Here is a 56,241-nt window from a genome sequence, read left to right as displayed (position 1 = left end):
GGTATTGGCCAGACGCTCGTCGTCACCGGCTGATCCGCCGAACTGGGGAATGGTGCCGAGAGCGGAATTGAGGGTGGCGAGCACCAGTTCTTCCCGGCTGGAAAGGCCATCCAGCAGGGTAATGGCAAAGGTATTGCCCTTCACCGGGGCCAGCCTGGCGTCCCGACAGGTCGCCAGCAGGCCATCGATAACGCCCTGGGCATCCTGAAGCGTGAAACGGTCCAGCGCCGATATCAGGGCACAATCGATGGCGAAATAACGTCGGTCAAAGCCGATGGCCGTGATGCAGCCCCGGCCATAGCCGTCGGGCGTGATTTCCCCGGCCGAAGTACAGCCGCAGACACGAACATCCGGGAAGGCTCGTTCGAGTGCCGGCCCGAGCCGCTGCAGGTCGTATTCAGCCGAGCAGAAGAACAGGACACAGCCAAGATGCTCGTGGCTCAACTGGCTGGCGAGCTGGGTGGCCGCCAGCACTGGATCTCGAACGCTCGCGCTTGCCACCCGGACTGCCGGCAGGGTCGTCGCTGATCTCATGGTCACCGGCTCCAAACGTTTCAGGGTTTCTTCAGATTCTACAGGATCCCCTTAACCAGCCAATGCGACTTCCGTGCTTTTTATCGGCGCGGCTCAATCACCCTAAGCCATTGATCACAATCTGCCGTCCGGTCAGTTCACTGCGACACCGCTACTCAATCACCAACGAACCAGCACTTAAGTCGTAGAGGAGGGACAACAGGGGAAATGCCACAAGGGAGCAGGTTTGCTGCTCATTTGGGAAGGTTCAGAATCGCAACTTTGGAATTACGACCCACCCGGGAAACGGTCCAGCTCCTGCACGCAGTCATCCAGGAACGACGAGGGATCCGATATCACCGACTCGTCCGCCACCACACCGAACTGGACCTGGCCGGCGTAGCTGACGATGCTGATACCGACACCGATATCGCCGGCCTGCGGCACCCAGAACATCTGTTCGGTAATCCGGCAGCCGGCAAGATAGCGCGATTCCCGTTTGCCGGGCACGTTCGACACCACCACGGATGCCTTGCGGTAGAACACATCGGCGATGGGCTGGCGCAAAGGATCCGGAATCGCCGAGGCGGTGGAGGCCAGCCCCCAGGCAATTCCCGGCTGCCAGCTTTTCTTGAGCCGGCGGGTTTCCTGCTTGATCCGGTACAGCCGCTCCAGGGGGCTTTCACCATCCACCGGCAGGGGTACGAATACGGTACCGAAATAGTTCCCCAGCGTTCCGGGCCGGGGTTTCAGCTCCTCCGGCAGACGGTCACGGATATCCACCGGCACCGCAGCATGCATGACCGCCTGTTCCAGCTCGTCATCACTCAGCCCCAACCTGGGCCGGGCTGCGGCTGCCACGCAACTGAGCAACACATCATTGATGGTGACGTTGGTAGTCCGGGCAATGGCACCGAAGCGCTCCAGTGGAACCGGTGCCGACCAGCGGCAATGGCGCCTGCCCAGCAGCGGCCGCCGGAGTTCGGAGGAGGAGTCTTCGGGCTCTACCAGAAAGTCGGTGACTTCGTTCAGCAAGCGCAGGCCTTTCTGGGCGTATTGCTCAAGGGCCTGCCCCGCGTGCTCCAGGGAAGCTGTCGCCGATCGGGACTCATCGGCCCCGGGCTCCCGGTCTTGTTGGCCCGGCACCAACTGTTCCAGCCAGGCCTGGGCGGCGGAGGTCCAGCGGGAAAACTCACCCTGTTCCGGCGCGCCGTAGAGCGCCGGATGCTGCCTCGGCGAGGCCGGGCAGAGCTGGTCAAAAATCCCCAGCAGGGACAGGCCATCGGCGTAGCAATGGTGCATCCGCAGCACCAGCGCGGCCCCACCCGGGGCGTTGGGTGCCAGCCAGAACTTCCACATGGGACGGAACAGCGGCAGGGGTTCATTTAACCGTGCGGAGACCCATTCCTGCAGCCCTGCCTCGGAGAAGCGCTCGATGACCACATCCAGGTGCCGCCCGACATCGAACTCGGCATCCCGCTGCCACCACCAGCCGGGGCCTCGCTGCACCGGGCGATGCACAAAGCGCTCCCAGGCAATCCAGTACACTTCCAGGAATTCGCGAAACCGGGGCGCGGTGAGCCCATCGACCCTCAGCATCACGGTAATGGTCATCGGATTATCCGGGCGCTCCAGTGCCAGCCAGGCCGAATCTGCGGGCAGCAGGAGATGCGATTGCGCTTGACTCAAACCTGAGGGTCCCCGGGGTCAGTAACATCCAATGGTACGTAAAAACCGAACACCGCATTGTGCCAGACAACCCGAAACGGCTCCACACGGCGAGCGCCGCACACGGTTACAAAAAATTACACGTGAGTAACTGTTCAGTCCTATACTGGTTATAAGCCTTGATGCAATGGTTATTAGCGGGTCCGGGCCCCTGTCTATTGGCCGGGGAATGCCGAAAAAAGTGTATCCGGCGCCAATAAATGCCCGCCACCATCGCGGTACAACAAGGTTACCAGCACAAACCAATACCAATAACCGACATTTGCAGTGCTGGGGGGAGAGCAGGTATGAAAGCGAGCCATGTTCGCAAGCTGATCAAGCCCATTGAGAGCGCCTACTCCGAGATGTTCTCGGGTCGCGTCTACCGCGTGGGCAAGGGTGCTGTTTCGGTCCGCAACCACAGCGGCAAGGCGGAGCAGACGGTTATTGGTGTGCACGGCTTTCTGGAGAACCACTGCTACTTCACCCAGGCTTACGAAGGCGCCACCACCGAACTGATCCTGCTGACCTGCAGCAACTACCACATTCCGGTGAACGGGGTCACACCCGAGACGCCTGACTGGGAAGTGCCCATCAAGCATCTCGAAGGCACCATCGAATACGATGCCTGCATCCTCAACCAGGCCCTGGCCAACCTGCCCACCACCCGCAACCTTCGTGTTCACGGCCACTCCCGAGGCGGCGCGGTGATCCTCGAAGCCATGAAGCAATGGCCCGAACTCTACGAGGAGGTGGAAGTGGTGCTCGAGGCCCCGGTACTGCCCCAGGGGCGGCTGCACGGCCTGGTGACCATGCTGCTGGAGCCGGTCAGTCATGGCATGTGGCCCTGGCTGATCCGACTGATCAACAGTGCGCCCCAGTCCGCGTACGGCCAGACGTTCTTCGGCAAGATGAATCCACGCAAGAAGCAGTTGCTGAGCAAGCTGTTCTCTGCCACCAAGGATCATCTGACCATTGTCCGCAACATCGAGAACATCATGGACTGGATGACCCGGACCGACCCCTCGGTGTACCAGCACATCCGCCACGGCACCTTCCTGATCCCTGCGGTGGACCGGATCCTGGACCGCTCCGCCATGTTGGCCAGCGCCCGCCAGAGCCCGACCACCATGCGGATCGTGGAAACCGAGGCACCGAGCCACTTCATTACCCTGGACAGCAAGGAATGGGTTCCGGGCTTCGAGACCCTGCCGGCCACCGCCCAGGGCTGATCCTGCTGCATCTCCGGTTCCGCTCCGCTAAACTGGCGCCCCCATCCACGGTTTAGCGGAGCTGCCCCATGTACCGTGACCGCCTGGTCGCCACCCCTGTTCATTCCGAAGCGGCAAGCCGGCTTCAGCGGTTGCTGTTGGCGTACCACGACTTCCGGCAGCACAAGGCGGCACACCCGCTGGTGGAGGACACCTTCAGGGTGGCGGACTGGCAGGCCCGGCGACTCAAAGCCACCCACCAGGACCTGTATGACCATCCGGGCTACCGCCCCGGCCTGGAATTCCTGCTCACCGATCTCTATGCACCCGCTGGCATGACCCGCCGGGACGACAACATCGACCGGGTTTTCCCGAAAATGGTCAAGTGGTTGCCGGACAACCTGCTGGATACCTTTGCCGGGCTGGTGGAGCTGAACCTGATGACCCAGGAGCTGGACCTGGAACTGGCCGAACTGCTCGACCGGAACCGACAGCCGGTGGCGGAGCTGGATACCCCGGTCTACTGCCAGGCCTACCGGGCAAGCCAGCGGCTGGACGACCGGTCAAGGCAGATTCAACTGGTGGCGGAGGTCGGGCAGCAGCTGGACCGCTACGTGCGCAACCGCACCCTGGGCTGGCTGCTGTCCATGGCGAAAACACCGGCGGAGATGGCGGACCTGAGCGACCTGCACAGTTTCCTGCACCGCGGTTACAGTGCCTTCCGCAAAATGGACGATGTCGATAGTCTGATTGAACGGCTGGTGTGGCGGGAACGGAGAGTAATGGAGCAGATCCTGGCGGGCCACCCGGCGCCTTTCGAGCTACCGGGCGACCTCTGAGCCGTCAGGCCTGGATGATCTGGTCGAGCTGGCTGTGAATCTCCTGCTCGATGCGGTGCTTGAACGGCCGCAGCATCAGGCCCAGCTCCAGACGGATATGCAGGTCATCCGGGGTGATGTTCAGGTGGCCCTTCACACCACTGCGCTTGAACTTCATGACATCACCTTCCCACTGGTAATGCACATCGAACTGCTTCGACAGATCCTGGGCCAGGGTTTCCGCCGCCTGGCGGGCGTGTTCCTTGTCCAGGGAATGGGGGCGATGAACATCAATGACAGACATGGATCAGTTTTCTCTTCCAAATTGAAACGGTTTTACAGTGTAAGGCGGTATTAAACTTGTAGCCACCCCGCCAACCGTTAGAATACGGGGTTCAGATTCTGACAGGACATCCCCCATGAGCGAGCAGCAAACGCCAGCCAATCCGTCCGGTTCCGGCAATGGCCAGGACGACGTTACCCATTTCGGTTTCCGCAACGTGCCGAAAAGCCAGAAGGCCGGCCAGGTGGCCGAGGTCTTCCACAGCGTGGCGGGCAAGTACGACCTCATGAATGACCTCATGTCCATGGGCATTCACCGGCTCTGGAAGCGTTTCACCATCGAGCTTTCCGGAGTGCGCCCGGGGCACCAGGTCCTGGACATCGCCGGGGGCACCGGCGACCTGACCATGAAATTCTCGGATCTGGTGGGTCCGTCGGGCAAGGTCGTCCTCGCCGACATCAACGCCTCCATGCTCCAGGTCGGCCGCAGCCGGCTGGTGGACCGGGGTTACGCCGGCAACATCGAATACGTGCAGGCGGATGCCGAGCACCTGCCCTTCCCGGACAACAACTTCAACGCCGTGTCCATTGCCTTCGGCCTGCGCAACGTGACCGACAAGGATCAGGCCCTGCGCGACATGACCCGCGTGCTCAAGCCCGGCGGCAAGCTGATGGTGCTGGAGTTCTCCAAGCCCACCAATCCGCTGCTGAACAAGGCCTACGACATGTACTCCTTCAACGCGCTGCCGTTGATGGGCCAGCTGATCGCCGGTGACAGCGAGAGCTACAAGTATCTCGCCGAGTCCATCCGCATGCACCCGGATCAGGAGACCCTCAAGGGCATGATGGAGAACGCTGGCCTGGTGAACTGCCGCTACTACAACATGACCGGCGGCATCGTCGCCCTGCACGTGGGAATCAAGCCCTGATGTTCCCGGGCCCGACCCTGCAGGCTGCCGCCAGCGCCATCATCGAGAATGCCCTGAACCGGGCACTCGAGCTGGACCCGGCCGGCCGCCAGTTCCTGGTGAAAGCACTGACGGGCCCGGTGCAGCTGGATATTACCGCCCCGGTACCACTGACCTATACCCTCGACCAGACCGGGGATCGGGTCCAGGTCAGCAGCCAGCCCCCAATGGAACCGGCGCTGCGGATCAGTGGCCGGCCGCTGGCCTTTGCCGCCCTGGCCGTGGGTGATGACCGGGTATTTGCGGACGGACGACTGGCTGTGGATGGCGATACCGGCCTCGCCCACCAGCTCCAGCGGGCCCTGAACCAGCTCGAACCCGACTGGGAAGCCGCGATGGCCCGGCACATCGGTGACGTTCCGGCACACTTCCTTGGCAAACGCCTGCGCCATGCGGTGAAATGGAGCCGGGACGCGGTCCGTTCCATGAACGCGAACATCGAGGAATACCTCCACGAGGAGAGTCGCACGCTACCCGGGCGCCGGGAACTGGGAGCCACCTTCGGGGATATCGATGAGCTGAGTCTGCGCACCGAGCGCCTGGAAGCCCGGCTCCGGCTGCTGGAAGACCGCGAAATCACTGACGAACCGGAGAACCCGTGACCCGCCTGAGACGCCTGTTCCGAATTGCCTGGGTATTCTGCCGTTACCGCCTGGACACGTTTCTGCCGATCGCCGAACTGCCGACGCCCCTGAAGGTGTTTTTCCTGCTGGCACCCTGGCACCTGTTCCCGCAACCCAAACTGGGCCGGGGCGACCGGTTGCGTCTTGCCCTGGAAGAGCTGGGGCCGGTGTTCGTGAAATTCGGCCAGATCCTGTCCACCCGACGTGATCTGCTGCCTGACGACATGGCCGAGTCCCTCAAGCAGCTACAGGACCGGGTGCCGCCGTTCCCCAGCGATACCGCCCGAAACATCATCGAAACCTCCCTGGGCAAGCCGGTCTCCGAACTGTTTGCGGAGTTCTCCCCCGATCCCATGGCGTCCGCCTCGGTGGCCCAGGTCCATGCCGCCACCCTTCCTAACGGCCAGCGTGTGGTGGTCAAGGTGCTGAGGCCGGGTATCGAAAAGGTGATCCACCAGGACCTGGCCCTCATGTACCTAATGGCCGGCCTGCTGGAGAAGTATTGGTCCGAGGGCAAGCGCCTGCATCCGGTGGACGTGGTCGCCGATTACGATTCCACCATCCATGACGAACTGGACCTGCAGCGCGAGGCCGCCAACGCCAGCCAGCTGCGCCGCAACTTCGAGAACTCGTCGTTGATCTACATCCCCTTTATCGACTGGGACTACACCCGCAAGTCGGTACTGGTGATGGAACGCATCCACGGCATTCCCATTGCCGACGTGCCCGCACTGGAGGCAGCCGGCGTCAACATGAAGGTACTGGCCGAAAAGGGCGTGGAAATCTTCTTCACCCAGGTGTTCCGGGACAGTTTCTTCCATGCCGACATGCACCCGGGCAATATCTTCGTCGACGTATCCAACCCGTCCGACCCGCGCTATATCGCCATCGATTTCGGCATTGTCGGCACCCTGGCACCGGATGACCAGAGCTACCTGGCCCGCAACCTGCTGGCGTTTTTCCGCCGGGATTACCGCCAGGTCGCGCAACTGCACATCCAGTCCGGCTGGGTACCACCGGACACCCGGGTCAATGAGTTCGAGGCCGCCATCCGTACCGTGTGCGAGCCGATATTCGAACGCCCCCTGAAGGACATCTCCTTCGGTCACTTCCTGCTGAGGCTGTTCCAGACCGCCCGGCGCTTCAATATGGAGGTCCAGCCCCAACTGGTACTGCTGCAGAAAACCCTGCTCAATGTCGAGGGTCTGGGGCGGCAGCTGTATCCGGAACTGGATCTCTGGAGCACCGCCCAGCCGTTCCTCGAGGACTGGATGCGCAAGCGCATCGGCCCCTCCGGGTTGCTTAAGTCGCTGCAGTCTCACCTGCCCTCCTGGCTGGAACAGTCACCGGAGATGCCGCAACTGATCCACGACGCCTTGCTGCAGATGCGGCATGCCGGGCCCACCGAACAGCAAAACCGCGATACACTGGAGCTGTTGCGACAGCAGCAGGCCCGCACCGAACGTCGCTGGCGCCGGGCCGGTATGGCCGTGGTACTGGTGGCTGCGGCGGTGATCGGAACCCAGCCCGAGGCCCGGGCCTGGGTCGAAAACACGCCGGCATGGAGCTGGGCCCTGCTGGCCATCGCCGGCGGGCTGGTGCTGCGCGGCGGCCGTTAAACCACAAGACAAACCGGGATTCACATAAATGCAAGAAAGCTCCGCTACTGTCGACAGCCCTGACTGGTTGAATGCCATTCGCTGGACCGAGGACGGCCTGGTCCCGGCCATTGCCCAGGATGCCGAAACCGGCGAGATCCTGATGATGGCCTGGATGAACCGGGAATCCCTACGGCTGACTGCGGAAGAAGGCCATGCGGTGTACTGGTCCCGTTCACGGGGCAAGCTCTGGCGCAAGGGCGAGACATCCGGCCACCAACAGGTGGTGAAGGACATCCGACTGGACTGCGACGAGGATGTGATTCTGCTGAAAGTCGAGCAGAAAGGCGGCATTGCGTGCCATACTGGCCGACGCAGCTGTTTTTACCGTACCCTGAAGGACGGAGCGTGGGTTGCGGTGGATCCGGTCATCAAGGATCCGGACGCAATCTATGGCAACAACTAAGGAGCAGCCCGTGAGTGATGTACTGGAACGCCTGGCCCAGGTACTGGAAGCCCGCAAGAATGCAGACCCGGAGTCATCCTATGTCGCCAGCCTGCATGCCAAGGGGCTGAACAAGATCCTGGAAAAGGTCGGTGAGGAATGTACCGAAACACTGCTGGCTGCCAAGGATGCCGAGCACAGCGGCGAAACCTCGGATGTGGTCTACGAGACCGCTGATCTGTGGTTTCACAGCATGGTCATGCTGTCCCGGCTGGGACTCGGACCGGACGACGTCCTGAACGAGCTGGCACGGCGTTTTGACCTGTCAGGACTGGAAGAAAAGGCATCCCGGAGCAAGTAGGCAGATATTACCCCTTTCGGGGGTTTCTGCATGACGGCTCCGTTAACGTACAATGTCCCTGAACTGAAACAATGAGAATGAGGAACCCCGCATGGGTATCAGTATCTGGCAACTCCTGATCGTACTTGGCATTGTTATCCTGTTGTTCGGAACCAAGAAACTGCGGAACATCGGCAGCGACCTCGGTGGCGCTATTCGCGGCTTCAAGAAGTCCATGAATGACGATGATACCGCGAAGGACGAAAAGGATTCCCTGGAAGAAAAATCCAAGGACGAGCCCCAGCAGGCTGAAGCGGAAGACAAGCCCCGGGAAAAAACCCACAGCTGAGACCTGGCTGAATGTTCGATATCGGCTTCCTTGAGCTGCTGATCTGCGGCGTTATTGCGCTTTTGGTGCTTGGCCCCGAACGGCTCCCTACAGCCGCGCGGGCTGCCGGGCGCTGGGTGGGCACTGCGCGCCGCATGGTCGGCCAGTTCAGCTCCGAGCTTGACCGGCAACTGAAAGCCGAGGAACTGCGCGAGGAGCTTCGTAAAGCGGGCGATGTCGGCCTGGATGATGTGCAGAAAACCGTGCGGGGGGCCCTTGATGAGGCCAAGAAGTACGAGCACATGATCCTGTCCGACGAAGAGGCCCGAAACCCCAGGCCGGCGCCGGCAACCCGCCGCATGGCCGGCGAAAGTGAGGGAACGGACTCCTCCGGCGCAAACAGCCAGAACAACAAGGCACCGGAACCGACCAGCGAATCCTCCGGTGAACGCGAGACCCAATCAGGCCCGTCGGATAACCGTTCATGACCCAACAGCCAGACGGCAACCAGATCCACCCCGAACAACAGGAAATGCCGCTGATCGAGCACTTACTCGAGCTGCGTAACCGACTGTTGAAAATGGTACTGGCCGTGGTGATCTGTTTCGCCGCGATCTATCCCTTCGCCAACGAACTGTATCTCTGGCTGAGCCAGCCGATCAGGGAGTTGCTGCCCGTTGGGCAGAGCATGATCGCCACCGACGTCACCTCGCCCTTCTTCGCACCCCTGAAGCTGGCACTGGTGCTCTCGGTCTTTGCCGCAATTCCGGTGATCCTCTACCAGCTGTGGAGCTTCATCGCTCCGGGGCTATATGCCCACGAGAAGCGCCTGGCGTTTCCGTTGCTGTTCACCTCGGTGATCCTGTTCTATGCCGGCGCGGCCTTTGCCTATTACGTGGTGTTTCCACTGGTGTTCGGGTTCTTTACCGCCATCGGCCCGGAAGGGATCGTGGAACTGCCGGACATCAACAGCTACCTGAATTTCGTGCTCAAGATGTTCTTTGCCTTCGGGGTGGCCTTCGAGATCCCGATCGCCACTGTGCTGCTGATCCTGACCGGCGCCACCACCCCGGACGATCTGGCCGCCAAGCGTCCCTATGTGGTGGTTGGCTGTTTCATCATCGGCATGCTGTTGACCCCCCCGGACATCATCTCCCAGACTCTGCTGGCAGTACCCATGTGGATCCTGTTCGAGTTCGGCATCCTGTTCGGGCGCCTGGCCCGCCGTGAGGTGGCCAGCGAGGATTCGGAAGATTTCCCCGGCGAATGAACCTGGCACTGCTGTTTGACGAGGATTTTGTCACGCCGGACCGGGCGGTGCTGACCGGCCGCCGGCTGGCCCACCTGCATTCCGTACTGAAGGTCGCAGCCGGTGACCGCATTCCGGTCGGTCGCGTTGATGGCCTGATGGGAAGTGGAGAGGTGATCCGGCTGACGGATACCGAAGCGGAGCTGCAGGTGACGCTGGATCAGCAGCCCCCGACTGCGCTGCCCCTGACCCTGATCCTGGCCATGCCCCGCCCCAAAATGTTCCGCCGGGTACTGCAGACCTGCGCCTCCCTCGGCATCAAGGACATCTGGCTGATCAACAGTTACAAGGTGGAGAAGAGTTTCTGGCAGACCCCCTGGCTGTCGGAGGACAACCTGCGGGAAAACCTGGCCCTGGGTCTCGAGCAGGCCAAAGATACGGTGATGCCGACCATTCACATCCGCAAACTGTTCAAACCCTTCGTGGAAGACGAGCTGCCCGGCATCCTCGCCGGCAAGCGGGCACTGGTGGCCCATCCCGGCACACCCACGCCGTGCCCGGTGCACCTCGATGAACCGGCCGTGCTGTGTATCGGCCCCGAGGGAGGCTTAACCCCATATGAGGTGGGCAAGCTCGAGGAGGCCGGTTGCCAGGGCGTTCATCTCGGCCCCCGGATCCTGCGGGTGGAAACCGCCGTACCGGTGCTGGTCAGCCGGCTTTTTGACGCCTGCCGTTAAACCAGCCTTACGCAGCTTCCCCGTGGCGTTTCTGCCACCAGTTGATCAGGGGCGTCAGCACCACGACCAGGATACCACCGGCCAGAACCCCGAACAGGCCATCGGCCAGGGTGGACACCAGGGTGGCGCCGATGCCGCCAAAGCCTTCGGCGAAGTGGTGGATGGCATCGTAGACCGGTGGCAGGCCATGGGTGAGAATGCCACCGCCGACCAGGAACATGGCAATGGTGCCCAGGATCGACAGGGTCTTCATCATGTAGGGGGCGAGCCAGAGGATGCCTTCGCCCATGCGCTGAGCCAGGGCACTGTCCTTCTGGCTCAGGTACAGGCCGCCATCGTCCAGCTTCACGATACCGGCCACCAGCCCATAGACCCCGACCGTGACCATTATCGCCACCACTGTCAGCACCATGAACTGCATACCGATGCCCTGGCCGGTGACGGTACCCAGGGTGATGGCGATGATTTCCGCCGACAGGATGAAATCGGTGCGTATCGCGCCCTTGATCTTATCCTTTTCCACCACCTTCAGGTCGACATCCGGATTCTTCAGGGCCTCGTGCAGCTCCTGCTTGTGGGCCTCGTCCTCCTTGCCGTGCAGAAACTTGTGGGCCAGCTTCTCGAAGCCCTCAAAACACAGGAACCCACCGCCGAGCATCAGCAACGGTGTCACCATCCAGGGCACAAAGAAACTGATAGCCACTGCTGCCGGCACCAGAATAGCCTTGTTGATAAAGGAGCCTTTGGCCACCGCCCAGACCACGGGCAATTCCCGGGCCGGTTTCACACCGGTAACCTGCTGGGCATTGAGCGCCAGGTCATCCCCGAGAACACCCGCGGTTTTCTTGGTGGCGGTCTTGGTCATGAGGGAGACGTCATCAAGGATGGTGGCGATGTCGTCGATCAGTGCGAGCAGACTGCTTCCTGCCATTGGAAAATCCCTTGTTCTGGTGGCTCTAGCGGTTAATCAACGAGGCCCATGGCCTCCGCGGCTATACGGTTCTTGACCGGCCCAAGCCGGTCCAGCCAGCGCATACCGGCGTTACGAAGCCAGCGCAGTGGCAACTCGTCCCGGGCGAACAACTGCTTGAAGCCCTCCATGGCTGCCATCATGGTGAGGTTCTCACCTTTGCGGCGGCGCTGGTAGCGGGCCAGAACCAGTTCGTCATCCGGAGCAAGGTCAAGCGACTTCGCCCGTTTCATTTCATCAAGCAGGGCCCGCACATCCCCGTAGCCCAGGTTGGCACCCTGGCCAGCCAGGGGGTGGATGGTATGGGCCGCATCCCCCACCAGGGCCAGGCCATCGGCCACATAATCCTTGGCATGGCGCTGCCGCAGGGGGAAGGCAAAACGGCGGGAAATCACACTCACACTGCCCAGCTCGCCTTCGATGGCACGCTCCAGTTCACCCTGGAAGTCATCATCACCGAGCGCCATCAGCCGGCGGGCCTCGGGGGTGTCCTGGGACCAAACAATGGAGCAGAACCGGTCGTCCAGACTCTCATTCAGCAACGGCAGGAAAGCCAGCGGGCCACGGGGAGAGAAGCGCTGCCAGGCGGTGTAGCGGTGGCTCTGGGCCGTCCGTACCGTGCAGACGATGGCCTGCTGGTCGTAATCCCACTCCCGCGTCGGCATTCCTGCCCACTGGCGCAGGCGCGAGTTGGCGCCATCGGCCCCGATCATCAGCCGGGCCGCCAGCCGGCTCCCGTCTTCCAGTTCAACGCCTTCCGTCCGGGACCAGCTTCGCACGCGGACCCCGTCAAACAGCGTTACCTCACTGGCCAGCAGCTCCCGGAACAAGGCCCGGACGATGTTGCGGTTCTCGACAATGGTGCCCAGCGCCCGGGCATGCAGTTCGGCGGCATCGAAATGAATCCGGCCAGTGCCATCGCCATCCCACACGATCATTTCCCGATAGCCACAGTGGCGGCTTTCGGTCACCCCGGACCAGGCACCCAGCTCTTCCAGTAGACGCTGGCTGGCCATGGAGATGGCGCTGACCCGGGGCTCGAAATCCTCGACCATTGAGGCCGGCTCCCGGGCCTCGAGCAATGCGTCCCGCGAGGCCCCTTCGACCAGTCCGACCTGCCAGCCCTGGCGGGACAATCCCAGCGCCAGGGCCGATCCAATCATGCCGCCACCAACGACGACAATATCGAAGGAGCGGGTGTCGGCATTACTGATCATGGCGGGAATCCTCTCCGGCAGTTGTGGACACTGATGGAACAACCGGTTTGCGGCTGCCGATGCCCATGGCCTTGCGGGCAAACCAGCGTTTGGCTCCGGGCACCAGGTCGAGCCCGACCAGCCCGGCGTCCCGCGCTGTGGCCACGGGCAGAAGCGACTGCCCGAAGATCCGGATCAGAGAGTCCGAGAACTGTACCGTCTGCTGCCAGTCCCGGCGATGGCGCCGCTGGTATTCACCGAGCACCGACAGCTCACCAATCGAACGGCCCTCGTCCACCGCCCGCCGGAACTGTTCCACCAGGGTCATCAACCCCCGCAGGGCCAGGTTGAAGCCCTGGCCGGCCACCGGGTGCAGGGCATGGGCGGCATTGCCCACCAACGCCACACCCGGGCGCACGGCCTCATCCACGGTGGTCAGTTTCAACGGGTAGTGGCTGCACTGGCCGATCCGGGTGAACCGGCCCAGCCGCCAGCCGAACCGCTCCTGCAAACGCCGGCACTTCTGCTCGTCCGACAGCTCCAGCACCTCCGCCAGGGCCTCATCGGTCAGGGTCCACACCAGAGCCGACTGGTTCTCCGGCCGGCGGGGTGAGCCATGGGGCAACAGCGCCATCGGACCATCGCCGGTAAAGCGTTCGTAGGCGGTAAACTGATGGGAGTCACTGGTGGAGACATTGGCAATCAACGCATTCTGGCCGTAATTTTCGGTACGGGTGACAAAACCCAGCTGCTCCCGCAACCCGGAACGGCCGCCATCGGCAACCACCAGGCATTGCCCGGACACTCGCTGCTCCTGGCCGTCCTTACGGATCAGCACCTCTACGCCGTCCGGTGTCGGAGTCATGTCCATAACCTCCGCGGGCGCCTGCCACTGCACACCGGTATCGAGCAACGCCCGCATCAGGCACAGTCCCATCCAGCGATTGTCGGCCACATAGCCGAGAGCTTGCTGGTGATGATCTTCCGCATGCAGGCGAGTCGCCCCGAAATGGCCGCGATCGGAAACATGGATATGGCGAATGGGCGTGGCGTGTTCCGACAACGCGGGCCAGAGCCCCAGCTCCTCGAAGATGAGCCTGGAACCCCAGGACAACGCCGTGGAACGGGCGTCATAACTGGGCTGGTAGTCCTCCGGCAGGGCATCCGGAGACAGCGGGAAGGTCTCCACCACCGTCACCCGAAGCTCGGGCACGGTCCGGGCCAGCGCCAGGGCCAGGGTGGCGCCGGCCAGGCCGCCACCGGCAATAATCAGGTCAGTCTCGGGTGCGGTCACCGTGTCAGTCCGCCATCAACGCTTCAATCTCGGCAATGGTCTTGGGCACCTCATCGGTCAGGACGCGGCAGCCGTCTTTGGTTACCACCACGTCGTCCTCGATGCGGATGCCGATACCACGCCACTTCTCGTCCACACTGGTGTTGTCCGGGGCAATGTAGAGGCCGGGCTCCACGGTCAGGACCATGCCGGGCTCCAGCTCCCGCCAGGCTTCACCGATCCGGTAGTCACCCACGTCATGCACATCCATACCCAGCCAGTGGCCGGTGCGGTGCATGAAAAACGGCTTGTAGGCTTCCTTCTTGATGGCCTCATCCACATTCCCGGACAACAGGCCGAGATCGATCAGCCCCTGGGTGAGCACCCTGAGCGCTGCCTCATGGGCATGGTTCCAGTGATTACCCGGCCGCACGGCGTCAATGGCCTCGTACTGGGCCGCCAGCACCACTTCGTACAGGGCTCGCTGCTCCGGGCTGAACCTGCCGCTGACCGGGAAGGTCCGGGTAATGTCCGAGGCGTAGCATTCCAGCTCACAACCGGCATCGATCAGCACCAGGTCGCCCTCCTTCAGGGGCGCACTGTTCTCGATGTAATGCAGAATGCAGCCATTGGCGCCACTGCCCACGATGGAGGGATAAGCAGTAGACCGGGCACCGTGCTCCATGAACGTGTGGATCAGCGTGGCCTCCAGGTTGTATTCATAACCACCCTGGCGCGCCCGTTTCATGGCGTTGCGGTGGGCCTCGGCGCTGATTTTGCCAGCCTTGGCCATCACCTTGATCTCGTTGGCGCTCTTGTACAGGCGCAGGTCGTGGAGCAGGTGCTCCAGGGCGACAAACTCTCCGGGGGGATGGGCGCCGGTGCGCACCTTGCTGCGGAGGGTCTTGACCCACTCCATGACCCGGTGATCGAAGCTCTGGTCCTTGCCCAGGGGGTAATAGACCCGGCTGCGACCTTCGATCATGCCCGGCAGGATGTCGTCTATATCGGAAATCGGGAAAGCATCGTCCAGACCATACCGCTCGATAGCACCTTCGGGACCGCACAGAAAACCGTCCCAAAGCTCTTTCTCCGGGTGGCGTTCCTTGCAGAACAGCACCGCCTCGCCATGTTCGCGACCGGGAATCAGGGCCAGCACCGCCTCGGGCTCGCCAAAGCCGGTCAGATACTGGAAGTCACTGTCCTGCCGGAAGGGGTGGAGTACATCCCGGTTACGCACCCGCTCCGGGGCCGCTGGCAGGATGGCGATACTGTCCGGCGCCATGCGCTCCATCAGCTTGCGGCGGCGCTCGGCGAACTCCTTCACGGGTATCATGGACGACATAGATTCTCCCATAGGTCTGGACCCGGCTCAGTGCAGGGTCGGCGAATTGGAGGCCGGCTTCTCCGGGGCATTGAATTCAGTAAACACGGCCAGGGCCCCGAGCCGGACATACTCGGTAATTTCCAGCAGCTGCTGCTCACTTTCCTCGTCGGCTTCCTCATCCTCGGACAGCTGGCTGATTGCCACCATGTCCTCGATCAGCTCACGGATCTCGTCCGGGGCCTGGCCCAGGGATTCTCCGGCGGCCAGGGCCATGCCCTCAAGGAAACCGCGCACCCAGGAAACCAGTGCTTCCAGCCGCTGCTCGATGGCGTAGTCGTCATCCGGTAACAAAGGATGGAAACTCATATCGGCCGATTGCAAGAGCGCCAGGGTCTGTTCGTAGGCCTTGTTCATGAAGGGCGCCAGGTCATCGGATTCTTCAGCCGCGTCTTCCGGAAGACCCATATGCTCGCACACCATATTCAGCCATTCCGGTTCCTGGATACGCGATCCGGCCGCGAGCCGACCACACAGTGCGCCGTGGAGCTCCGAGGGATGACTGAAAGCCTGATGGGCGGTAAAGACGTTGGCCCAGCGTTCGAATTCTGCAGCGCGGGCGGCACCGGAAGAGGTGTCGGATTCGGACATGAATCAAGACAATCCTGTGTTGTTGAATGAAGTCTCTATCCTAGCATTCAGGCGACACCAAGGCACTTGTCGCTTGCTTTTGCCACCGGGAAATCACAATATGTTATAACATAACACCCACTACTGGAGAGCACGATGAAACGATCCGGATACCGATTGCTGTTACTTCCGCTGTCCCTCCTCGCCGGCGCTGCCGCTGCCAGCGAGAACCCCGGCGCCCATCAGCACGGTCACGCCGAACTGTCGTTTGCGGTTGACGGCAACAAGGTAGAGGTGATGTTTGTCTCACCCGCCTACAACGTGGTGGGCTTCGAGCATGAAGCCAGAACCGAAGCCCATACCCGGGCGCTGAAGGAAGCCAACGACTGGTTTACCGGAACACCGTTGATCGATACCCCGGACAGCACCTGCACCGTGATCAGCTCGGAGGTGCATCACAGCGGCGCGGAACAGGAACAGCACCACGAGGGTAACGAACACGACCATGGGGATCACGGCGGCGGCCATTCGGCCTATGAAGTCATCCAGACACTGGAGTGCCCCGGCGTGCAGGATGCCAGCACCCTGACCACCCCGCTTACCACCCGGCTAGAACGCCTCGAGCATCTGGATGTGCAGTGGGCGGGCGCCATGGCACAGGGCGCTACACGCCTGGAGCATGGCGAACAAGCCATCGAACTGGGGCAATAACCTACTCGGTGTAGGGCGTCACGCTCCTGGCCTCCATGGAGTACGAGGAGGTGCCGATTTCGTTCTCGGTACGCTCGATCACCAGGGTACCTTCGATCCACACCGGGTCATACAGGGCTTCGAGGTAGAAGCCCTCCTTGTATTTCACATGGATGATCTGGTTGGGCGGGGGCGGCGGCACATGAATGCAGGCGCCGTAGTAAGGGACCAGGAAGAACTCGAGGATCTTCATGTCGTTAGTGGTTTTCAGCGGCACAACAAAACCGGGAATCCGTCCCTCCACGTCACCCATCTCCGGCACCACGCGCCCGGTCATGATTTCATCGGGCAGGATGGCGGGGCCGTCGCCCTCGTGCTCCACTTCTGGCATATTTTCCAGCAGCGCCAGATCCTCGGCAGGCATGAGTTCGAGCCAGTCGATCTCCCTGGGCTCCGCGGCTACGGACACGGAGGCAAATCCTAGCAAGGCCGCCAGGACCAGGCTGGCGAAACGGTACGAAGGAAAAACATGAAACATCAACGAGGTTACTCCTGGGGTTCAGGGTCCGGACCAGCAGGTATCATACACCGGGGACAACGATCACCAACATGACCAGCACGACAGAAACCCGACACAACCCGGCTAAAGACGGAGAGCTTGCCCTTGAGGCCCGGGACCTTGGCTTCCAATGGGCCTCGTCTCAACCCATGCTCCGCTTTCCGGACGTGGTCATTCCCCGTGGGGAACACCTGTTCCTGCAAGGCGCCAGTGGCAGCGGCAAAAGCACCCTTCTGAGCCTGTTGTCGGGCATGCAGGTACCCCACTCCGGGTCCGTCCGCATTCTCGGTTCTGAACTGCAGCGCCTGGGCTCCGGCGCCCGGGATCGGTTCCGGGCCGATCATATCGGCGTGATCTTCCAGCAGTTCAACCTCGTGCCCTACCTGAGCGCCCTGGCGAATGTTACCCTGCCCTGCCGCCTGTCCCGCGTTCGCCTTGAACAAACCCGGCCCGACCCGGATTCCGCCGCCAAAGAGCTGCTCGGGCTGCTCGCCATCCCCGAAGATCATTGGCATCGCAAGGTCACCCGCCTCTCCATCGGCCAGCAGCAACGGATTGCCGCAGCCCGGGCACTGATGGGCAGCCCCGGTATTATCCTCGCGGACGAGCCAACCTCCGCCCTGGATTCCGACAACCGGGATCGATTCCTGGACCTGTTGCTCGGGCTCGCCGACGATCGGGGCGCCTCGGTGGTTTTTGTCAGCCATGACCGCAGCCTGAGCCGGCATTTCCATCATCTGGTCCATCTGGGAGGTGAATCATGAAAACCCGGCTGGCCTTCTCCCTGGCCCTGGCGAGCCTCTGGCACCGGCGCCGCGTACTGGCCCTGGTGTGCCTGACCCTCACCCTGAGTGTCAGCCTGCTCCTGGGCATCCAGTACCTGCGCGCCGAAATCCGGCAATCCTTCACCAGCACCATCAGCGGTACCGACCTGATCGTCGGGGCCCGCAGCGGCCAGCTGAACCTGCTGCTGTATACCGTGTTTCACATCGGTGATGCCACCAACAACATCCGCTGGTCCACCTTCCGGAAACTCCAGGAAGACCCACGAATTGACTGGCTGATCCCCATCTCCCTGGGCGACAGTTACCGGGGCTACCGGGTGGTGGCCACGGATAGCAACTTCCCCGAACACTTCCGTTATGGCCAGGAACAGCCGGTCAGTCTGGCCGAAGGCCAATGGTTCAGTGACGTGTTCCACGTCGTGCTCGGTGCCGGCGTGGCGCGGGAGCTCGGACATAAGCCCGGCGAGGAGATCATCCTGTCCCATGGTGGCGGCAGAACCAGCTTCTCCAACCACGAAGACACCCCGTTCCGGATTACCGGGATTCTGGAGGCCACCGGCACCCCGGTCGACCAGGCGGTGTACATCAGTCTGGCAGGAATGGAGGCCATGCATGTGGGTTGGGAATCCGGCGTGGCGATTCCGGGGCGAACCCTGACCCCGGAGAAAGCCCGGGGGATGACCTTTACCCCGGACGCCATCACGGCCGCCTACGTGGGGCTGAAGTCCCCGGTACTCACCTTCCAGCTCCAACGCGCCCTGAACCAGTCCGCAGAGGAACCCTTGTCCGCCATTCTCCCCGGCGTTGCGCTGAGCGAGCTGTGGCGCCTGATGGGGCAGTTCGAGAAAGCCCTGCTGGGTATTACCGGCTTCGTGGTCATTACCAGCCTGGTGGGGCTCGTTGCGGTACTGCTGACCCTGCAGACCCAGCGGGCCCACGAGATTGCAGTGCTCCGGGCCACCGGGGCCTCAACGGGGCTGGTGGCCTCCCTGCATGTGATCGAATGTGTTGCCCTGGCGCTGGTCTCCTGCCTGCTCGCACTGGCCGTGGGCGCCGGCCTGCTGACCGGCATTGCGCCCTGGTTACTGGACAACTACGGCATCAACCTGACGCTCAGGCCCCTGAACCCGACCGAATGGGCACTGCTCGCGACCGTACCGGCCGCCGCGGCACTGGTCGGCCTGCTGCCGGCGTCCGCCACCTGGCGCAGGACCCGTACCCAGGGTCTCGGGGAGATTAGCGGGCAGTGATCGGCGTCACGCCCGTGCCGCTATGACAACCCTGTAAATTGACCGACTTAGCGTCCACACTTATAGTTATTTGCATTCATAACAACCGATGTTGGGCACGCCATGGAACAGTCCGAAGTACAGGCATTAGCGGACAAGCTGGACAAGCTGATCGAACGCTGTCAGAAACTGGAGCGGGATAACGCCATGCTGCGGGAGCTCCAGGACGACTGGAACCGTGAGCGGGCCCAGCTGGTACACAAGAACGATCTTGCCAAAAACAAGATCGAAGCCATGATTGGCCGCCTGCGGGCACTGGAGCACCACTGATGTCTAAGCAATCCACCACCGTTGAGGTGAAGATTCTCGACAAGGAATACCTGGTTGCCTGCCCGGAAGAAGAGCAAGAAGCCCTGATTCGCGCCGCCAGGCATCTGGACCACAAAATGCGGGAAATCCGTTCCAGCGGCAAGGTGTTCGGCGTTGAACGCATTGCCGTGATGGCCGCGCTCAACATCACCCACGAGCTGCTGGAGCAGGATTCCATGTCCGACGCTACCAGCTCGATCCTCAAGGCCATGGACAGCAAGCTCGACGATGCCCTCGGGGAAAATACGGGGCACTGAATACGGATCAGGTGTTGCAATTGGCCCCGGACCTACCCGTATAATGAGACCAACTTCCTGGGCTGTTCGCGATGGTCGGATACGTCCTCGAGCCGATGCGCACTACCCAGGTGGCTACTTCAGGGCATTGTGAGCACGTCCCCGACAGGGGAAAGCCTAATATGTCACAGCGGCCACCGACCTTGAACTCTGGGTTCAAGGGCCACATCCGATAACGGCAGCCCGGGAAGCTTTATTTTGAGCAAGTTTGTTCCTCCCCAACCGTTCGAATCCCACCCTGATAACCTGAACCGAAGCCAGCTGCGCAAACACCTGCGTCAGAGGCGGCGTTCCCTGTCCTTCGAAGAACAGATGCAGGCCTCGGAATACCTGGCGCTGAATCTGCTGAAGAATCCGGACCTGCACCGTGCCCGGCACGTGGCCGTTTACCTGCCCAACGACGGTGAGATCGATCCCCATCTCTACATGGACATTGCTCGCCGCAAGGGCGTGAATTTCTACCTGCCGGTGCTGCATCCGATTCATACCGGCAAACTGGTATTCAGCCCCTACTACGACGGCGTGGAACTGACCGCAAACCGCTTCGGCATTCCCGAGCCAGCGTTCAGCAAAGGGCTGCGCCGCCCGGCCTGGGCGCTGGATGCGGTGCTGTTTCCACTGGTGGGCTTTGATGAGAATGGCGGACGCCTGGGCATGGGTGGAGGGTTCTATGACCGGACCTTTGCCTTCAGCCGGCTACGGCCACGACTTGCCCCCAAGCTGATCGGCCTGGCCCATGATTTCCAGAAAGTGAAAGCGCTGCCGATAGAGCCCTGGGATGTGCCCCTGCACAGCGTGGTGACGGACCGGCGCTGTTACCGGTTCAGGCGGTCTGCTCCGGCCTGAAGCGCGCTGATGGTCACGTTATCCTGATAACGAGGCTTGTCTTCCGAAGCGTGGATAGAGGTAAATCCGGTTACTACAAGGCCGACAGCAAAAATCAGCACGATGGCTTTGATGATGTCAGGCTTGCCACCCATTTTTATTCTTCCTCGAACGCGGTTGGTAAATTATCGGAAAATCAGTGAGGTATTCTCGCTTCCGAGAATTAGACGAAAGACTAACACTTAACTCTGATTTTACAATTTTTGACTCATTAAAATTCGGTAAGAATCCCCGAAAGCTGGGGGGGCATGCCGCGAGGGGCGTTCCGAAACTGTGCGGAGCCATGGATGGCGGAGCTCAAGCGTCACAGGGACGTGCCGCAAGGAGCGTGTTTCGGAACGCCCCTCGCGGCATGGCCCCTACTCCCAATCAGGAGGTCTGACCGTTACCCGCTCCGAGGAACAACCGGTAGGCCTCGTTGTCGGTCATGTTTTCATAGCGGAAACCGACCTTGTCGAGCATCTTCTCGAAGTCTTTATCCTCGTCGTCGTTGACCTGGGCACCCAGCAGGACCCGGCTGTAGGCGGCACCGTGGTTACGGTAATGGAACATGGAGATGTTCCAGCGGGTGCCGAGGGACATCAGGAACTTGAGCAGGGCTCCCGGACGCTCCGGAAACTCGAACTGGTAGACCTTCTCGTTGCTGATGCTCGGGGCATGGCCACCGACCATGTGGCGGATGTGCTGCTTGGCAAGGTCGCTGTCGGTCAGGTCGACCACGGAGTAGCCGCTTTCCCGCAACTCCTGCACCAGTTCGTCCCGGCCATGGCCGCCGGCCTGGATCTGGATACCCACGAAAATCACCGCTTTCTGGTCGTCGGCATACCGGTAGTTGAACTCGGTGATGCTGCGTTTGTGCAGGGCATTGATGAAGGTCTTGAACGCCCCCGGCTTCTCCGGGATGGTGACAGCGAGAATAGCTTCGCGCTTCTCACCGATCTCGGTGCGCTCGGAAATGTAGCGCAGGCGGTCGAAGTTCATGTTGGCGCCACTGAGCACCGCCGCCAGGTTCTCACCTTCCAGCTGCTCCCGCTCCACGTACTTCTTGAGCCCGGCGATGGAAAGCGCGCCGGCCGGCTCCGCGATAGAGCGGGTATCCTCGAACACATCCTTGATGGCGGCGCAGATCTCGTCGGTGGTGACCGTGATCACTTCGTCCACCAGATCCTTGCAGATATTCCAGGGCTCCTCGCCGACCTGTCGGACCGCGACACCGTCGGCAAAGATGCCGACTTCATCCAGGATCACCCGCTCGCCGGCTTTCATGGCCGCCTGCAGGCAATTGGAGTCTTCCGGCTCGACACCGATCACCTTGATCTCGGGGCGCAGGTACTTGATGTAGGCTGTCATGCCCGCAATCAGCCCACCACCGCCCACCGGGATGAATACCGCGTGCAGGGGCTGGGAGAACTGCCACATCATTTCCATGGCAACCGTACCCTGGCCGGCGATGACATCGGGATCATCATAGGGCGGGATGTAGGTGTAGCCGTGCTTCTTGATCAGTTCCTGGGCGTGGGCGGCGGCCTCGTCAAAGGCGTCACCCTTGAGTACCACTTTCGCACCCCGGTCCCGCACGGACTTTACCTTGATGTCCGGCGTGGTCTGGGGCATTACAATCACCGCCTTGATACCCAGCTCCTTCGCGGACATGGCCACGCCCTGGGCGTGGTTGCCGGCGGAGGCGCAGATCACGCCCTTGGCTTTCTGCTCTTCGGACAGCTGGGCAATCCGGTTGTAGGCGCCGCGAATCTTGAAGGAGAACACCGGCTGAAGGTCTTCGCGCTTGAGCATAATGTTGTTGGCAAAGCGCTTGGACAGGCTACGGGCTTCAGTCAGGGGTGTTTCGATGGCCACGTCGTAGACGCGCGCATCGAGTATCTTCTTGATATAGCGTTGCGGCATAGTGGTTCCGGTTGCTTGGTGAGTGTGCGGGAAAAACCGACAGTGTAGAAAGTTTGCACGGCAGCCGTCTATAAGCAGACCTCACAGGCCGCTATAATGACCTTAAATTTCATCCGGAATTGCAGACGGAGCCCGACATGACCCAGGACGAACTCAAGAAGGCCGTGGCCAAAGCCGCCGTGGACTACATCGCCCCCCGCCTCGAAAGCGACAGCATCGTCGGCGTGGGCACCGGCAGCACCGCCAATTTCTTCATCGACATGCTGGCCGAACTGAAGAACGAGTTCGACGGCGCCGTGGCCAGCTCCGAAGCCACAGCCGAACGCCTGAAGAGCCACGGCATTCCGGTGTATGACCTCAACAGCGCCGGAGAACTGGAGTTCTACGTGGACGGTGCCGATGAAACCAACGAACGCCTGGAACTGATCAAGGGCGGCGGCGCCGCCCTGACCCGGGAAAAGATCGTCGCCGCAGTAGCCAAGACCTTTATCTGTATCGCCGACGAATCCAAGATGGTCGGCGTGCTGGGCAGCTTCCCCCTGCCGGTGGAAGTCATCCCCATGGCCCGCAGCCACGTCGGCCGGGAAATCGTCAAGCTCGGCGGCGATCCGGTGTACCGTGAGGGCGTGGTCACCGATAACGGCAACATCATCATCGACGTCCACAACATGGATATCTCCCGGCCGATACACGTAGAAGAACAGCTCAACAACATTGTCGGCGTGGTTACCAACGGTCTGTTCGCCCGCCGTCCGGCCGACCTGTTGCTGTTGGGCACCAGCGAGGGCGTCAAGAGCATTCCCCGCAAGGGCGCCTGATCCGCGACTGCCTGAAGGGCTGGCTTTCCGGGCCAGCCCTTTTTGTTTCGGCTGACATACAAACCAAGCGCTTGCTTGGTACCAAATTTTGAGTGACACTGCTTCCATTCACGATTGTCCACAGGGAGCCCGACCGTGTCCGAATACTTCAATGACATTCACGAACAGGCACGTCTCAGTGCCCGGAAATTTATCGAGACCCATGTCCTGCCCCACATCGACGACTGGGAAGAGGTGGGCGAATTTCCCCGGGAGCTGTATAAGAAAGCGGGCGACGCCGGCCTGCTCGGCATCGGATTTCCAGAAGCTCTGGGCGGCACCGGTGAAGGGGACATCTTCCTGAAAGTGGCGGTCTCCGAGGAGCTCATGCGCTCCACCTCCGGCGGCCTGGTCGCGGGCCTGGGTTCCCTGGACATCGGCCTGCCCCCGGTGGCCAAGTGGGCCAAACCGGAAATCCGGGAACAGATCGTGCCCCCGGTCCTGCGCGGCGAGAAAATCTCCGCCCTGGCCATCACCGAACCCGGCGGCGGCTCGGACGTCGCCAACCTGAAAACCCGGGCTGTCCGGGACGGCGACCACTACATCGTCAACGGCAGCAAGACCTTCATCACCAGCGGCATGCGCGCCGACCACTACACTGTCGCCGTCCGCACCGGCGGCGAGGGACATGGCGGCATCAGCCTGCTGCTCATCGACCGCGACATGCCGGGCTTCTCCACCGGCAAGAAGCTCCGCAAGATGGGCTGGTGGGCCAGCGACACCGCCGAACTCTTCTTTGAAGACTGCCGGGTACCGGCCGACCGTCTGATCGGCGCCGAGAACGCCGGCTTTATCGCGATCATGAGCAACTTTCTGGCCGAACGCCTGAGCCTCTCCATCATGGCCTATATGACAGCCCAGCTCGCCTACGAAGCCGCCCTGGACTACACCAAACAACGCCAGGCCTTCGGCCGGAGCATCGCCGGCTTCCAGGTCACCCGCCACAAGCTGGTGGACATGGCCACCCAGATCGACGTGGCCCGGGAATACACCTACCGCTGCGCGGCCCTGATGCAGGCCGGCAAAAACCCGATCACGCAGGTGGCCATGGCCAAGAATTTCTCCGTGGACGTCTGCGAGAAAGTCACCCGGGAGGCGGTGCAGTTGTTCGGCGGCATGGGTTACATGCGGGAGTCAGTGGTGGAGCGCCTTTACCGGGACGCCAAGATCCTTTCCATTGGCGGCGGCACGACGGAGATCATGAAGGAGCTTATCGCCAAGCAGATCAAGTTGTAGCCTTCTGGTTTGGGGGAAGGGGCCGTGTCAGTGACTGTTCCAAAACACGCTACGAGCACGTCCATGTGCGCTTGTTTCGGGCCGTCCCTGGCCCTCAACAGTTTTGGAACAGTCACTGACACGGCCCCCTCAACACAGGTGCTAACCTCCGACCACGTTCATAACAAAGCTTTTTCAGAATAGCTTCATCGGCATACCGCGAATGTTCGGGCGGCTAGCTGGCAAGACCTTCCGAAAACGTGGAGCGCCAGGGATGGCGCGACCGAGCCCTACAGGGACGTATTCACGGGCGTTTTTCGGGAGGCCTTGTCAGATTGCCGCTTGCTCCCAAGCCAGAACGAATCCAGCACCAACAATCACGCCGACCAAGGTTTAGTTTCGAACTGCAAGAGACTCCCGTATAATTGCGCCCACTTTTTAGCCGCAGTTAAACGTACCTCAACGTATCAGGAAGGATCGCACATGCAATTCGACAACATCCCCGCAGGCAAAAACCCGCCTGAAGACATCTACGTTGCCATCGAGATTCCGGCCAACAGCTCCCCGGTCAAGTACGAACTGGACAAAGACATGGGCGCCCTGCTGGTAGACCGTTTCATGGCCACCCCGATGTTCTACCCGGCCAACTACGGCTTCATCCCCCATACCCTGGCTGAAGACGGCGACCCCCTGGACGTACTCGTGGTCACCCCGTACCCGGTACAACCGGGCTCCGTCATCCGTGCCCGCCCGGTCGGCGTTCTGAACATGGAAGACGAAGCCGGTGGCGATGCCAAGCTGGTTGCCGTGCCCCACGACAAGCTGACCACCACCTACCACGACGTCAAGGAAATCACTGACCTGCCCGAACTGCTGCGTGACCAGATCAAGCACTTCTTCGAGAACTACAAGACTCTCGAGCCGGGCAAGTGGGTCAAGGTGCAGGGCTGGGACAACGCCGAAGCCGCCAAGAAAGCCATCGAAGACGCCATCAACGCCTACAAGGGCTGATCGGCTACACGCTTCAGATGCAAAAAAACCGGGTCCTGGAACCCGGTTTTTTTGTGCTCGAAAACGGGACTGCCTCAGCCCCGTGACAACAGATCCCGCATATCGCTGATCGCCGCATTGGCGCGGGACAGGTAGGCGGCCATGGTCAGGGAGTGGTTGGCCAGCACGCCGAAGCCGCTGCCGTTCAGGATCACCGGGCTCCACATCTGGCCCTGGGTGCCCTCCAGCTCGATGATGATCTGCTTCACGCTGGCCATGGCGTTCTTGTCCTGCAACACCTTGCGAAAATCCACTTCAATGGCGCGGAAGATGTGCAATAACGCCCAGGCGCTGCCGCGGGCCTCGTAGAACACATCATCGATTTCAGTCCAGGGTGTCTGCACTTCGCTACCCCCGGTTTCTTCAGCAAGCGGGTTGTCGCTATCCACGTTGGCTACCGCATCAGAAACGGAGGCCTTGCCAACGCTTTCCCCCAGGTTCCGGGACAGGCTACCCAGCCGGGTCTCCAGATCCGCCAGCCAGCTGTTCAGGTTGTCGGCCCGGGCGAAGAACTGGGCGTCGGCCTGCTCCGGGGCAGACAGGCGGTTCAGGTAACGCTTGAGCGCGCTGATCCCGCGACGGTATTCCGATTCAGTGGACGGGATGGCCCAGCTCTGGCTGTCAAAGTGGAACTGGGGTTCGGCGATAACCAGATCGGGATCCTCGGAGGACTGGCTCTGGGAACGGGCAATGTCCCGGCGCATGGCCCGGGACAGGTCCCGGAGCTGGACCAGCACACCAAATTCCCAGTTGGCAATGTTATCCAGCCATAATCCCGGAGGGAAAATATCGTTGGAGATGTAACCGCCGGGTTTGTCCAGAAGGGTTTCGGCAATCCGGATCATGGTGGTTGTGGTGGCGAAACCGGTAACCGGCTCACGCTCCATGGTGTTGGCCACTGTCCGGGTGTTCTCGCGCACGGAGAAGGTGTCAGGCTCACCACTCCAGTAGATACCGACGACAATGGCCGCCAGCAGGTAGATCACCAGCACCGCGAGGATGAACCGGCCGATAACGCCGCTGCCTCCGGCGTAATCCTGAACGTCCTCTTTCCGATCCCTGAAGAACTGTCTGAATTTGCCTGGCATAAGACTCCTAATCCCCTTGCGGTTGTTGGTCAGCAGCGAATGGACGACCCAAATGGTACCCCATGGCGCCATCGATACACAGCTTGCAGAGTACCGGACACCCCGAACTCTGCGCCAGCGAACCAAGCAACTGTGACCTGCGCCCAGAGTTGACAAACATTTACATTAAGCCACCTACGCCGAGCACTTCAAACACTATAGACTCTGTAAAATCAACAAGGTTAAAAAACGTCCCCGCCGGACCAGGCGGACATCATGTGAGGGATGGGCCGGAGTAACATGAACGACGAAAGCCAGAAAGAAAAACTCAGACAACACTTTGCCCGACGTGTAACCACCCAGGCACGGGTTGTCCTGGATACCTGGCAGAAGATCCATTCCGACCACGGCCTGGCAGCCTCCCATCGCGCCGAACTGATCAGCGCCACCGACAAGCTGGTGCGCTACGCCCAACATTTCGAGATGGACGGGCACGCGCAAGCCGGCCAGAAAGCGCTTGACCTCATGGCCCGCTGGCCCGCAGAAAGCACCCCCAACGAGGAGCTTTGGCCGCAACTCCAGGATGCCATGGAACAGCTGTGCCAGAGCACCCTGCGCCGCACCGACAAGGACAAGACTGACGCCCCCCTGCAATACCGGCGGACTCCGATTTACGTCGCGCTGGAGAACGAAGAGATGGCCGCCCGCCTGATCCGCCAGCTGGAATTCTTTGGCTTCCGGGCCTCGGCCTTTGCCAGTGCGGATGCCTTGATGGAAGCCTGCGCCCTGAGCAAACCGGAAACCATCCTGATGGATGTGAGTTTCGGTGGCAGCCCGAATGCCGGCATCGGCATCATCGAGCATCTGCAGGAGCGCCACGAAACACCGATCCCGGTCATTTTCGTGAGTGACGAGGACGGCTCCATCGAAACCCGTCTCCGGGCCTCACGCTGCGGGGGCGAGGAATTCTTCTACCCGGCCGTCGATCCGGGCCAGCTGATCGAGAAGATCGAGACCTATACCCACGGCAATACTGTCGAGCCTTACCGTGTCCTCGTGCTGGATGATTCCCGGGCCCAGGCCAAGTACATGGAAACGGTGCTGAAACGGGCCGGCATGACCGCCCACATCATTACCGACCCGATGCAGATCATCCATGCCCTGGACGAATTCTCCCCGGAAATCATCATCCTCGACATGTACATGCCCGGCTGCACCGGTATGGAGATCGCCCGTGTCATCCGTCAGCAGGACCGCTTCCACAGCGTGCCCATCATCTACCTCTCGGCCGAGGAAGACGTCAGCAAACAGCTCCACGCCATGAGCCTGGGCGGAGACGACTTCCTGACCAAGCCCATTGACCCCAAGCACCTGATCGCCACCATCCACAACCGGGGCCGGCGGGCCCGTTCGCTGCTGGCGCTGATGATCCGCGACAGCCTGACGGGGCTTTACAACCACACCCATACCCTGCACCTGCTGGACCAGGAAATCGCCAAGGCGCGGCAGAAGGACCAGTCCCTGTCCTTCGCGATGATCGATATTGACTACTTCAAGAAAGTGAACGACACCTTCGGCCACCCCATCGGCGACCGGGTCCTGCGCAGCCTGTCCATGTTCCTGAAACAGCGGCTGCGCAAGACCGACCATGTCGGCCGTTACGGCGGCGAGGAGTTTGCCATCATCCTGCCGGACACCCGGCCCAGTGATGCCCGCAATGTGCTCAACGAAATCCGGGAGCGATTCTCGGAACTGCGCCAGCGCGCAGGAGACCGCGAGTTCAATGTCACCTTCAGCTGCGGCGTCGCCACCCTGCAGCCGGGGCAAACCGCGCAGGAACTGTGCGACCGGGCCGACCGGGCGCTGTATGCCTCCAAGAAAGCCGGTCGTAACTGCGTCAGCGCAGACACCCCCTGACCCGCACCCTCAGCGGGTCAGACCGGCCCGCTGCCCCTACCTTCAGCTATGAAACCAACGTCGTATGGAAGTCGGCCCTGTCCTTGCCGACAATGATTGTCATCAGCGGAAAGATCCCGTTTCGATTGCCAGTGCTGTCTTTTTACGACCAATGGCCAACACGGAAGATTGTCAAAAAGTGTTGATCTGAGGGAAACAAGCACGCACCATTGTGGGAAAATGCCGTGATTTTCGGCGATCCTGTTAAAAAGACAGCAAGGCAGGCGTAATCATGTCCACCATTCTCGTGCTCCATGGCCCCAACCTCAACATGCTCGGCACCCGTGAGCCCGAGGTGTACGGCTACGAGACCCTGAAGGACATCGATGACCGGTTGAAGGCGAAAGCGGCCGAAAAGGGCCACCACCTGCTCCACCTTCAGTCCAACGCCGAGTACGAACTGATCGAGCGGGTCCATGAAGCACGGGCCGAAGGGGTGGATTTCCTCATCATCAATCCTGCTGCCTTCACCCACACCAGCATCGCCCTCCGGGATGCCGTGCTGGCTTCCGGGATCCCCTTTATCGAAGTGCATCTTTCCAACGTGCATGCGCGGGAGCCATTCCGCCATCACTCCTATTTTTCCGATATCGCCATTGGCGTTATCTGCGGGTTGGGCAGCCAGGGGTACGACCTCGCCCTGCAGGCAGCCCTGCAACGAATTCACCGATAGATCAGACACAACGGGACTGGATTAACTATGGATATTCGCAAGATCAAGAAACTCATTGAGCTCCTGGAGGAATCCGACGTCGAGGAACTGGAAATCCAGGAAGGCGACGATTCTGTCCGCATCTCCCGCCGTCGCGAGCAGGCCGCCGGCACCCACTACGTGAGCCATATGCCCGCACCGGCACCCCAGGCAGCAGCCCCCGCGCCTGCCCCAGCTCCCGCTGCAGAAGAGCCCGCAGCCCCGGCAGCTCCGTCCGGCCATACCGTGAACTCCCCGATGGTCGGCACTTTCTACCGGGCGCCGTCACCCACCGCCCAGGCGTTCGTGGAAGTTGGCCAGACCGTCAACGTCGGTGACGTGATCTGCATCGTCGAGGCGATGAAGATGATGAACCAGATCGAGGCTGACAAGGCCGGAACTGTAACTGAAATCCTGGTCGAGAATGGCCAGCCGGTGGAGTTTGACCAGCCCCTGGTCGTCATTTCCTGAACTGGGTGATTGTTACTCATGGCCATGTTAGAAAAAGTTCTGATCGCAAACCGCGGTGAAATCGCGCTGCGCATCCTGCGTGCCTGCAAGGAGCTGGGCATCAACACCGTTGCCGTACACTCTCAGGTGGACCGGGAACTGATGCACGTTCGTCTTGCCGACGAATCCGTGTGCATCGGCCCGAACAGCGCAACCGACAGCTACCTGAACATCCCCGCCATCATCAGTGCGGCGGAAGTGACCGACTCGGTGGGCATCCACCCCGGTTACGGCTTCCTGGCGGAAAATGCCGACTTCGCCGAACAGGTTGAGAAGAGCGGCTTCCGGTTCATCGGTCCGAAGGCGGAAACCATCCGTCTGATGGGCAACAAGGTCTCCGCCATCGAGGCCATGAAAAAGGCCGGCGTACCGACCGTGCCCGGCTCCGACGGCCCGCTCACCGATGACGACGAGCGCACCCTCCAGATTGCCCGGAAGATCGGCTACCCGGTGATGATCAAAGCTGCATCCGGCGGTGGTGGTCGCGGTATGCAGGTGGTGCACTCTGAAGCCGCCCTGCTCAAGGCGATCCAGATTACCCAGACCGAAGCCAAGAACGCCTTCGGCGACCCCACCGTGTACCTGGAAAAATTCCTGGAAGCCCCGCGCCACGTGGAAGTACAGGTGCTGGCAGACATGCACGGCAACGTCATCCACCTGGGCGACCGCGACTGCTCCATGCAGCGTCGCAACCAGAAGGTGATCGAGGAAGCGCCGGCACCGAACGTCAATGCCGAATCCCGGGAAAGAACCCTGAAAGCCTGTGTCGATGCCTGCAAGGAAATCGGCTACGTGGGCGCCGGCACCTTCGAGTTCCTGTACCAGGACGGCGAGTTCTACTTCATCGAGATGAACACCCGGGTCCAGGTGGAACACCCGGTCTCCGAGATGGTTACCGGCGTGGACATCGTGCGCGAGCAGCTGCGCATTGCCAGCGGACTGCCACTGCAGTACAGCCAGGATGAGATCCACATCCAGGGCCATGCCATCGAATGCCGGATCAACGCCGAGGACCCGAAGACCTTCGTGCCCAGCCCGGGCAAGGTCAAGCACTATCACGCGCCCGGCGGCAACGGCATCCGCGTCGACTCCCACCTGTACAGCGGCTACACCGTACCGCCGTACTACGATTCGCTCGTGGCCAAGCTCATTACCTGGGGCGATGATCGCGAGATCGCTCGCCGGCGTATGAAGAACGCGCTGGACGAGATGGTGGTCGAGGGCATCAAGACCAACCAGCCCCTGCATCGGAGACTGGTACGCGATGGCGGCTTCAAACAGGTAGACTTCACCATTCACTACCTGGAAAAACTGATGCGGGAATAACCATGCCCTGGATACAACTCCAGATCCCGGCTGATCCGGACAATGCGGATCAGCTGGAGGATCTGCTCATGGAGATGGGCGCTGACGCCGTCTCCATGGAAGACGCCGCCGACCAGCCCCTGTACGAGCCGGATCCCGGCACCACCCCCCTGTGGAGCCAGACCATGGTGACTGGCCTGTTCCAGTCCAACCGTGACATTGACCAGCTGTGTGCAGACGTCCGCGATGCCTGGCACCAGCAGACCCAACAGTCCCTGCCGGAGATCGAGGTCACACTGGTGGAAGACAAGGACTGGGAGCGGGCCTGGATGGATGACTTCCAGCCCCTGAAATTCGGCGAGCGGCTCTGGATTGTACCCAGCTGGCATGATGCGCCGGACCCGGAAGCAGCCAACCTGATGCTCGACCCGGGCCTGGCTTTCGGCACCGGCACGCACCCCACCACCGCGCTCTGCCTGGAATGGCTGGACGGCCAGGACATGCAGGACAAGCAGGTCATCGATTATGGTTGCGGCTCCGGCATCCTGGGCCTGGCGGCACTGCTGCTGGGCGCCGATCACGTCATTGGTGTCGACACCGACCCCCAGGCCCTGGAAGCCAGCCGTGAGAATGCCCGGCGCAACGGCGTTGAAGAAGCCAGACTGGACCTTTACCTGCCGGAAGACGAACCGGACACCCGCTGCGACGTCATGCTGGCCAACATCCTGGCCCAGCCACTGATCGGTCTGGCACCCCACCTGGCCGCCCTGACCCGCCGCGGCGGCGACCTGGTGCTTTCGGGCATCCTGTCGAACCAGGCCCGGGAAGTCATGGAGGCCTACGAGCCCTGGTTCATCATGGACGAGCCCGAGCAGCGCGAAGAGTGGATACGCCTCACAGGACGGCGCAAGGACAGATGACGAACCGGACGATAGCGACTAAACTCCGACACTCGTAGTAGTACAGCCGCTTTCAGGAACGAAGCATGACCCAGAGCAGCCTGCAGACACAGTGCCCGAAGTGCCATACCCGTTTCCGCGTTTCCGATGAACAGCTTGGCGTCGCCAAGGGCAAAGTCCGCTGCGGCAATTGCATGGAGGTGTTCAACGCCATTGAACACCGGGTCCTGCCCGCCTCTCCCCAGCCTCCGGCGCCCCCGGCCGGCGAATCCGAGCCCTCCGGGCTGACCACCGAAGAAGACTTCGTGTTTGCCGACAACCCCGACGAGGATGCCGAGGAAGGCCGTTACGCCGGCTCGAAACTGTCATTCTCGGACGACGAACTCAGCGACAGCTTCCTTTCCATCAATCAGAACGAGAAGTCTGGCTTCCGGGATGCCGATGCGGACTCCGAGCCGGAGGAAGTGGACGAAAGCTGGGCCGAGGCGATCCTGGAAGAGGACGAGGAGTCCCGGGAACCGGGCAAGTCGAAACAGCCCGCTCCGGCGCGACCCTCCAGGGATGAAACGACCTCCACATTCTCTGCCCGCGAGCCCGAGCCCGAAGCGCCTGAACCTGAACAGTTCGAGCCAGGGTTCGCAGAACCCGAGCCGGAGCCGGAACCCGCCCCGGAACCACCCCGGAGAGCCTCCCGCCCTGCGCCGGAGCCGGCCTTCAGCGCCACCGACACCTCCGCCGAGGAGCCGGTCGAGTCCGGCTTCCGTCCCGAACGCACAGAGGCGCCCACTGCAGAATCCATGCGGGCGACCAGTCCATTCAGCGATCTCCGGCGCGAACCTGTCTCGGTCAACAAGGGTCGCGGCGGCAAGGCCCGAACCATCCTCTGGAGCCTGATTGTACTTGCCCTGATCGGCGTTCTGGTGGCCCAGGTGACCTGGTTCCAGTTCGATCGCCTGTCGGCCATTCCCGAGCTGCGTCCGTTCTATGAAAAAGGCTGTGAACTGGCCGGCTGTGAACTCAAGCCCCTGGTCAATGTGGACGCCATCCAGAGCCGCAAGCTGGTGGTTCGTACCGCCCCCGAGAACCGGGGTCAGCTGCTGGTGGATGCCGTGATCATCAACCGGGCGGATTTCGGGCAACCCTTCCCGGCCATTGCCCTGACCTTCTCCAACCTCAATGGCGACGTCGTTGCCCAGAGCGTGTTCACCCCTGACGAATATCTGGCCGGTGAAGCACAGGAACTGGAGGCCATGCCAACGGACACGCCTGTACGCATCGCCATCAGCATCCGGGATCCGGGTCGGGATGCGGTCAACTACAACCTGGTCTTCCGTCCGTACTCGCCCTGATCGCGTAAGCAAGTATTTACTTGCCGAATGGCTGCGCAGCCACCACAACGAACAAAAGTCAACCAGAAAGAACGAAAAATAATCAGCTTTTTTCACTGTCAAGCCCCTTCAATCGAAGGGGCCCCGACGGTATCATTAGCGCCCTTCGGAACCGGACCGATCACTAATTGATCAATCGTTCCATTCCGATCCTTGCTCAATCCGCTGTGACACGGACTCAGATCATGCTGCCAACGGCAAAAATCGGGCCGTACACTTTGCCCAACCCGCTCATCGTTGCACCCATGGCGGGTGTGACCGACCGCCCCTTCCGGCAACTCTGCCGACGGATGGGAGCGGGCCTTGCGGTATCGGAAATGGTCATAGCGGACAGCAAGCTCTGGCATACGCGCAAGTCCAGGACACGGCTGAACCATGAGGGCGAGCCGGAGCCACGCTCGGTCCAGATCGCCGGCGGTGATCCGCAGATGCTGGCCGACGCCGCGCGGCAGAACGCCGGCTTCGGCGCCCAGATCATCGACATCAATATGGGCTGTCCGGCCAAGAAGGTATGCAACAAGGCTGCCGGCTCGGCGCTGATGAAGGATGAGGCACTGGTCCGCGAAATCCTGGAGGCCGTCGTCAAGGCGGTGGACGTTCCGGTGACGCTGAAAATGCGCACAGGATGGGACTCGGACAATCGCAACGCAGCGGTCATTGCCCGGATGGCTCAGGATGCCGGCATTCAGGCCCTGGCCATCCATGGTCGTACCCGCGCGGACAAGTACAACGGGGACGCGGAATACGACACCATCGCCGAAGTCAAATCCCGGGTGCAGATCCCGGTGTTCGCCAACGGCGACATCACCTCACCGGAGAAGGCCCTGAAGGTGCTCAGCCACACCGGCGCCGATGGCCTGCTGATTGGCCGGGGCGCCCAGGGCCGGCCCTGGATCTTCCGGGAAATACTCCATTACCTGGAGACCGGAAAGCACCTACCGGAGCCGCCCCTGGACGAGGTAGAGCAGATCCTCACCGGGCACCTGGCCGAACTGCACAGCTTTTACGGCGAAAAGATGGGCGTGCGTATCGCCAGAAAACACGTGGGCTGGTACCTGCAGTCCCACGACCAGAGCAGACAGTTCCGTAAACGCTTCAACGCCATCGAAGACGCGCTGGAGCAGAAAGACAGCATCGAACAGTACTTTGCAGGCTTACGAAATGGAGAGGTATTCGCAGCATGACCGCTGAGACTTTGGCAAACGACAACCTGAGCACCCCGGCCAACGATGACCTTCATCAGTTGCAAACGGTGAACAGCAGCGGCAACAGCGTCACCCTGCGTGACAGCGTTGAAGTTGCCCTGAAGAACTATTTTGCGCAACTGGATGGCGCGCCCGTCACCGACGTCTACCAACTGGTACTGTCGGAAGTGGAAGCCCCGCTGCTGGAGCAGGTGATGAAATACACCCGCAACAACCAGACCAAGGCATCCACCATGCTGGGACTGAATCGCGGCACCCTGCGCAAGAAGCTCAAGCAATACGGTCTGCTATAATCTGACCTGACCCCAAAAGGGCCTCCCGGATCACGTTCGCGAGGCCCTTGTTCGTTACAACGAGGTCGTTGCAACCTCGCAACGTCATCCGGCTTATCTGACCAGCGAAGAAAGTGACCCATGGCAAACCAGGCTAACACCCCCGTCCGTCGCGCGCTCATCAGCGTGAGTGATAAAACCGGCATTGTCGATTTCGGCCGTGCCCTGACCGACCGAGGCATTGAACTGCTCTCCACTGGCGGCACCTTCCGCCTGCTCCAGGAAAACAATGTTCCGGTCACCGAAGTGTCCGACTACACCGGTTTCCCGGAAATGATGGATGGACGGGTCAAGACCCTGCACCCGAAAATCCACGGCGGCATCCTGGGCCGCCGGGGCACTGACGATGCTGTCATGTCCGAGCACGGCATCAACCCGATCGATATGGTGGTGGTAAACCTCTACCCGTTCGAAGACACCGTGGCCAAACCGGATTGCGATCTGGCCACCGCCATTGAGAACATCGACATCGGTGGTCCCACCATGGTTCGCGCCGCGGCCAAGAACCACAACGATGTCGCCATCGTGGTCAATGCCTCCGATTACCGCCGGATCCTGAACGAGCTGGATGACAATGACGGCGAGTTGAGCTACAGCACCCGCTTCGACCTGGCTGTGAAGGCCTTCGAACACACCGCCGGCTACGATGGCGCGATCGCCAACTACCTGGGCGGCCGTACCCCGGACAACGACAACGCCGATTTCCCCCGCACCTTCAACGCCCAGTTCGTGAAGGTTCAGGACATGCGCTACGGCGAGAACCCGCACCAGCGCGCCGCCTTCTACGCCGAGCGCAACCCGAAGGAAGCTTGCGTGGCAACCGCCGAGCAGCTGCAGGGCAAGGAGCTGTCCTTCAACAACGTGGCCGACACCGACGCCGCCCTGGAATGCGTGAAGCCCTTCGCCGATCCGGCTTGCGTGATCGTCAAGCACGCCAACCCCTGCGGTGTTGCCATCGGCGCCGACATCCGCCAGGCCTACGACCTGGCCTTTGCCACCGATCCCACCTCCGCCTTCGGTGGCATCATTGCCTTCAACCGTGAGTTGGACGCCGAAACTGCCAGGGCCATTATTGATCGCCAGTTCGTGGAAGTGATCATTGCGCCGACCGTGGCTCCGGAAGCCGTGGAGATCGTTGCCGCGAAGAAGAACGTGCGCCTGCTGGCCTGCGGCGAGTTTGACAGCGAGCGTGCCAAAGCGCTCGACTACAAGCGGGTGACCGGCGGCCTGCTGGTACAGGACCGCGACCTGGGCATGGTCGCCATGGAAGATGTGAAAGTAGTGACCGATCGCCAGCCCAGCGAAGCCGAACTGAACGACCTGCTGTTCGCCTGGGAAGTAGCCAAGTACGTCAAATCCAACGCCATCGTCTACGCCAAGGCCGGCCGTACCATCGGCATCGGCGCCGGCCAGATGAGCCGGGTCTACAGCGCCAGAATCGCCGGTATCAAGGCCGCAGATGAAGGCCTTGAGGTGAAGGGCTCGGTGATGTCCTCGGACGCATTTTTCCCGTTCCGTGACGGCATCGACGCCGCAGCGGCTGCCGGCATCACCGCCGTGATCCAGCCCGGCGGCTCCATGCGTGACCAGGAAGTGATTGATGCCGCCAACGAGCATGGCATTGCCATGGTGTTTACTGGCATGCGGCATTTCCGGCACTGACGGTTGCTGCTGGGGTCTGAAGAACGCCTTCTTCTGACCCCGGGGAATAATTCGAAGATGGGGTCAGATGAAAGCTTTCATCAGACCCCGGCGATGCGGTGAAATTGGGGTCTGAAGAAAGTCTTCTTCTGACCCCGACTTTAAAAAGGTACAAGCTCATGAACATTCTGGTAATCGGCAGTGGCGGACGCGAGCATGCCCTGGCCTGGAAAGCCGCCCAGTCTCCGGATGCGGACAAGGTCTTCGTGGCGCCGGGCAACGCCGGCACGGCCCGGGAGCCGGGCCTGGAAAACATCGATATCGACGTGATGGATCTTGAGGGCCTGGCCAACTTTGCCGCCGACAATAACGTCGGCCTGACCATCGTCGGCCCTGAGGCCCCACTGGTGGCCGGCGTGGTGGACAGGTTCGAAGAGCACGGCCTTCGCATCTTCGGTCCCAGTGCCGGTGCCGCCCAGCTGGAAGGCTCGAAGGCCTTTACCAAGGATTTCCTGGCGCGCCAGGAAATTCCCACCGCCGCCTACGCCAACTTTACCGATGTCGACGAAGCCCTGGCCTATGTGCGTGCACAGGGCGCTCCGATTGTGGTCAAGGCTGACGGCCTGGCCGCCGGCAAAGGCGTGATTGTCGCCATGACCCTCGAGGAAGCAGAGGACGCCATCCGCGACATGCTGGCCGGAAATGCCTTCGGCGACGCCGGCAGCCGGGTGGTCATCGAGGAATTCCTGGAGGGCGAGGAAGCCTCCTTTATCGTGATGGTGGATGGCGAGCACGTGCTGCCCATGGCCACCTCCCAGGATCACAAGCGCGTCGGTGACGGTGACACCGGCCCCAACACCGGTGGCATGGGCGCCTATTCCCCGGCACCGGTGGTTACTGCCGATGTGCACCAGCGCATCATGGATGAGGTGATCTATCCCACCGTGAAAGGTATGGCTGCCGAAGGCTATCCCTACAAGGGCTTCCTGTACGCCGGCCTGATGATTGATGCCGACGGCGCCCCCAAGGTGATCGAATTCAACTGTCGTTTCGGTGATCCGGAAACCCAGCCGATCATGCTGCGCATGAAGTCCGACCTGGTGGAACTGTGTCAGGCAGCCGTCGACGGCAGGCTGGACCAGTGCAAATCCGAGTGGGACGACCGCGCCTCCGTGGGCATCGTACTGGCAGCCGGAGGCTACCCGGGCAGCTACAACAAGGGTGACGTCATTTCCGGCCTGCCGGAAACGGAAGTCGAGGGCGAGAAAGTGTTCCACGCCGGTACCCGGCTCGATGGCGATCAGGTCGTCACCAGCGGTGGCCGCGTGCTGTGCGCCACTGCTCTGGGCAACACCGTCACCGAGGCCCAGAAACGGGCCTACGAACTGGCTGGCAAGATTCAGTGGGATGGTGTGTTCTACCGCAAGGACATCGCCTATCGGGCGATTGCCCGCGAGCAGGCCTGATCTCCCGGCGGTCCGAAGAGAGCACACTAAATGCCTGAAGCAGTCTGGATATCCTTTGCCTTCGTGCTGGGCCTGCTGGTCAAAACGGTCGGGTTACCGCCACTGGTAGGTTATCTCGCTGCCGGGTTTGTTCTGGCCGGGCTCTCGTCCGTCACCGGCCTGACCATCGAGGCCACGGACGCCCTGGGGCACATTGCCCACCTGGGTGTGCTCTTGCTGTTGTTCACAGTCGGCCTCAAGCTCAAGCTGCGCTCGATTGTCTCTCCGGAGGTGATCGGGGGCAGCCTGCTGCATTTCGCCATTACCTGCGTGGTCTTTGCACCACCCCTCTACTGGCTGTTGGAACTGGACTGGACGACGGCCGTCATGCTGGCCATTGCCCTGTCGTTTTCCAGCACCGTGCTCGCGGCCAAGGTCCTCGAGAGCAAACGGGAGCTCAGGGCTTTCCATGGCCGGGTCGCCATCGGCATCCTGATCATGCAGGACCTGATTGCCCTGGTGGTCATGAGCCTTGCCGCCGGCAAGACCCCGTCGCAGTGGGCCCTGATGATTTTCGGCCTGCCCCTTCTCCGGCCGCTGCTTTACCGGCTGCTGGATGCCAGTGGGCATGATGAGCTGCTGGTCCTGCTCGGCCTGTTGCTGGCATTGGTTCTCGGGGGGCTGGGCTTTGAGGCCGTAGGCATGAGTTCCGAGCTGGGTGCGCTGATCTTCGGCGCCATGCTGGCCAATCATCCGCGCTCGCAAGAGCTGGCCAAATCCCTCTGGAGCGTCAAGGAAGTCTTTCTGGTCGGATTTTTCCTGCAGATCGGCATTGGCGGCCTGCCAGACCAGCAGGCTCTGATCTTCGCTTTGGTGGCAGGTCTTGTTCTGCCTCTGAAAGGGGTTCTGTTCTATTTTCTGCTGCTGGCATTCCGTTTGCGGGCAAGGAGCAGTTTCCTCACCTCTCTGTCACTGACCAACTACAGTGAATTCGGCCTGATTGTCGCCAGTGTCGCCCTGCCCGAATGGTTGGTCCCTCTGGCCATCACGGTCTCCCTGTCCTTCCTTGTCTCGGCTCCCGCTAACCGGTTTGCACACAGCATCTACGAGAAGATCAGTCATCGCATCGTGCGGTTCGAGAGCCGGAAAAGACACCCGGACGAGCAGCCAATTTCCCTGGGGGACACCCGGGTGCTGGTAATGGGCATGGGGCGCACCGGAACCGCCGCCTATGACTGGTTACAGCCCCACGAATCACGGATCATGGGGCTGGACTCGGATCCGGCGAAAACCGAAAAGCACCAGAAAGAGGGCCGTAACGTGGTCTTTGCCGACGCCGAGGACACCACGTTCTGGGAGGGCCTGCACATGCCCTCACTGCAATCGGTTGTGCTCGCCATGAGCGATATCGAGGGCAAACTCATCGCCGCGCGCATGCTGCGGAAACTCGGATTTACCGGCTACATCGTCGCGCACACCATGTTTGCCGACGAAGCCAGAAAAATCCGTGAAGCAGGAGCCAATGAAGCCTACCTGACCATGAGTGAGACCGGGGTGGCCCTGGCGAGCCACCTCATGGATGAGTCCGGCGATCAGAGCGCACAGGTCCGGAACCCGGTATAGACATCGTTGCGCAGAGGCAGATAAGCCTGCCGATAGGTGCCGCGGATCAGATTGGATGAGGTGGCACAGCTGCCGCCCTTGGTCACCTTGTGGTCGCCGAACTGCAGGGTCGACATGAACGGGTACATGTCGACCTTGAAGCCGTCGTAGGGCAGGAACTGGTTGCTGGTCCACTCCCACACCGAACCGATCATCTGCCGGCAGCCAAACGGGCTTTCGCCCGCCGGATAGTCCCAGACCGGGTTCCGTGCCTGATTGCGCCCATCCATATCAGCATGCTGCAGAGTCGGCGCCTCGTTACCCCAGGGGAACCGTCGGAAGGCCTCCCCCGACCGGTTGGCCAGCGCCGCCACCTCCCACTCATATTCCGTCGGCAGACGACGTCCCGCCCAGTTGCACCAGGCTTCGGCCTCCCAGTAGGTTACATGGGTCACCGGTGCATCCGGATTCAACGGCTGCCAGCGGTCGAACAGTCGCTCCTGCCACCGGTTTCCATGCCAGCGCCAGTACAGCGGATGCCTGGGGGCACGCATCAGCGGTTCATCCAGACCGTGCACCAGGCTTAAATCCTGCTCTGTATCCAGCCATTTGCGGCCGCCGAAGGACCAGAGCTCGCGACGCTGGTAGCCACCATCGTCCACAAAGGCCTGAAATTCCCGATTGCTGACGAGTGTCCGGCTGATCCGGAAGGCATCCAGTTCCAATTCAAAGCGCGGCTTCTCGTTATCAAAAGCGAAATCCTCGCGAGCGTAGTCCTCGGATGTTCCCGGCATGCCTATGAGCCAGCGACCGGCAGGCACCTCGGCGTCACCCGAGACCGCCTCTGACGGGGCGGGGCGATCGCCGACGTAATCCGGTGGCGCCGGATAAGCCACCGTTTGCCGACACCAGATCAGCGATTCGATGTGCATGTTCTGGTGAAAGATCGCATACCGGTAAAGGTACAGGTCCTCGTCCGTCAGCGGCTTACTGTGGATGCGTTCGGCCATCCGGTCATAGATGGTGCGGAAGTAGGCGAGTGTCTTGTCCCGGCCCGGGAACAGGTCGGACCGCCAGCGGTCGCGATGTTCGACATGAAAGGAATCCCACAGGTCGTCCATGGCCGGATCGTAGCTGGGGGTGCCATCCAGCAGATTGAACACGAAGACCTCGTAGAAAAACGCGGAGTGGCCCATCTCCCAGAGCGGCGGATTAACGCCGGGGTGATACGGCACATCAAGTTTATCTTCGGGCAAGGTGCAGATAAGGCGCTCGGTTCGGACACGGGCCTGCTCCAGCTCTGCCAGGAGGTCGGCTTTTACATCGTCAGATTGCATGGGTTCGAATCCCCGGGAAAATGCTTTGGAAAAGGATAACAGACATGAAACCAGCGGTGGCAAAAGCCGCCGTTTACCCTCAGTGAATACGCCCACCCGACCCGCGTCAGATGACCTAGCCCCAGACCCAGAGAATCGCCGGCACCGCAACGGCGGTCACGATCACCGATAGAGGCAGGCCGAGGCGCCAGTAGTCTCCGAAGCGATAACCTCCGGGTTCCATCACCAGGGCGTTGGACTGGTGGCCGATGGGGGTCAGGAAGGCACAGGAGGCCCCGATTGCCACCGCCATCAGTGTGGCATCGGAGGCCAGCCCCAATTGTGCCGCGATACCCAATGCAATGGGCGCCACCAGGATCGCCGCAGCGGCATTGTTGACCACATTGGACAGCAGCATGGAGCCCACCAGGATGATGGTCAGCACCATCCAGGGCGCCTGTCCCTGGGCTATCGCCAGTATCTGCGTGGCGATGACCTCCGCCCCTCCGGTGGTTTCCAGGGCCCGACCCACCGGAATCATCGCCGCCAGCAGGACAATCACCGACCAGTCGATGGCACGGTATGCTTCCGCGGCATCCAGCAGACGTGCAAGTACCATGGCAACGGCACAGGCCACCAGCGCCACCGGGGGCGTCAACCATCCGGTAATAATGGCGAGGATGGCGGCGGCGAACAGAGAACCGGCCAGCACCAGATTCTTCTCCCGCCCGAGTGTCAGCCCACGCTCCGCCAGCGGCAGGCATCCCAGGGTCTTCAGGGCGCCGGTCAGGCTGTCTTCAAAACCCTGGACCAGAAGGATATCGCCGGAGCGCAGCCGTATATCCGCCAGGCGCTGCTTCAACCGATGGCCCTGGCGTGCCACCGCGACAATATTCAGGCCGTAACGCTCACGCAGGTTCAGGCGGTTTGCCGTGCGTCCGATCAACCGGGACGAAGGGCTGATCACCGCCTCGACCAGTTGCACATCGCCGGTAGCGAGCTGCTTCTCGGCATCCCGCGTGCCTTCGCCCTCCTCTTCATCTTCCTCTGAGACCGTATGGGGCAGTATCAGACCGGTATGATCCAGAAATTCCTGCAGACTGTCGGTATCCGCCTCCACCAGCAACACATCCTGCTCCCGGAGCACGGTAAAGGTCGAGGGTGCGGGTGAAGTCTTGTCGCCCCGGATCAGCGCCAGGACCACGAGGCTTTTCTCGGAATCTCCGGTGGTCAGCAGATTGTGCAAGGTACTGCCGGCATAGTCGGACCCTTCCGGAACCTGCAGCTCGGTCACATAATCACCGACACTGAACAGTTTGTCGCCCTCGGCAGGGTCATCGCGCCTCGGCGTCAGTCGCCAGCCAACCAGACCAATGAACAGGATACCCGCCGCGGTGATGGCGAGGCCCACCGGAGCGAAGTCGAACAGCCCGAAGGAGCCGGCTTCCCGGTAACTGGCAATAATGATGTTCGGCGGAGTACCGATCAGGGTCATGGTGCCGCCCAGCAGGGAGCCGAACGCCAGCGGCATCAGTAACAGGGAAGGCGAGCGCCCGGCCTGCCGGGACATCCAGACCGCTACCGGCATCAACAGCGCCAGAGCACCAACGTTGTTGATGAAACCGGAGCACAGGGCGACAACGAGAGTCAGCGTCACCACCTGAAGAACCGCGTTGCGTCCAACTCGGGCCAGCAGCCGGGCAACGGCATCCACGACTCCGCCATTCACCAGTCCCTGGCTGATCACCAGCACCGCCGCAACCGTGATCACCGCCGGATGGCCAAAACCGGCAAACAGCTCATCGGCGGGTACCAGACCAGCTACGGCCACCGCCAGCAGGGCCAGCATGGCGACGACGTCGAACCTGAGTCGGTTCCAGATGAACAGGCCCAGTGTCGATCCGAGGATGACAAATACTGTCCACTGATCCGGGAACATAAAGTTACTCCGCCCCTGACCTGCAATGTCGACATTGTTTACGCACGTCGTAAATGATTTTCCAGACACCTATTGTAGCCACCTGTTTTTACTCAGCTCCCGATCAATCTGGCGCAATGCATGCTTGTTAAATACCAGGGATGCTTTCTGCCATTATCCCCGGCAGGTCACAGGGTCGTGATCGACTATAGCAGTTCCAATACCATCCCTGCCTTACGAGAAGTCGCTTGTTCACCCTCTTTGCGGGAGCAAAGATTATGGAGCACAAACGACCGCTAGTCTGGCTGTCGGCGGATCCCAGACACGAAACAGTGATGGCGCAGTTCCTGCCTGACTGGCAAGTCAGGCAGCTCAACATGGCTGACACTCCACTCGCTCTGAAGCCTGATGTCACTCGAAGGTCAATCGGTGTATGCGACCTGGGAGAAGAAACTGCAAAACTGGAGACAGTCGAACAGTGGCTGGAAAAACTGATGCTCCCTGGCTGGTTGGCATTGGTCACGCCGGGACAACTGGATAAACCGGAAGTCCGCAGCCTGATCCGGCGCTACTGCCAGGACTACCACACCTTACCTGCAGACCTGCAGCGACTCAGGCACAGCCTTGGCCATATATGGGGCATGACACGATTGAGCTCTGCCGTGGTCAAGGAGCATTCGAGTAGCTACCAGGAATTTGCGCTGGAGGGCTCATCCCCCGGTATCAGTGAGGCCAGGAGCCTGCTCCGAAAGTTTTCCGTAGCCAGTGACCCTCTGGTGATATGCGGGGAAGGCGGAACCGGCCGTGAAGCAGCCGCTCGTTTCGCCCATGACCTTTCCCCAAGAACCCTCCAAGCGATGGTTACTGTCAACTGTGCTGCCCTGCCGGCCTCGTTGACTCAAAGCGAGCTGTTCGGTCATGAACGTGGCGCCTTTACCCATGCCATGACATCCCGCAAGGGCCGTATCGAATTGGCGGATCAAGGCACGCTGCTGTTGATTGGCGTGGATGAACTGGGCCTGGATCAACAGTCGGCCCTGCTCAGATTTCTGCAGGAAGGAAAGATCGAGCGAATTGGAGCGACGCAAGCCTTTGACGTTGATGTCCGTATTATTGCCACTTGTAGCCACCCACTTGAGCAGAGAGTCCGGGAAGGGCTCTTCAGGAGTGATGTTTTTTATCGCCTGGGCAACCTGAATGTAACCATGCCGCCGTTACGGGCAAGGCTGGAAGACCTCCCAACCTTGGTAGAACGACTGCTGGAAAGCTTCGCAGGCAAGTCTCATTCCATGACCAGGGAAGCACTGATGGCAATTGCGGGTCACCCCTGGCCCGGAAATCTCAGGGAACTCGAGAACCGTGTCCACCAGGCTGTCATTTTATCCCGCCAACCAGAAATTGAACCTGCCGATCTGGGGCTTCAACCAGGCAGTTTCACCCATTATCAGGACGAACTCAGTCTTGAGGCCGTCAGATCCAGGGCCGATCAGCACGCAATCTCTGTCAGTCTGGCAATAACCAATCACAATATTTCCGAGGCCGCCCGACTTCTGAGGATTTCCAGGGTATCGATGTACCGACTCATGGAGCGACACAGGATACGTCCATCAAAGCCCGGCACTTCAGGCATCGATTACAGAACGGGAGAATGACAATGAAACAACTGGCACTGATCTCCTGCATCACGGTGCTGTCCTCTGTCCTGCATGCGGAACCTCCGGATCCGGAGGAACGGGAGGCGGCAGTCCGGGATAGTCTGCAACAGGAACAATCCCGGGACTCAGCCACCGACATTGCCTCAATCACGGCAGACCGGGGCATTGTCACTCGCCCCGGCCGATTCACCATAGAGCCGTCGTTTTCCTATGCACACAGCAATTCAACCCGGGTTGCCGTGGAGGGGTATACGGTTATCCCTGCGTTGCTGGTTGGACTGATCAATATTTCAGAAATACAACGCGATGTGCTGGTGAGCGCGGTCTCTTTGAAATATGGCTTCACCAGCCGTTTCGAAGCGTCCGTTCGCGTCCCATACCTGGAGATCGAGGAAGATTTGAGGGAGCGCGAGGCCTTCCAGGGCACTCCGGTGGACACTCTCCGTGAATCCAGTGGCGAAGGTCTCGGCGACGTCGAGCTTTCTCTGAGGTATCAACTTAACGACGGACTGGAGGGCTGGCCGTATGTAATCGGTGTATTGCGTGTGAAAGCGCCAACCGGCGATGGTCCCTATGATGTAGAGCGCCAGACTGTCTTTGACAGCCAAGGAAACCCGATCGGCGTTGAACTTGCCGAAAGGCCAACCGGATCAGGGTACTGGGCTTATGAACCGGGATTGTCCTTCATCTACCCCTCGGACCCGGCAGTCCTGTTCGCCAATCTCAGCTATGTCTGGACGCAGGAGGAAGATGAGGGCCCCGAAAATGGCGGTAAGATCGACCCGGGTGATGTCATCCGATTCGGTTTTGGGATGGGCTTTGCGTTCAATGAGCGCACGTCGTTCAGTCTGAGTTACGACCATTCCATTATCCAGAAGACCTCCATCGAACAGGGCAATGACCTGTTCGATGCGACCTTTGATCGAATTCAGGTCGGCACGCTATCGTTTGGTTTGTCACAGCGACTGACTCCCAATACCAGCCTTTCCTTATCCGTTGGCGTGGGTGTAACAGACAGCGCACCCAGCACCGAGATCACAATCAAATTGCCCCTGAGCCTTTAATTACAGGCTCAGGGCAGAATGGGAAGGGAGTCCCGGACACCCTGAGGAAAGCGATAAGCGGAGCCCAGATTGTTGAGCTCGATGTTTAATTGTTGCATGTTCTGGATAACCGTACTGTCCAGGCGATTCTGGATAATAGTCATCCAGTTTCCGGCATCCATCTCACTGGAAACCCGTATGGGTAACGATATGGTGGAGCCAGACACTGATTCCGATGACTGTGGTGCCTCCGGAGGCGTTACCACTGCATCATTCCCGCCGGGTAGGGCATTGGCAATAACCTGTTCCACCCGAGCCGTGATCCGCCCGCCGTCCACGACCTGATTGAGATTCGGTATCGTCAGCCGGTTCAACACCATTGTCTGGCCATTCACGGCAACCAGCTGTTCCAACCCAATGGCAATCTCCAGGTTATCAAGAACCACAAATCCACCACGGAGTTCGGACAGCTCCTGATCCGTCAGGTGTTCTCCGAAGCCTGATGGTGATGTGGCAGATACTGCTTGTGAAACCAGAAGTCCAAGGATTGCAACTGCCACAACCCCGGAATGAACTGTTCTGTACATAATTACCACTCCCTGGAAGAAGGCCAGTAAGGCAGGGTATGACCAATAGCGGGTCCCTCCTGCGCACTCGATAACGGTGCCCGGACAATACCCGACCAGTTGCCTGCCAGCTGGAAACTGGCGCGTCCCTGGGCAAGATGACTGCGAATCAGAAATGCCGCGCCATCCCAATGCTTTTCAAATTCCGACCGTGAGTACTCTTTCAGACCGCGAGCGGGATCCCCCACCAGGACCGCCGTGTCACTGATTCCCTTGATGATCACGAAATGCCGGTAACCCTCCAGGTTCACCAGCACAATGACCGGCACCTTCACTTTTGTACGCAACCCTTCCAAGGGCATACGGAATCCGTCAGCCTGATAACCACGCTGCTCCAGATACCGTTTCATGTCGAGCATGGAAAACCCTTCCCGGCGAACCTTCTCGATATCCGCCAGATCGAACATTCCTTCGAAAACCTCGGCTTCGGAAACGGAATCGTCGTAGTGGAAAGTAAGAAGCGATGCCAGAGCCGCGGAACCACAGCTGAAGTCATACTGTTGACGCATGACAGTGCTGAATCGTTGGGCCTGGAAACTGGCAACTTCGACCTGGATACCGCCAGCGAGCCCCGGGACCATGACACTTCCGGCATGGGCCGGAGGCCATAGCGTCACCAACGCCCCCACGGTGAATCCCGTCAAGACCCTAGACACCATGGCCCACCTCCGTGTTATTGGTTTATGTGCACGTTGATCTGGGTGCTGTCCTGAATTACGACCTGGTTGCCAGTGTTTTGAATAACTGTGGCAATGCCACTCATATTCTGAAAAGCGTGATCCGTGATCCGGTTGTCACCTGTTGTCACAGAGCCACTCAGGACATTTTCACTGACGATAGCGCTTTGCTCGGTGTCATTGAGTTGCCACTGCACAGGCAGTCCCTGTCGGCCACTGGATTGCTCCAACTGGTCGGTACTCATTGGAGCCAGAGCTGGAAACTCCTCAGCGCCAGCCAAGGGCGCACCGCCCGAGAACATCAACCCAATCGCCAATACCATTCCAAAGACTTTTGCCATGACGTGCCTCCCGGCAGAAGCCGGGCCGCACCGGAAGACGGGTGCGGCCGACTCCATTCACCTACTGAGTTCCGCCACCTGCTGACCCAGTCGACAGATTGGACATCACACTGACATTGGCCTGAGTAACACCGCCAACACCGGCGTTTTGTGCGAATGCGCCGACACCGGTAAAGCTCGCTGATCCTCCGGAAATTTCATTGGAGTTGCGGACCTCAGTGTAAGCACCATCGGCATTTGCATCACCGTAGGTTGTTGTTAACCCGGATACATTGCCGTCCAGCTCGGCATTATTCAGGAACACATCGAGTTCCAGAACAACCGAATTGTCAGAGCTGTCATTTCCACTATCAGAGACAGTAGTGTTACCGCTATCTGCGATATCGGTATTGATGGAGTTGTCGGAGTTGTCATTTCCGCTATCCGCCACGTCAGTGTTGGTGGAATTGTCGGAATTGTCATTGCCACTGTCGGCAATCTTGAACGAATCGTTCACACTGGTGCTGTTATCGGAATTGTCAGAGTTATCCGAATTGTCACTGTTATCGGAATTGTCGGAGTTATCCGACATATCGTTGCCAGTATCAGCGATCTTGAAGGCATCATTCAGATTGGTGCTGTTGTCTGAACTGTCCGAGTTATCTGAATGGTCCGAGTTGTCGGAATTGTCAGAGTTATCGGACATATTATTCCCGCTATCCGCAATTTTGAACGAATCGGCCACGTCCGTACTGCTATCCGAGTTATCGGAGTTATCGGAGTTATCCGAATTATCGGTGTAGTTGGAGTTGTCATTACCCGATTCGGTATTACCGGAATAGTCATTATTGGCCGTGGAAGTATTATCCGCATTGGTATTCGGATCTCCATCTCCTCCCTGGTCCGCATAGGCGAAACCGGAAACGCCCAGGCTCATTGCGATGGCAGCTGCTAGCAGAGTTTTCTTGGTATTCATGATGTCATTCCCTTTACATGTTTGGATGTCCAGAGAACAACCCCCTCACCGGCAGTTCGGGTTCATCGGGGGCAGTTCCTCACCAGAACGGATGCGACTCCCGTGCCAGAATGAATCCCGACCCACTAACAGACTGTTTTTGAAGATTTTTATTTGAAACTACGCAAAGTGAACAGTGTTCCCATCTGCAAATTTGTTTCATCGGCGAAACAGGTCTGTGAGACAAGAAAATACACAGAAGAATTTTTGAATTATTGTCAAAGAGTTATGCAAATAACTGAGTGTCAAAAAACAAAGACCCCGGGCAGCTTATGCTACCCGGGGTCTTTGGGAGCCGGTGAGCGCCTGAGCCCTCACCGAGACAACAAGAACCGGTCGATTAACCGAACTGGTTCATGGTGTTGTCCTTACCACCGGCCTTCAGAGCCGCGTCACCTGCGAAGAACTCTTTGTGGTCATCACCGATGTTGGAACCGGCCATGTCCTGGTGCTTCACGGTGGCGATACCCTGACGGATTTCCTTGCGCTGGACACCCGCAACGTAGGCCAGCATGCCTTCGTCGCCGAAGTAGCCCTTGGCCAGGTTGTCGGTGGACAGGGCTGCGGTGTGGTACGTCGGCAGCGTGATCAGGTGGTGGAAGATACCTGCTTCACGGGACGCGTCACGCTGGAAGTTCTGGCACCACTGGTCGGCCAGCTGGGCCAGCTCGGTGCTGTCGTACTCTTCGCTCATCAGCTTGTCGCGGTCGTAGGCAGATACGTCCTTGCCTTCTTCCTTCCAGGCATCGAATACCTGCTGACGGAAGTTCAGGGTCCAGTTGAAGGACGGGCTGTTGTTGTAGACCAGCTTGGCATCGGGCACCACTTCACGGATGCGGTTAACCATGCCGGCGATCTGGCCAACGTGAGGCTTCTCGGTTTCGATCCACAGCAGGTCAGCGCCGTTCTGCAGGCTGGTGATGCAGTCCAGAACAACACGGTCTTCGCCGGTGCCCGGACGGAACTGGAACAGACCGGAAGCCAGACGCTTCGGCTTCATCAGCTTACCGTTGGACTTGATCACAACGTCACCGTTGTTGATCTCGGAAGCATCCTCGATGTAGTCGCCGTCCAGGAAGCTGTTGTACTGGTCGCCCAGGTCACCCGGCTCGTCGGTAACGGCCAGCTTCTGGGTCAGGCCTGCGCCCAGGGAGTCTGTACGGGCAACGATCACACCGTCGTCAACACCCAGCTCCAGGAACGCCAGACGAACAGCGTTGATCTTGGACAGGAAGTCGGCGTGCGGGACAGTAACCTTGCCGTCCTGGTGACCACACTGCTTCTCGTCGGATACCTGGTTCTCGATCTGGATGCAGCAGGCACCGGCTTCGATCATCTTCTTGGCCAGCAGGTAGGTCGCTTCAGCGTTACCGAAACCGGCGTCGATGTCAGCGATGATCGGCACGATGTGGGTTTCGTGGTTGTCGATCTGCTGCTCGATTTCCTTGGCCTTGGCGGTGTCACCGGCATTCTCGGCTTCTTCCAGGGCGCGGAACAGGTGGTTCAGTTCCCATGCGTCGGCCTGGCGCAGGAAGGTGTACAGCTCTTCGATCAGGCTGGAAACGGCAGTCTTCTCGTGCATGGACTGGTCAGGCAGCGGACCGAACTCGGAACGCAGGGCGGCAACCATCCAGCCGGACAGGTACAGGTAACGACGCTTGGTGGTACCGAAGTGCTTCTTGATGGACAGCATCTTCTGCTGACCGATGAAGCCGTGCCAGCAGCCCAGGGACTGGGTGTACTGGGAAGTGTCGTTGTCGTAGTTCGCCATGTCCTCGCGCATGATCTTGGCGGTGTACTTGGCGATGTCCAGACCAGTCTTGAACTTGTTCTGGGCGCGCATGCGAGCGGCGTGCTTCGGGTTGATGGCATTCCAGGTCGGGTGCTGCTTCAACAGGGAAGCGATCTGGTCAACGTCTTGTGCGTAGGGCATGGGTCTCATCCTTTCTACGTTGGTTTTCTGATCATGTGCGGAGACGCTTTTCAGCATCAGCCGAAGCCAGCTTCCTGCTCACTTTATGATCAGCTCGCTGGCGATGACGAGTACTCTATTACGTTCAAATTTATAATTGAAATTTATATTATGTATTTTCGGCATTTTTACGGTGAATGGCTTTGCTCGCTCCGGAACTCACCGGTTTGTTGAGTTCCGTCATTACCACGCAGTCGATGAATGCTAGTATTGATCTGAACGGTCAGTACCACGAGCAGCGCAGGGCAAAAGGAATTCTCAGTGTTCTATCTTCGTGCGTTTACCCATTCGTTGTTGCATGCCCTCAAGAACCTGCTTCCGATCGTGGTCGTCGTCACCTTCTTTCAACTGATTATCCTGCAGCAAATCCCGGATAACCTCGCCAGCATGGCGCTGGGTCTGCTGATCGTCGCTGTCGGCGTGGCGCTGTTCCTCCAGGGGCTTGAACTGAGCATCTTTCCGGTGGGCAAGAGCCTGTCGAACCAGTTTGCCAGAAAGGGATCGGTCGCAGTCCTGCTCGCCTTCGGATTTGCCATGGGTTTCTCGGCAGTCATTGCCGAACCCGCCCTCATTGCTGTCGCTGAACAGGCTGAAAGTATCAGCGGGGGGCGGATTGACAGCCTGACACTCAGAGGGCTCGTCGCGGTTTCCGTCGGTCTGGTGGTGGCTCTGGGCATCTTCCGGACGATCTTCGGTTATCCGCTGCACTGGTTCATGATCGCCGGCTATATCATTGTGGTCATCGTCACCTGGTTTGCGCCGGAGGAAATCGTCGGCCTGGCCTATGATTCCGGTGGCGTCACCACCAACGTGGTTACCGTGCCGCTGGTGGCCGCCCTGGGCATCGGACTTGCCGCCTCCATCCGGGGCAGAAATCCCCTGATCGACGGCTTCGGGCTGGTGGCTCTGGCGGTCATGGTGCCCATGATCACCGTTCAGGTCTATGGCATGCTGGTTTATTCCGGCAACCCGGATACCGGAGAACTCATACTCACCAAAGAGACAGAAACACCGGCGTCAACCGGCATAACCAGCATCCTGCTGGATCTCGTGGAAATGGTCCGGGATGTGCTGCCCATCATTCTGACCGTCCTGATTTTCCAGTACCTGGTCCTGCGCCGGAAGTTGAGCAACCCTCGCAAGGTTATATTCGGCTTCACGCTGGTCATTCTCGGCCTGTATGCCTTTGTCGTGGGCCTGAAAATGGGTCTTTTCCCGATTGGTACAAGCATGGCCGAGCAACTGACAGCGCGTGGGGACTATGCCTATATTTATCTGTTTGCACTGATGATCGGCTTTGCCACTACCATGGCGGAGCCGGCATTGATCGCCATAGGAAAACAGGCAGAAGAGGCCGCGGCCGGTATGCTTGATGGCAACGTCATACGGATACTGGTCGCCGTCGGTGTTGCTGTCGGCATTACCATAGGTGTGCATCGCATCATTACCGGGGATTCCATCCACTATTACATCATGGCGGGCTATATTCTGGTGATATGCCTCACGGCATTGGCGCCCCGGTATATCGTCGCCCTGGCCTACGACCTTGGCGGCGTCACCACCTCCGAGGTCACCGTTCCCCTGGTGACAGCCCTGGGGATCGGGCTTGCCTCGAGCATCGACGGTCGCAATGTCCTGATTGACGGCTTTGGCCTGATCGCATTCGCCTCGATCTTCCCTATTGTTACAGTGATGGCCTATGCCATCGTTTCCCAATTCATTTCTGATCGCAGGAAGGTAACCCAATGAAATTCTCTGCATTGGTAGCAATCGTTCCGGAGGATCTGGAACAGGAATGCATTGATGCGGCACGGGACCTGGGTGCCGGTGGCATGACCGTGCTCTCCGGTCGCGGTATCAGCAACACGACCAGAAAAACCTTCTTTGGCCTGACCTACGACGGCAGCCAGAGTGTGCTGCTCATGGTGCTGGAAAGGGCGCTGTCACTGGAGGTGCTGAAAGCCTTGCAAAAAGTCGTCATGCCCGACCCCAAGGACTCCCAGGGGCTGATTTTCACGGTACCGCTGGAGCATCTGGGCGGCATAGACATGGCCCAGGTGGAGAAATTCGAACAACACCTGAAAGACTCACTCTGATCGGAGAGACACCATGAAACTGGTCAAAGACGTGATGATAAGCGACATCATCAGGATTTCCCCCTTCGCCACCCTGCGGGAAGCACTGTCGCTGATGAAGCGCCACGACGTGAAGTCACTGGTGGTTGAGCGCCAGAGTGAGCACGACGCCTGGGGACTGATCACCTACACCAATGTCCTGAAGGCGGTAGTGGCAGAAGACGGGGACATTGACCTGCTGAACGTCTACGATGTCTGCGCCAAGCCGGTCATCAGTGTCGGGGAAAGCCTGGCGCTCAGACATGCCGCCAGCCTGATGACCGAGCACGGGATCAAGCGTCTTCTGGTGCTATCGGACAACGAGCTGAAAGGTTTTGTGGTCATGGATGACATCATGCAGGCACTGCTTGAAACCATTGAATGACCCGCTCTGGCGTTACCACCCGATCAGTTATGGCACATCACCAGCAGACGGTCCCCCTCCTGCAGGTCCAGGTATTGCTTGCGGGGCGGATTCATTACCAGGTGCCTGCCCCGCTCATCCGGCGCCGCCCGGAATACGCCCAGTGCGATCTCTCCACGACCGGCAACAATCTTCTCCAGCAACCTGAAATCGGTACTGGCCGGTAACGGGTAATCGTGGGGATCCCGGAACTGGATCTCCGCCCCTCCTTCCGTGAACAACTCATCCAGAACCGTTCTCAACTCCCGGCGCAATGCAACCTGGGCCAGGACATGACTGAGGATCATCGGACTGATCAGCATTTCACTCTTGTGTCCGTAGAGCAGGTGCCGGTTATCCGGATCACTGAGCTCCATGATCACCTGCGGCCGATCGGGCGATTCCGACAGGATATCCTCCAACTGAAGATACCCCACCATGGCACGGGCATCTGCCTCCTCACCCGAGCCGATACGGTCGCTGCTCAATAGAATTACCGTCTGATAGGAGGCCGGATTCAGCTTGCGAAGGTCCTCCTCAACCATGTAATCCGCTTCCAGCAGACGTCCTTTGATGGTGTCCAGGTCGATGCCATACCGGGCAATCTCCCGCTGCCGTTCTTCCAGAGGAATAGCGGACACCAGGTCGAGCTCGAAATCCCGGTTGGAATAGCTGGAGAACTCTGCCGCCAGGCTGGTCACCCGCCGATTCCAGCCCAACACGAGTACCCGGTGCTTCCCGGACACGGCCGGCGCCGGCTTTACCCCGGCGGTCCGGTCAATCCTGGCCAGAGGCTCGGCTTTCGGATCGGGACCGGTATGCTCATAATCCCTCGCCAGGAGGACGATCCGGTCATCCCGTTGCACGACGGTATCCGAGGGGGCTACCAGGTTCACGTTCCAGCGATTGTCGGCAGCAGGCTGCAACAGGCCCAGAACAATGGCATTGGGCCTCTGTGAAGCCAGCTCTCCCAGGGTAAGCCCTTCCGCCGTTTCGCCACCACGCACAAAGATCTCATTGCCCGCACCGGCAGTCAGCAGCTCGTTGTAGACTTCTGACAGGTTGGGGTGCAGAACATTCTGCACCATCAGGCGACTGATCGTGGCATCACCCGCGACAACCTCCACCGAGCCGGGATAGGCGCGCTCGATCACCGACAGTTTGCGCATGTCCTGGATCTCGGCCACCACGAAAGGAAGCTGGGCATGCAGGTGGCGGGCCTCAGCCGCGATCGAGAGCAAAGCCTTGACGGTGCCCACATCCGAGGTCAGCAGGCTACCGGCATCCTGCACCTGACTGGGCACAATCACCGCGGCAGCATCCAGGCAGGCGACCCGGTGAAGGGCTTCCGGCTGGATGGCGGTCCCGCTGCGAAAGATGACCTCGCGGGCCCGCCGACCGACGCCGGGCTCATTGATCAGCTCATGGACCTGCCCGGCACTGGCCTCCTCCGACAAGACCACGAGGCGAAGTTTCTGGGCATCATGCTTTTCCAGGAAGCGCTGCATCCGTCCCGAAGAGCCGAACAGCTCTGCAACCAGCGGCGGTGTCTGGGCGGTCCAGCCAAGCACGACAACGTGGTTCTTCAGGGTCACAGGCGTCAGGCCACGCTCCAGGTCCTCCATCTTGGCGATCAGCCAGCGGGTCAGAATCGCCACCAGGGTACCCATGAACACCACATAGCCGGACACCGTCAGCAGGGTGGAAACGACCCGTTGCCAGGTGCCGACATCGTCCCCCAGGTAGCCCGGATCGGTCAGCCTCAGGAACGCCCACCAGATCGCCGACCCGGCATCCTCGAATTCACCGCCCTGAGGCACCACCAGCATTCCGCCAATGAGCGAGATCAGTCCGATGAAAAGACCGACCACCAGCAACTGGAAACCCGCCCCCTTCACCAGCTGGCGCTCTACAATGAACTTGACGCGATCAACAACACGAAATGGCAGCATGGGATTCCCTTTGCCTGATTCAGTCATGCTCCCTTAGGATAGAGCAAAGCGCTCATGGAGGTGAGCCATGGAAGCCTCAGCCATTCCCACTTTGAAATCAACAGGCTGGGTATCCGTTTTGTCGATTCTGGTGATGCTGCCGGTAATCGGCCGGGCAGATACCGGTCAGATTGCCCAGCCGTGGCGGGCCGAGGCTGTGGTGGAGGGCCGGGACGAAGCCTACGACAAGGAACGGTTTCTGAATGAACTCACGTTCCGGCACAGCCAGCCCCTACCCACTGCGGTCGATAACGGTATCCGCGGCACCGGCGGCAGTGTGAGCAGCCGTCGGCTCTATTACGATTTCCGTTTTCGCCAGGACTTCGGATTCCGGGATGACCGCAACGGCTTCCTGCTGGACATCCAGCGAAGCGAGGATCTGGACGGGGCCTATCAGCGTCAGCTGGTGGGATTCCGGCAGGCGGTAACCGACGATACCGAACTCTGGCTGCAGGGCGACGTGTATTCGGACAAGTCCCTGTCCGATGTCTATTTCAGCGCCCGCCACCGGGTCGCCGACAACCACTGGATTCATGCAAGCTGGATCCTCCCGGACGCCTACTTCAACAGCAAGACCGACTCCCCCGACGAGTTCGAGACTTTCCCCCACTCCTGGTTTATCCAGTGGCACCGCGGTGGTGTCGAACCGGACCTGGGCACGACGGTATCCATGACCCTGACGCCCGAATCCTCCTTCATCAGCCGGCAGGAAAGCCTGCAGGTGGACAGCGGAAGTGTCCGGGCAGCCTTCAGCCATCGCCAACAGGTCGCCAACTGGCTGATCACAATGGAGGTCGATGGGGAGCGCACCCGCCGGGATTACCGGCTATTTGCCGAGGGCGAGGACCGGAGCACCGGTTTCGACCGCAACCATCTCCAGTTGCTGGCTGGAGCAACCTTCACCGCTCACCGATTGCAGCCAGGATTCGGGATTGCCTACCGGGATCTGAACGAACAAGGCTTTTTCGGCCGGGCCCTGAACGACGAGGGCCGGATTCGCCGGCGTGAACCGACGGTTTTCGGGGAGTTTTCGCTGCCGCTCACGCCCGGTGTAAGCCTGCGACCGGCGGTGTACCTGGGGCACGCCCACATACGGCA

At 60.3% G+C, this 56,241-nt stretch carries 57 protein-coding genes and 1 other RNA gene (2 of these 58 running past the window's edge); 38 read left to right on the top strand and 20 right to left on the bottom strand.

Annotated elements, in window-relative coordinates; all coding sequences use genetic code 11:
• Positions 1-534, bottom strand: partial view of a nitric oxide-sensing protein NosP gene (gene nosP, locus BM254_RS12010; protein ID WP_092003960.1) — the beginning only. 636 nt of this gene lie to the left of the window's left edge; 534 of the gene's 1,170 nt are visible here — the first part of the coding sequence; the start codon lies at positions 532-534; its stop codon lies off the left edge, out of view.
• A gap of 267 nt (positions 535-801) precedes the next feature.
• On the bottom strand, positions 802-2,202 hold the full coding sequence (locus BM254_RS12005) for a WS/DGAT domain-containing protein (protein WP_092003742.1): 1,401 nt from the start codon (positions 2,200-2,202) through the stop codon (positions 802-804).
• Between the two features lie 326 nt (positions 2,203-2,528).
• On the opposite strand from BM254_RS12005, the gene BM254_RS12000 reads away from it, so the two are divergent.
• Both BM254_RS12000 and BM254_RS11995 read left to right on the top strand, forming a co-directional pair.
• On the top strand, positions 2,529-3,452 hold the full coding sequence (locus BM254_RS12000) for an alpha/beta hydrolase (RefSeq protein ID WP_092003739.1): 924 nt from the start codon (positions 2,529-2,531) through the stop codon (positions 3,450-3,452).
• A 68-nt stretch (positions 3,453-3,520) separates the two neighbouring features.
• On the top strand, positions 3,521-4,270 hold the full coding sequence (locus BM254_RS11995) for a DUF8198 family protein (RefSeq protein WP_092003736.1): 750 nt from the start codon (positions 3,521-3,523) through the stop codon (positions 4,268-4,270).
• 4 nt (positions 4,271-4,274) lie between these two features.
• Here the strand turns inward: BM254_RS11995 and BM254_RS11990 are convergent, their stop codons facing one another.
• A complete protein-coding gene (locus tag BM254_RS11990; RefSeq protein WP_092003733.1) occupies positions 4,275-4,553 on the bottom strand; it encodes a polyhydroxyalkanoic acid system family protein in 279 nt (92 codons plus the stop codon).
• Between the two features lie 115 nt (positions 4,554-4,668).
• Here BM254_RS11990 and ubiE point away from each other — a divergent pair, with 115 nt between their 5' ends.
• The 9 genes from ubiE to BM254_RS11945 all read left to right on the top strand — a co-directional run bounded on the left by ubiE (position 4,669) and on the right by BM254_RS11945 (position 10,819).
• Positions 4,669-5,460, top strand: a complete 792-nt coding sequence (ubiE, locus tag BM254_RS11985; protein ID WP_092003730.1) for a bifunctional demethylmenaquinone methyltransferase/2-methoxy-6-polyprenyl-1,4-benzoquinol methylase UbiE — start codon at positions 4,669-4,671, stop codon at positions 5,458-5,460.
• Complete coding sequence (locus BM254_RS11980; RefSeq protein ID WP_092003727.1) at positions 5,460-6,101, top strand: ubiquinone biosynthesis accessory factor UbiJ; 642 nt, start codon at positions 5,460-5,462, stop codon at positions 6,099-6,101. Before ubiE ends, BM254_RS11980 begins: the two co-directional genes overlap by 1 nt.
• Positions 6,098-7,741 (top strand): ubiquinone biosynthesis regulatory protein kinase UbiB, encoded by a 1,644-nt coding sequence (gene ubiB / locus BM254_RS11975; protein ID WP_092003724.1) that lies wholly within the window; start codon positions 6,098-6,100, stop codon positions 7,739-7,741. The genes BM254_RS11980 and ubiB overlap by 4 nt, the downstream gene beginning before the upstream one ends.
• A 28-nt stretch (positions 7,742-7,769) precedes the next feature.
• Positions 7,770-8,186 (top strand): phosphoribosyl-AMP cyclohydrolase, encoded by a 417-nt coding sequence (gene hisI / locus BM254_RS11970; RefSeq protein ID WP_092003721.1) that lies wholly within the window; start codon positions 7,770-7,772, stop codon positions 8,184-8,186.
• Between the two features lie 10 nt (positions 8,187-8,196).
• On the top strand, positions 8,197-8,526 hold the full coding sequence (locus BM254_RS11965; protein ID WP_092003718.1) for a phosphoribosyl-ATP diphosphatase: 330 nt from the start codon (positions 8,197-8,199) through the stop codon (positions 8,524-8,526).
• Between the two features lie 91 nt (positions 8,527-8,617).
• Positions 8,618-8,854: a Sec-independent protein translocase subunit TatA gene (tatA, locus tag BM254_RS11960; RefSeq protein ID WP_092003715.1), complete on the top strand. Its 237-nt coding sequence runs from the start codon at positions 8,618-8,620 to the stop codon at positions 8,852-8,854.
• A gap of 11 nt (positions 8,855-8,865) precedes the next feature.
• Entirely contained in the window at positions 8,866-9,321 is a 456-nt protein-coding gene (gene tatB / locus BM254_RS11955; RefSeq protein ID WP_245777436.1) for a Sec-independent protein translocase protein TatB, read from the top strand.
• Positions 9,318-10,103, top strand: a complete 786-nt coding sequence (gene tatC / locus BM254_RS11950; protein WP_092003712.1) for a twin-arginine translocase subunit TatC — start codon at positions 9,318-9,320, stop codon at positions 10,101-10,103. Before tatB ends, tatC begins: the two co-directional genes overlap by 4 nt.
• Positions 10,100-10,819, top strand: a complete 720-nt coding sequence (locus BM254_RS11945) for a 16S rRNA (uracil(1498)-N(3))-methyltransferase (RefSeq protein WP_092003710.1) — start codon at positions 10,100-10,102, stop codon at positions 10,817-10,819. Before tatC ends, BM254_RS11945 begins: the two co-directional genes overlap by 4 nt.
• 7 nt (positions 10,820-10,826) lie before the next feature.
• Here the strand turns inward: BM254_RS11945 and BM254_RS11940 are convergent, their stop codons facing one another.
• The 5 genes from BM254_RS11940 to BM254_RS11920 are packed head-to-tail and all read right to left on the bottom strand — an operon-like array spanning position 10,827 to position 16,233.
• Positions 10,827-11,750, bottom strand: coding sequence for a DUF808 domain-containing protein (locus tag BM254_RS11940; RefSeq protein WP_092003707.1), 924 nt, complete (start codon positions 11,748-11,750; stop codon positions 10,827-10,829).
• A gap of 32 nt (positions 11,751-11,782) precedes the next feature.
• Entirely contained in the window at positions 11,783-13,006 is a 1,224-nt protein-coding gene (locus tag BM254_RS11935; RefSeq protein ID WP_092003704.1) for a UbiH/UbiF/VisC/COQ6 family ubiquinone biosynthesis hydroxylase, read from the bottom strand.
• Positions 12,996-14,279 (bottom strand): 2-octaprenyl-6-methoxyphenyl hydroxylase, encoded by a 1,284-nt coding sequence (gene ubiH / locus BM254_RS11930; protein ID WP_092003701.1) that lies wholly within the window; start codon positions 14,277-14,279, stop codon positions 12,996-12,998. Before ubiH ends, BM254_RS11935 begins: the two co-directional genes overlap by 11 nt.
• A gap of 4 nt (positions 14,280-14,283) precedes the next feature.
• On the bottom strand, positions 14,284-15,603 hold the full coding sequence (gene pepP / locus BM254_RS11925; RefSeq protein ID WP_092003698.1) for a Xaa-Pro aminopeptidase: 1,320 nt from the start codon (positions 15,601-15,603) through the stop codon (positions 14,284-14,286).
• Between the two features lie 27 nt (positions 15,604-15,630).
• On the bottom strand, positions 15,631-16,233 hold the full coding sequence (locus tag BM254_RS11920) for a UPF0149 family protein (protein ID WP_092003696.1): 603 nt from the start codon (positions 16,231-16,233) through the stop codon (positions 15,631-15,633).
• A gap of 135 nt (positions 16,234-16,368) precedes the next feature.
• Between BM254_RS11920 and BM254_RS11915 the strand changes: the two genes are divergently transcribed.
• Complete coding sequence (locus tag BM254_RS11915) at positions 16,369-16,923, top strand: ZrgA family zinc uptake protein (protein WP_092003693.1); 555 nt, start codon at positions 16,369-16,371, stop codon at positions 16,921-16,923.
• 1 nt (position 16,924) lies between these two features.
• Here the strand turns inward: BM254_RS11915 and BM254_RS11910 are convergent, their stop codons facing one another.
• A complete protein-coding gene (locus BM254_RS11910; protein ID WP_092003690.1) occupies positions 16,925-17,440 on the bottom strand; it encodes a DUF3299 domain-containing protein in 516 nt (171 codons plus the stop codon).
• A gap of 71 nt (positions 17,441-17,511) precedes the next feature.
• Here BM254_RS11910 and BM254_RS11905 point away from each other — a divergent pair, with 71 nt between their 5' ends.
• The 6 genes from BM254_RS11905 (at position 17,512) to BM254_RS11880 (ending at position 20,986) form a co-directional block, all read left to right on the top strand.
• Positions 17,512-18,225, top strand: coding sequence for an ABC transporter ATP-binding protein (locus tag BM254_RS11905; RefSeq protein WP_092003687.1), 714 nt, complete (start codon positions 17,512-17,514; stop codon positions 18,223-18,225).
• Complete coding sequence (locus BM254_RS11900) at positions 18,222-19,496, top strand: ABC transporter permease (protein WP_092003684.1); 1,275 nt, start codon at positions 18,222-18,224, stop codon at positions 19,494-19,496. The genes BM254_RS11905 and BM254_RS11900 overlap by 4 nt, the downstream gene beginning before the upstream one ends.
• A 102-nt stretch (positions 19,497-19,598) precedes the next feature.
• On the top strand, positions 19,599-19,805 hold the full coding sequence (locus BM254_RS11895) for a TIGR02449 family protein (protein ID WP_092003681.1): 207 nt from the start codon (positions 19,599-19,601) through the stop codon (positions 19,803-19,805).
• Entirely contained in the window at positions 19,805-20,101 is a 297-nt protein-coding gene (locus tag BM254_RS11890) for a cell division protein ZapA (protein WP_092003678.1), read from the top strand. Before BM254_RS11895 ends, BM254_RS11890 begins: the two co-directional genes overlap by 1 nt.
• A gap of 51 nt (positions 20,102-20,152) precedes the next feature.
• Positions 20,153-20,334, top strand: a non-coding RNA gene (gene ssrS / locus BM254_RS11885) — 6S RNA.
• A 4-nt stretch (positions 20,335-20,338) separates the two neighbouring features.
• Positions 20,339-20,986 carry a 5-formyltetrahydrofolate cyclo-ligase gene (locus BM254_RS11880; protein ID WP_092003675.1) on the top strand — a complete coding sequence of 216 codons (648 nt, stop codon included), beginning with the start codon at positions 20,339-20,341 and terminating at the stop codon, positions 20,984-20,986.
• Here BM254_RS11880 and BM254_RS17790 read toward each other — a convergent pair.
• The gene (locus tag BM254_RS17790) at positions 20,956-21,120 is read right to left on the bottom strand and encodes a hypothetical protein (protein WP_175497258.1); all 165 of its coding nucleotides are present in this window, start codon (positions 21,118-21,120) and stop codon (positions 20,956-20,958) included. The two genes, BM254_RS11880 and BM254_RS17790, sit on opposite strands and share 31 nt — an antisense overlap.
• Before the next feature lie 274 nt (positions 21,121-21,394).
• Positions 21,395-23,002, bottom strand: a complete 1,608-nt coding sequence (gene ilvA / locus BM254_RS11875; RefSeq protein WP_281248065.1) for a threonine ammonia-lyase, biosynthetic — start codon at positions 23,000-23,002, stop codon at positions 21,395-21,397.
• A 65-nt stretch (positions 23,003-23,067) separates the two neighbouring features.
• Between ilvA and rpiA the strand changes: the two genes are divergently transcribed.
• From rpiA to ppa, 3 genes are all read left to right on the top strand, one after another.
• Positions 23,068-23,748 (top strand): ribose-5-phosphate isomerase RpiA, encoded by a 681-nt coding sequence (gene rpiA, locus BM254_RS11870; protein WP_092003669.1) that lies wholly within the window; start codon positions 23,068-23,070, stop codon positions 23,746-23,748.
• A 135-nt stretch (positions 23,749-23,883) separates the two neighbouring features.
• Positions 23,884-25,023 (top strand): acyl-CoA dehydrogenase family protein, encoded by a 1,140-nt coding sequence (locus tag BM254_RS11865; protein WP_092003665.1) that lies wholly within the window; start codon positions 23,884-23,886, stop codon positions 25,021-25,023.
• Positions 25,024-25,485: 462 nt separating this feature from the next.
• On the top strand, positions 25,486-26,013 hold the full coding sequence (gene ppa / locus BM254_RS11860; RefSeq protein WP_092003663.1) for an inorganic diphosphatase: 528 nt from the start codon (positions 25,486-25,488) through the stop codon (positions 26,011-26,013).
• 74 nt (positions 26,014-26,087) lie between these two features.
• On the opposite strand, the gene BM254_RS11855 is transcribed toward ppa, so the two are convergent.
• Positions 26,088-27,140, bottom strand: a complete 1,053-nt coding sequence (locus BM254_RS11855) for a DUF2333 family protein (RefSeq protein WP_092003660.1) — start codon at positions 27,138-27,140, stop codon at positions 26,088-26,090.
• Positions 27,141-27,419: 279 nt separating this feature from the next.
• On the opposite strand from BM254_RS11855, the gene BM254_RS11850 reads away from it, so the two are divergent.
• The 11 genes from BM254_RS11850 (at position 27,420) to BM254_RS11800 (ending at position 40,114) form a co-directional block, all read left to right on the top strand.
• A complete protein-coding gene (locus BM254_RS11850; RefSeq protein ID WP_092003658.1) occupies positions 27,420-29,036 on the top strand; it encodes a diguanylate cyclase in 1,617 nt (538 codons plus the stop codon).
• A 271-nt stretch (positions 29,037-29,307) separates the two neighbouring features.
• A complete protein-coding gene (gene aroQ / locus BM254_RS11845) occupies positions 29,308-29,748 on the top strand; it encodes a type II 3-dehydroquinate dehydratase (RefSeq protein WP_092003655.1) in 441 nt (146 codons plus the stop codon).
• 27 nt (positions 29,749-29,775) lie between these two features.
• On the top strand, positions 29,776-30,237 hold the full coding sequence (gene accB / locus BM254_RS11840; RefSeq protein WP_092003652.1) for an acetyl-CoA carboxylase biotin carboxyl carrier protein: 462 nt from the start codon (positions 29,776-29,778) through the stop codon (positions 30,235-30,237).
• An 18-nt stretch (positions 30,238-30,255) separates the two neighbouring features.
• Entirely contained in the window at positions 30,256-31,602 is a 1,347-nt protein-coding gene (gene accC, locus BM254_RS11835; RefSeq protein ID WP_092003649.1) for an acetyl-CoA carboxylase biotin carboxylase subunit, read from the top strand.
• Positions 31,603-31,604: 2 nt separating this feature from the next.
• The gene (gene prmA, locus BM254_RS11830) at positions 31,605-32,501 is read left to right on the top strand and encodes a 50S ribosomal protein L11 methyltransferase (RefSeq protein WP_092003646.1); all 897 of its coding nucleotides are present in this window, start codon (positions 31,605-31,607) and stop codon (positions 32,499-32,501) included.
• Positions 32,502-32,566: 65 nt separating this feature from the next.
• Complete coding sequence (locus BM254_RS11825) at positions 32,567-33,829, top strand: DUF3426 domain-containing protein (RefSeq protein WP_092003643.1); 1,263 nt, start codon at positions 32,567-32,569, stop codon at positions 33,827-33,829.
• 227 nt (positions 33,830-34,056) lie between these two features.
• Entirely contained in the window at positions 34,057-35,052 is a 996-nt protein-coding gene (gene dusB, locus BM254_RS11820) for a tRNA dihydrouridine synthase DusB (protein WP_245777439.1), read from the top strand.
• A complete protein-coding gene (fis, locus tag BM254_RS11815) occupies positions 35,049-35,366 on the top strand; it encodes a DNA-binding transcriptional regulator Fis (RefSeq protein WP_092003638.1) in 318 nt (105 codons plus the stop codon). The genes dusB and fis overlap by 4 nt, the downstream gene beginning before the upstream one ends.
• A gap of 120 nt (positions 35,367-35,486) precedes the next feature.
• On the top strand, positions 35,487-37,067 hold the full coding sequence (purH, locus tag BM254_RS11810; protein WP_092003635.1) for a bifunctional phosphoribosylaminoimidazolecarboxamide formyltransferase/IMP cyclohydrolase: 1,581 nt from the start codon (positions 35,487-35,489) through the stop codon (positions 37,065-37,067).
• A 158-nt stretch (positions 37,068-37,225) separates the two neighbouring features.
• Entirely contained in the window at positions 37,226-38,512 is a 1,287-nt protein-coding gene (gene purD / locus BM254_RS11805) for a phosphoribosylamine--glycine ligase (RefSeq protein ID WP_092003632.1), read from the top strand.
• Between the two features lie 30 nt (positions 38,513-38,542).
• Entirely contained in the window at positions 38,543-40,114 is a 1,572-nt protein-coding gene (locus BM254_RS11800) for a cation:proton antiporter family protein (RefSeq protein WP_092003629.1), read from the top strand.
• On the opposite strand, the gene senA is transcribed toward BM254_RS11800, so the two are convergent.
• Both senA and BM254_RS11790 read right to left on the bottom strand, forming a co-directional pair.
• Positions 40,084-41,430, bottom strand: coding sequence for a selenoneine synthase SenA (gene senA / locus BM254_RS11795; RefSeq protein ID WP_092003626.1), 1,347 nt, complete (start codon positions 41,428-41,430; stop codon positions 40,084-40,086). The genes BM254_RS11800 and senA overlap by 31 nt on opposite strands.
• 115 nt (positions 41,431-41,545) lie before the next feature.
• On the bottom strand, positions 41,546-43,348 hold the full coding sequence (locus BM254_RS11790; protein WP_092003622.1) for an SLC13 family permease: 1,803 nt from the start codon (positions 43,346-43,348) through the stop codon (positions 41,546-41,548).
• 257 nt (positions 43,349-43,605) lie between these two features.
• Here BM254_RS11790 and BM254_RS11785 point away from each other — a divergent pair, with 257 nt between their 5' ends.
• Positions 43,606-44,979: a sigma-54 dependent transcriptional regulator gene (locus tag BM254_RS11785; RefSeq protein WP_092003619.1), complete on the top strand. Its 1,374-nt coding sequence runs from the start codon at positions 43,606-43,608 to the stop codon at positions 44,977-44,979.
• 2 nt (positions 44,980-44,981) lie between these two features.
• Positions 44,982-46,046 (top strand): transporter, encoded by a 1,065-nt coding sequence (locus BM254_RS11780; RefSeq protein ID WP_092003616.1) that lies wholly within the window; start codon positions 44,982-44,984, stop codon positions 46,044-46,046.
• Between the two features lie 8 nt (positions 46,047-46,054).
• Here the strand turns inward: BM254_RS11780 and BM254_RS11775 are convergent, their stop codons facing one another.
• The 5 genes from BM254_RS11775 to BM254_RS11755 form a co-directional block, all read right to left on the bottom strand.
• Entirely contained in the window at positions 46,055-46,612 is a 558-nt protein-coding gene (locus BM254_RS11775; protein WP_092003613.1) for a hypothetical protein, read from the bottom strand.
• A 2-nt stretch (positions 46,613-46,614) separates the two neighbouring features.
• Positions 46,615-47,310: a C39 family peptidase gene (locus BM254_RS11770; protein WP_092003610.1), complete on the bottom strand. Its 696-nt coding sequence runs from the start codon at positions 47,308-47,310 to the stop codon at positions 46,615-46,617.
• Positions 47,311-47,324: 14 nt separating this feature from the next.
• Positions 47,325-47,669, bottom strand: a complete 345-nt coding sequence (locus BM254_RS11765; RefSeq protein WP_092003608.1) for a hypothetical protein — start codon at positions 47,667-47,669, stop codon at positions 47,325-47,327.
• A gap of 61 nt (positions 47,670-47,730) precedes the next feature.
• Entirely contained in the window at positions 47,731-48,624 is an 894-nt protein-coding gene (locus BM254_RS11760) for a dentin sialophosphoprotein (protein ID WP_092003605.1), read from the bottom strand.
• A gap of 379 nt (positions 48,625-49,003) precedes the next feature.
• Positions 49,004-50,596 (bottom strand): isocitrate lyase, encoded by a 1,593-nt coding sequence (locus BM254_RS11755; RefSeq protein WP_092003602.1) that lies wholly within the window; start codon positions 50,594-50,596, stop codon positions 49,004-49,006.
• Between the two features lie 300 nt (positions 50,597-50,896).
• Here BM254_RS11755 and BM254_RS11750 point away from each other — a divergent pair, with 300 nt between their 5' ends.
• The 3 genes from BM254_RS11750 to BM254_RS11740 are packed head-to-tail and all read left to right on the top strand — an operon-like array spanning position 50,897 to position 53,134.
• Positions 50,897-52,384, top strand: coding sequence for a DUF1538 domain-containing protein (locus BM254_RS11750; protein WP_092003600.1), 1,488 nt, complete (start codon positions 50,897-50,899; stop codon positions 52,382-52,384).
• A complete protein-coding gene (locus BM254_RS11745; protein WP_092003597.1) occupies positions 52,381-52,731 on the top strand; it encodes a P-II family nitrogen regulator in 351 nt (116 codons plus the stop codon). Before BM254_RS11750 ends, BM254_RS11745 begins: the two co-directional genes overlap by 4 nt.
• A 13-nt stretch (positions 52,732-52,744) precedes the next feature.
• A complete protein-coding gene (locus BM254_RS11740) occupies positions 52,745-53,134 on the top strand; it encodes a CBS domain-containing protein (protein WP_092003594.1) in 390 nt (129 codons plus the stop codon).
• Between the two features lie 23 nt (positions 53,135-53,157).
• Here the strand turns inward: BM254_RS11740 and BM254_RS11735 are convergent, their stop codons facing one another.
• Positions 53,158-55,104, bottom strand: coding sequence for a CASTOR/POLLUX-related putative ion channel (locus BM254_RS11735; RefSeq protein WP_092003592.1), 1,947 nt, complete (start codon positions 55,102-55,104; stop codon positions 53,158-53,160).
• 67 nt (positions 55,105-55,171) lie between these two features.
• Between BM254_RS11735 and BM254_RS11730 the strand changes: the two genes are divergently transcribed.
• Positions 55,172-56,241 carry the 5' portion of a hypothetical protein gene (locus BM254_RS11730; protein ID WP_092003590.1) on the top strand. The gene runs 175 nt beyond the window's last position, so 1,070 of the gene's 1,245 nt are visible here — the first part of the coding sequence; it begins with the start codon at positions 55,172-55,174; its stop codon lies off the right edge, out of view.

The organism is Marinobacter pelagius, from assembly GCF_900114925.1.
Taxonomy (GTDB): Bacteria; Pseudomonadota; Gammaproteobacteria; order Pseudomonadales; family Oleiphilaceae; genus Marinobacter; species Marinobacter pelagius.
Note: the sequence above shows the minus strand (reverse complement) of the source record. Positions and strands in the feature narration are given on the sequence as shown.

Bases quoted from the DNA above. Each gene is read 5' to 3' on its own strand.
- BM254_RS11945 (WP_092003710.1), top strand. From the start codon at position 10,100: ATGAACCTGGCACTGCTGTTTGACGAGGATTTTGTCACGCCGGACCGG.
- BM254_RS11900 (WP_092003684.1), top strand. From the start codon at position 18,222: ATGAAAACCCGGCTGGCCTTCTCCCTGGCCCTGGCGAGCCTCTGGCAC.
- BM254_RS11910 (WP_092003690.1), bottom strand. From the start codon at position 17,440: ATGTTTCATGTTTTTCCTTCGTACCGTTTCGCCAGCCTGGTCCTGGCG.
- BM254_RS11990 (WP_092003733.1), bottom strand. From the start codon at position 4,553: ATGTCTGTCATTGATGTTCATCGCCCCCATTCCCTGGACAAGGAACAC.
- BM254_RS11915 (WP_092003693.1), top strand. From the start codon at position 16,369: ATGAAACGATCCGGATACCGATTGCTGTTACTTCCGCTGTCCCTCCTC.
- tatB (WP_245777436.1), top strand. From the start codon at position 8,866: ATGTTCGATATCGGCTTCCTTGAGCTGCTGATCTGCGGCGTTATTGCG.
- BM254_RS11780 (WP_092003616.1), top strand. From the start codon at position 44,982: ATGAAACAACTGGCACTGATCTCCTGCATCACGGTGCTGTCCTCTGTC.
- tatA (WP_092003715.1), top strand. From the start codon at position 8,618: ATGGGTATCAGTATCTGGCAACTCCTGATCGTACTTGGCATTGTTATC.
- BM254_RS11855 (WP_092003660.1), bottom strand. From the start codon at position 27,140: ATGCCAGGCAAATTCAGACAGTTCTTCAGGGATCGGAAAGAGGACGTT.
- senA (WP_092003626.1), bottom strand. From the start codon at position 41,430: ATGCAATCTGACGATGTAAAAGCCGACCTCCTGGCAGAGCTGGAGCAG.
- aroQ (WP_092003655.1), top strand. From the start codon at position 29,308: ATGTCCACCATTCTCGTGCTCCATGGCCCCAACCTCAACATGCTCGGC.
- BM254_RS11770 (WP_092003610.1), bottom strand. From the start codon at position 47,310: ATGGTGTCTAGGGTCTTGACGGGATTCACCGTGGGGGCGTTGGTGACG.
- BM254_RS11765 (WP_092003608.1), bottom strand. From the start codon at position 47,669: ATGGCAAAAGTCTTTGGAATGGTATTGGCGATTGGGTTGATGTTCTCG.
- ppa (WP_092003663.1), top strand. From the start codon at position 25,486: ATGCAATTCGACAACATCCCCGCAGGCAAAAACCCGCCTGAAGACATC.
- BM254_RS11920 (WP_092003696.1), bottom strand. From the start codon at position 16,233: ATGTCCGAATCCGACACCTCTTCCGGTGCCGCCCGCGCTGCAGAATTC.
- prmA (WP_092003646.1), top strand. From the start codon at position 31,605: ATGCCCTGGATACAACTCCAGATCCCGGCTGATCCGGACAATGCGGAT.
- BM254_RS11740 (WP_092003594.1), top strand. From the start codon at position 52,745: ATGAAACTGGTCAAAGACGTGATGATAAGCGACATCATCAGGATTTCC.
- accC (WP_092003649.1), top strand. From the start codon at position 30,256: ATGGCCATGTTAGAAAAAGTTCTGATCGCAAACCGCGGTGAAATCGCG.
- BM254_RS11825 (WP_092003643.1), top strand. From the start codon at position 32,567: ATGACCCAGAGCAGCCTGCAGACACAGTGCCCGAAGTGCCATACCCGT.
- rpiA (WP_092003669.1), top strand. From the start codon at position 23,068: ATGACCCAGGACGAACTCAAGAAGGCCGTGGCCAAAGCCGCCGTGGAC.
- BM254_RS11895 (WP_092003681.1), top strand. From the start codon at position 19,599: ATGGAACAGTCCGAAGTACAGGCATTAGCGGACAAGCTGGACAAGCTG.
- BM254_RS11745 (WP_092003597.1), top strand. From the start codon at position 52,381: ATGAAATTCTCTGCATTGGTAGCAATCGTTCCGGAGGATCTGGAACAG.
- accB (WP_092003652.1), top strand. From the start codon at position 29,776: ATGGATATTCGCAAGATCAAGAAACTCATTGAGCTCCTGGAGGAATCC.
- tatC (WP_092003712.1), top strand. From the start codon at position 9,318: ATGACCCAACAGCCAGACGGCAACCAGATCCACCCCGAACAACAGGAA.
- BM254_RS11850 (WP_092003658.1), top strand. From the start codon at position 27,420: ATGAACGACGAAAGCCAGAAAGAAAAACTCAGACAACACTTTGCCCGA.
- fis (WP_092003638.1), top strand. From the start codon at position 35,049: ATGACCGCTGAGACTTTGGCAAACGACAACCTGAGCACCCCGGCCAAC.
- BM254_RS11940 (WP_092003707.1), bottom strand. From the start codon at position 11,750: ATGGCAGGAAGCAGTCTGCTCGCACTGATCGACGACATCGCCACCATC.
- BM254_RS11980 (WP_092003727.1), top strand. From the start codon at position 5,460: ATGTTCCCGGGCCCGACCCTGCAGGCTGCCGCCAGCGCCATCATCGAG.
- purD (WP_092003632.1), top strand. From the start codon at position 37,226: ATGAACATTCTGGTAATCGGCAGTGGCGGACGCGAGCATGCCCTGGCC.
- BM254_RS11905 (WP_092003687.1), top strand. From the start codon at position 17,512: ATGACCAGCACGACAGAAACCCGACACAACCCGGCTAAAGACGGAGAG.
- BM254_RS11995 (WP_092003736.1), top strand. From the start codon at position 3,521: ATGTACCGTGACCGCCTGGTCGCCACCCCTGTTCATTCCGAAGCGGCA.
- BM254_RS12000 (WP_092003739.1), top strand. From the start codon at position 2,529: ATGAAAGCGAGCCATGTTCGCAAGCTGATCAAGCCCATTGAGAGCGCC.
- purH (WP_092003635.1), top strand. From the start codon at position 35,487: ATGGCAAACCAGGCTAACACCCCCGTCCGTCGCGCGCTCATCAGCGTG.
- BM254_RS11800 (WP_092003629.1), top strand. From the start codon at position 38,543: ATGCCTGAAGCAGTCTGGATATCCTTTGCCTTCGTGCTGGGCCTGCTG.
- BM254_RS11785 (WP_092003619.1), top strand. From the start codon at position 43,606: ATGGAGCACAAACGACCGCTAGTCTGGCTGTCGGCGGATCCCAGACAC.
- BM254_RS11760 (WP_092003605.1), bottom strand. From the start codon at position 48,624: ATGAATACCAAGAAAACTCTGCTAGCAGCTGCCATCGCAATGAGCCTG.
- pepP (WP_092003698.1), bottom strand. From the start codon at position 15,603: ATGTCGTCCATGATACCCGTGAAGGAGTTCGCCGAGCGCCGCCGCAAG.
- BM254_RS11935 (WP_092003704.1), bottom strand. From the start codon at position 13,006: ATGATCAGTAATGCCGACACCCGCTCCTTCGATATTGTCGTCGTTGGT.
- BM254_RS11775 (WP_092003613.1), bottom strand. From the start codon at position 46,612: ATGTACAGAACAGTTCATTCCGGGGTTGTGGCAGTTGCAATCCTTGGA.
- BM254_RS11790 (WP_092003622.1), bottom strand. From the start codon at position 43,348: ATGTTCCCGGATCAGTGGACAGTATTTGTCATCCTCGGATCGACACTG.
- BM254_RS11890 (WP_092003678.1), top strand. From the start codon at position 19,805: ATGTCTAAGCAATCCACCACCGTTGAGGTGAAGATTCTCGACAAGGAA.
- BM254_RS11735 (WP_092003592.1), bottom strand. From the start codon at position 55,104: ATGCTGCCATTTCGTGTTGTTGATCGCGTCAAGTTCATTGTAGAGCGC.
- BM254_RS11755 (WP_092003602.1), bottom strand. From the start codon at position 50,596: ATGCCCTACGCACAAGACGTTGACCAGATCGCTTCCCTGTTGAAGCAG.
- ubiE (WP_092003730.1), top strand. From the start codon at position 4,669: ATGAGCGAGCAGCAAACGCCAGCCAATCCGTCCGGTTCCGGCAATGGC.
- BM254_RS17790 (WP_175497258.1), bottom strand. From the start codon at position 21,120: ATGGGTGGCAAGCCTGACATCATCAAAGCCATCGTGCTGATTTTTGCT.
- hisI (WP_092003721.1), top strand. From the start codon at position 7,770: ATGCAAGAAAGCTCCGCTACTGTCGACAGCCCTGACTGGTTGAATGCC.